Genomic DNA, 56,731 nt, shown 5'->3' on the forward strand with positions numbered 1-56,731 from the left:
CAGATATCTGTATCTCTGCCTGTAAGTTTTGTGCTTTTTTTAAAAGTCCGGAACAAAACAACGGACAGGTGTTATCGCAAGAGACCTTAGCTCAGAAAATAGCTGAAACCCAGAATGTCGGCGGCACGCAGATCCTGCTCCAGGGCGGGTTGCATCCGGATAAGCCTCTGGAGTTTTATGAGGACATGCTTCGGTTTATAAAGACAACCGGCATCCATATTCACGGATTCTCTCCACCGGAAATCGTCCACTTCAGCAAGCTGTCGGGTTTAACCATCAGAAAGGTCCTGCAGCGACTGATAGCTGCCGGCCTTGATTCCATCCCCGGTGGTGGTGCGGAAATTTTAAATAATCGGGTGCGTAAAGAGTTGGCGCCAAACAAATGTGATGCCGACCAGTGGATCGAAGTGATGGATACTGCGCATCATCTTGGTCTCCGCACGACTGCTACCATGATGTTTGGTCATATCGAGACTGTAGAGGAGCGGCTTGAACACCTTCAGAGGGTTCGGGATCTTCAGGATCGGACCGGCGGTTTTACAGCCTTTATTCCCTGGCCTTTTCAACCGGATCATACCCCATTGGCTGCTGCACGTAAGATCGAGAAAACAACGGCTATCAACTACCTCCGTATGCTGGCTCTGAGCCGGATTTTTCTGGACAATGTTCCTAACGTACAGGCGTCCTGGGTAACCCAGGGCCCGAAAATAGCACAGTTGTCTCTTTTTTTCGGTGCCAATGATTTTGGTTCAACCATGATAGAAGAAAATGTGGTGGCTGCAACCGGGGTACGGTTTCGTCTTTCTGAAGCAACAATCAGACAACTGATAACAGATGCCGGTTTTCAACCCCAACAGCGGTTGATGGATTACACACCAGTCCAATGACTGTTGACAGACCAACTATCCATACGGCCGACTGGGTCGTTCCGGTCAGTTGTCCGCCACTGAAAAACGGCGGTATCGTCCTCATCGAGAAGACTATAGCAGCAGTTGGTGAGGCAGCCCGACTGCAGCAGCTGTATCCGGGAGCTCAGATAAAAGATCATCCGCAGTCTCTTCTGACCCCGGCTCTGGTTAACGGGCATATTCATCTCGAACTTTCCCATTTACAGGCGTTGACAAAGACGTCGCCTGTCACGAGTTTCACCGGATGGATCACCGACCTGCTTGCCTTGCGTGACGAACTGGGAGCGGACGGTGAATCTGTCAGATCGGTGGCGCAGGAAACAGCCATTACCCAGTACCGGCTTGGTGTTGAAGTGATAGTTGATGTCGGCAACACCATGATTGGCCACAACCTGTTGGAAATCTTCCCGGGGACGCTGCTCCCGTTTAAGGAATATCTGGGGCTTGCTGCATCTACATTTGAGAAAACACACCACCGCCTGCAGCAAGAACCAGCCTCAGTTCGCTGTTCAGCACATGCCCCATATTCAACGCATCCTCGTTTACTCCAACGTATAAAGGCAAGGGCAAACGAACTTGGACATATTTTCCCCATTCATGTGGCAGAACCGGTTGCTGAAGGAGAGATGATCCGGGAGGGGAGGGGGGAGATGGTTGATTTCATTCGTCAGCGTGGCTTCTGGGACCATTCATTTCAGCCGAGAGGACAAGGTGGTTCCATCAACTATCTGTATGATCTCGGTGTGCTGGATGAGCAGACGTTATGTGTGCATTCGATTCACGTATCGGATGAGGAGATGCATATATTTGCCGGCCAGGGCGTTAAGATCTGCCTGTGTCCAGGGAGTAATCAGTTTTTGCATACCGGCACAGCTCCACTGCCACGTTACCTAGACCATGGCATCCTGCCTGCACTTGGTACAGATAGTCTGGCCAGTAACCCTGCCCTCTCTCTCTGGCGAGAGATGAGGATTCTTGCGCAGACATTTCCTGAAGTTGAACACGCTGCTCTTTTCCGCATGGCCACCCTGGGTGGAGCTGAAGCCGTGGGAATGGCTCGTTATTTCGGATCTCTGGAGCCGGGAAAAAGTGGCAATGTGTTAAAGATCCCTCTGCGTGAAGAGCTGACCACCGCAGAGCAGGTGTATCACCATTTGGTGCAAAAGGGGGAGGAAGTGCCTCCTCAACGATTGATACAGTGAGGCGTAAACATATGATACGGATTGGCATGGTGAACTACATCAATACAGCGCCGATTTATGAAGTGTGGAAAGAGCGCACAATGCCTGCTGAATGGGTCATGGTTGAAGGGCAGCCGAGTCAGTTGAATACCATGTTGGCCAATGATCAGATTGATATGGGGTTTGTCTCATCCTATGCCTATGCCATTCAGCCCGAACGGTATCAGATTCTGGCGGATCTGTCTATCAGCGCCACCGGGCCGGTTGGTTCAGTGTTTCTTTTTTCACATCTTCCTCCGGAAGAGCTTGACGGCAAATTAGTTAAATTAACCGCCCAATCCGATACATCCATCCGACTGGTCATGATCATCCTTGAAGAGTTTTATGGGGTGAAACCACGGTATGAAACAGGTGAGGTGTATGGCCCAACAGTGCAGAAAGACAAGGTAAGCGCTGTTTTGGCCATCGGTGATGATGCTCTTCGTCTTCGTGCAGAGAAGCAGTATCCCCTGCATCTTGATTTAGGTGAGATGTGGCATAAGCGGACAGGCTTGCCATTTGTGTTTTCAGTCTGCGCTGTTCGCGAGGCCTTTCTTCGTGAACAGCCTGCAGCTGCTCGGGCTATCCGCAAAGCTTTGGTTGACTGTCGGCAGCAGGGAACTGTACAGATGGCAGATATTTGTGAGAGAGTGGCCCGGCGTATTCCCATGGACTGTGAGACGTGCTCCCGGTATCTTATGGGCATAGAACATGATCTTTCAGCGGTGAAGTTGCAGGCACTCGAACAGTTTTTTCAATATATGGTTGATCGCGGTGAAGTTCCTGCCAGTGCTTTACCTCTGAAAATTTTTGAATAATCTTTGATACAAGTTTACAGCACACTATGCCCCGGATGGACAATGAATCTCCAGAGGATAAAAAACAGTTTGTCAAAACTAAATTCGCTGCAATCAGCGGTCGGTACGACCTTCTCAACTCTCTGTTATCTTTACAGATTGATCGATACTGGCGATGGCGGACCACACGTTTGCTGCGATCTTTTCCTGATGGCTGGATCCTTGATCTCTGCGCCGGAACCCTGCCGCTCTCCCTTGAGCTAACGCGGCAATCTTCACAAAGATCTGTGTTAGCCGTTGATTTTTGTGAGGATATGGTACGGTCAGGTATTGCAAGCCTGCCCAACGATGATCGGGCAGGCCGTATTTTTCCAACTTGTGGTGATGGCGAGCTCATCCCTGCACCAGCCAATGTTTTCTGGGGATGCACGGTTGCCTTTGGTGTGCGTAACCTTGCCAATGTCATTCAGGGATTACGGGAAATGCACCGTGTTCTGAAGCCTGGTGGTAAACTGCTTATTCTGGAGTTCTCTCGCCCGACCAATGTGGTGATTAAACCGATATATACTTTTTATTTAAACAGGGTCCTGCCCGCAGTGGCTGGTTTAATTTCCGGTGATAAAGAGGCGTATCAGTATCTTGCCTCTTCAATCGCAGCTTTTTATGAGCCGCAAGAGTTGTTAGCCATGATGCGGGAAGCCGGCTTTGTGCAGATAGAAAGAAAACCCCTTACCTTTGGTATTGTTTCAATTTATATAGGGGTCAAAGAATGACCGCAGATAAACGTCCACGCATCATTCTCGGCATTACCGGTGCAACCGGTATGCTGTACCTACCGCCGTTTTTGCGGTTATTAGCTGCGCAACAGGTGGAAGTACACGGCATTGTTTCTGAGGCCGGCCGTAAAGTGTTGCAGTTTGAGCTCGGAGTGCAGCCTGAACATCTAGCGCCGGTGTCCCGGTGGTTTAGCCACGATGATTTTTTTGCTCCTCCGGCATCCGGCTCCTCTCTGTATGATGCCATGGTTGTTTTACCATGCAGTATGGGCAGCCTGGCAGCCATTGCAAGAGGATACTGTGCAAACTTATTGCACCGTTGTGCAGATGTCACCCTCAAGGAACGGCGACCTCTGCTGCTGGCCGTACGGGAAACCCCATTGAACCGGACCCATCTCAGCAATATGCTGGCCGCTCACGATGCCGGCGCTACAATCTGTCCGCCCATGCCGTCGTTTTATCATTCCCCCCAAACTCTTGAAGATCTGGCCAGACACTTCGGAGCCCGACTCTGTGATCTTCTTGGTGTTTCTGTTGATGAAACTGAAGTAAAACGCTGGGCTCAAGAGGGATGAATATGTGGAGAAAAATTGTCATTCTGCTTGAGATGATCAAGTTCGAGCATACTGTTTTTGCCATGCCTTTTGCACTGATGGGCGCCTTTCTTGCCCAACGTGGTATGCCCACCTTGTATACATTTTTCTGGGTTATTGCGGCAATGGTTGGTGCCCGGACCTGTGCCATGGGGTTTAATCGAATAGTCGACCGACGTTTTGATGCTGCCAACCCCAGGACCGCTGACCGAGCATTGCCGGCAGGGCAGGTGAGTCTTTCTGCATCGTGGGCGATGGTCACCTTGGCAGGAACACTGTTTTTTTTCGCCTGTTTTATGCTCAACCCACTGGCCCTGGCCATAGCACCTTTTGCACTGGGGCTGACTTTATTCTACTCGTTAACCAAACGTTTCACCTGGTTATGCCATGTCGTGCTCGGTGTTGCACTTGCCTTTTCACCGCTGGGCGGCTGGATTGCCGTTGCCGCGAGCTTTGATGCTTACCCATGGGTACTTTCCCTTGGAGTACTCTTTTGGGTAGCTGGTTTTGATTGTATCTACGCCTGCCTTGATACGGAATTTGATCGGAAAACAGGGCTGTTCTCAATGCCGGCAATTTTCGGTCGGCGGAACAGCTTTCGCATCGCAGTCATCTTTCATGCTTTTGCCTTTCTCCTCTTCACACTGGTCGGCATGCAGATGCAATTAAACTTCTGGTATTATTCCGGCATTATCATTACAGGTTTTGCCTTATTTTATCAGCATCTTATTGTTAATCCCAGGGATCTGACGCGTATTCAGCAATCTTTTTTTTCAATGAACGGTCTGATTGCCTTAACCCTCTTTTTTGCCACCTGGTTATCGCTGGCGACTGATTGACGGCATGAGACCACGAACGTTTTTGCTGTTAACAGTCCTCGCGCTGACGACTTTTAGCGCGATAAAAGAAGGGGCGGCTCAAGAATATCAGCCTCCACCGGCACAGATCGATCAGAATATTTTAGCTGTTATTTTTTCTGGAGATGAGATGTTGCGTTATGCTGTCACCTGGGGCGGGGGGGTTAAAATCGGTGACATCAAGATGACGATTCAACGGGATTCAACGAAAGCAGACATCTTTAATATATCAGCACATATTACGGATACCGGTCCACTGAAAATGCTGTATCCCGTTAATGACACCTTTGCATGTCTGGTTTCAGGGCCCATGAAATTACCCTACCAGTACACGGTTCATCAAAAGGAAGGTTTTGGTCGCGAGATACACAGATTCACACGGTATGATCAAGCAAACCATCTGGTCTGGTATCGGAAAAACAAGCAGGATGAACAGAGAATTGAGATAACCGGACCAACGTATAACGAATTTGCTGCGTTCGTCATTACCCGATCCCTCGCATTTACCGAGGGAGAATCAATTATTGTTCCAACCTTTGCCGATAAAAAACGACATGAGGTTAAAGTCACTGTTGTGGGGAAAGAGAAACGGCGAACTCGGTTTGGTTCTAAAAACACTTTGGTGGTACAACCACAGATGCCGTTTAAAGGGCTGTATGAAAAGAGCGGTAATACAACGCTCTGGCTCACCGACGATCGATGCCGGATACCGCTTGAAATTCATTCTAAAATAGTGATCGGTTCTTTGGTTGCGGAATTGGTGGGATATACCAACCCCGCTTGTCCTGATTTTACGCGCACCCTGTCAGATGAACAGATTCAATAGCAAAACTCTCCACAAAATGCAATCAGCCAATCTGAACTTCAATTTTTCTGGGTTGCAGTGGTTGGATCTTTGGCAGTCGTACCGTAAGAACACCATCGGTTAAGGAAGCTGCAATACGTTCTTGATCAATGGTTTCAGCAACTGTAAAGCGACGCAGATAATGACCGGTTTCATATTCTTCAAGAATAAGACGGCCGGATTGCGCAGGGGGAAGTCGACGGCCCTGGATGGTAAGGATGCTGTCCTCAAGGGAAAGGTCGAGGTCATCCGTAACTACTCCCGGCATATCTGCAATAACTATAACTTCTTGATCTGTTTCGTAAATATCAACGTGCGGCGCAAAGTAAAGCTCATTTTTTGTCTGTTCACCGCTGAGTTGTGCAGCTTTTTTTTCTTGAATTTTCAGTTCCTGTTCAGTCATGATAACCTCTCTACTCTGCATTGACTTTAATTTGACGTGGCGTAGCAGCGGATGCCTTGAACAGAGTAATGGTGAGGATGCCGTTTGCAAGGCGAGCATCGACTTGTTCCGGATCAACTTTGACGGGTAATGCTATGGATCGACTAAAACTTCCTGCTTCAATTTCTCGGCGGTGATACGAGATCCCGCTCTCACTCTGGCGGCGGTCTCGTTTACCTTGCAAAGTGAGCGTGTCACCCTCCAGGGAAAGATCAAGGTTGTCCACCTTTACACCTGGTAATTCGGCGGTTATTACCAGACGATCAGTCGCCTCATACATGTTGAGGGCAGGGTAGACATTGGCTAATCCTTGCCCCTTTCCTCTTTCGATATATGTTCGGGAAAGTTCATCAAGCCCTTGGCGAATGCGTTCAAATTCAGCCCATGGATTACGAAAGGGTGGGCGATCGGTAAAACGTACAAATGTCATGATATACACCTCTGTAACGGGGTTGTGAATGTAATGGTTGTTGTCAGACAAGGTAAGATCCGGACTGTGCTTGTCAAGAAACATGCTGGGACAGGAAAGAATAGGTTTAATGGGTCAATAAAAAAGGAGTGCTATATGGATGCGGCTATCATAACAACCGAATGTCCGGATTTAACTTTGATACACCGGGGTAAGGTGCGGGATATGTACGAGATTCCCGGCCATGCAGACAAACTGCTGATGGTGGCAACGGATCGGATCTCAGCCTATGATGTGGTGATGGCGGAGCCGATTCCGGGAAAAGGGAAGATCCTCACCGCCATCTCTTTGTTTTGGTTCAGGTTGCTCAGCGACATTGTTCCCAACCACCTGATCAGTGCTGAAATCAGCGAGTTTCCAGCAGTATGTCAGCAGTATAAAACGCAGTTAGAGGGGCGCTCCATGCTGGTCAAACGGACCCGGGTTGTGCCCGTCGAATGCATTGTTCGAGGGTATTTGAGCGGCTCGTTCTGGAGTGCCTACCAAAAAAACACCACGGTCTGTGGATTTGAGTTGCCGGCAGGCATGCGTGAGTCCGAACAGTTCTCTGAGCCGTTGTTTACGCCTTCAACAAAGGCTGATCAAGGACTGCATGATGAAAACATATCACTGGCACAGATGCGGCAGTTGATTGGCGATACTTTAACCGAGCAGATGGCTGATGTGAGTGTTCAGCTCTATCAACGTGCCGCTGAATATGCCCGTACAAAAGGCATAATCATTGCTGATACGAAATTTGAAATGGGGCTGGACGGTGATACGCTCACCTTGGTTGATGAGGTGCTGACACCGGATTCCTCACGATTCTGGCCACTTGATCAGTATACACCGGGAAAAGGACAGCCGAGTTTTGATAAACAGTTCCTGCGAGATTTTCTCTCTTCTCTGCAGTGGAATAAACAACCACCACCACCGGCAATCCCTGCTGACATTCTGGAGAAAACAAAAAATCGTTATCAGGAGGCCCAGGACAGGTTAACTCGCTGACCATGCTCAATCCTCCTGTTCAACAAGGCCTTTTTGAGCAGAACAGGAGGATGAAGTGGTGATGTGCAAAGTGACACCATCGAAATCAACCGTATCTCCAGGATAGAGCTTGCGACGTTTGCGGATTTCCTTGGAGCCGTTCACCAGGGCTGTGCCTTGACTGATAAGAAATCTTGCTTCACCACCACTGGCCACCATATTTTCCCGTTTGAGCAGTTTGTCCAGTTCGATATACGATGTGGTAATTGTCACTAAACGATGGTTTTCTTGTTGCATAGTATATACGATGAAAGGGACTCAACCGGGGATAGCAGGGGGCAGGGATGATAGGTTACCTTGTTTGTATGACGGTGCGCATGCAAAGCAAGGTTACAGAGCCCGCATGTACTCAGGCTTAAGTGGCCTGTCACCAGCAAGCGCCTGGTCGATCAGTTGTAAGGTTGCTGTATACTCTTCAGGTAGTTTGGCGCGAATGGGGAGGTAGTTCGAGGCATGGTTTGCATGGAACAGGCCGTTGGTGAGGTGAGTGTTGGCAATCATCGTGCGCAATTCCTGTAAGATTACCAAAGGTTCGGGAACAACAAACTCACCTGCCTGAATCTGGGCAGAGAGAGGCGTTCCCGGTTCAACCATAAGACTCAGTGCCCCGACATATTCAGGATCCAGAGCTGTAAGCGCTTTCCCTGTTGCCACGGCATGGGCCGGCGAATCTTCCTTGCCGGCAATACCCAAGAGCACGGTTATGGACAACGGAATACCGGCTGCCTTCACCTTGTGTCCCATGGCGATCATCTCTTCTGCAGTCATACCTTTGCACATCTGTTGCAAGGTGTCGTTGTTGCCACTCTCCAATCCCATATAGATAATACCCAGGCCCAGATCACGAAGTATGCGCAGTTCTTCAACTGTTTTTGTTCGTAGGTTTTTACCGTTCGCGTAGAGACCGACCCTTTCAACTCGCGGCAGTTTTTCCTTGATCTGCTTGAGAATAGTCTGCAGTTTGGCAAAAGGTAAAATCAGGGCATCACCATCACATAAAAACAAACGTCTGGCATACGACATGTTGCGGGCAGCATAGTCGATATCAGCATAAATGATATCGTCAGGAACGAGAGTAAAACGTTTGTCTTTATACATTCCACAGAAGGTGCATCTGTTGTGCGAGCAACCTGTTGTGACCTGTAATAAAATACTGTTGGCCTCACTGGGGGGGCGATAAATGGTTCCTTGATAGTGCATAGTTTCCTAAATGAAAAAGTTACCGAGAGCAGCCGGTTCAGGTGAGGGGTTTTAACTGGTGAACAAAAACCGCCATGTCGTGCCTGATTTGCAGATAACGTTCCCGGCTTAATCCCGCACCTAAGCCAACCCGCTCGGCCATCTCCGGTGTTAAAAAATCGCCTGGTGCATGCGCATCGGCATTAATCGCTAATTGAGCACCGGTCCGTTCCGCCATTTTAGCGACATGGCCATTGGTGAGACTGTGACCTCTTCGTCCCGACAGCTCAAGGAAGATATTATTTTTAGCGGCCAACTGAGCCTCCTCCTCAGTAATAAAACCGGGATGGGCTAAAAGATCGATATCGGCCTCCAGGGCTGCACGATTTGTGCCTGGAGCGACAGGTTCAACGGGAGATTCACCGTGGACAACCACCAATTGTGCACCAAGTTCCCGAGACTGTGCAGCAAGCGGAGCGATAAGGGGTGGCGGTACATGTGTAAGTTCAACCCCGACGATCAGTTGTGTACGGTTGACGGGGTTCATGTCTTTGGCGGCTCGTAACAGAGCTGGTATCAGGATGGAAATATTTGAAGAATCGGCATGGTCAGTGATTGCTATAGCAGTGTAGCCAAGGGTTTCAACGCGTCGTACATGTTCGGCAGGTACCAGCGCGCCATCACTGAAGAAAGAATGAGAATGTAGATCGATCATAGTATTTAAATAAGTAGTAATTTTGCTATTCAGAAAGTCGACCTTTCAACGAATGATTACCCGCATGTTCGATAATCACCAGGGCAAGGTCTCCAGGGAGTAAGGAGTCAACATTTCCTGCAGCATGGACCATATGGTTGGTGGCGGTGCGTCCTTTAATTTCTCCGTCCAGTATCGATTCAATCATAATCTCAACTGTTTTTTCTAAGTATTCTCTGTTCCGTTGTAAACTGATTTTGTTTTGCTCCTTCTGGAAAGTGGCGAGGCGTTTGGATTTTATTTCTTCCGGGATCTTGTCTGTAAAACTTGTGGATCGTGTGTGAGGGCGATCTGAATATTTAAAGGAGAAGGAGCCATGGAACCGGACTTCTTGCAAGAGACGCATTGTCGCGGCAAAATCTACATCAGTCTCGCCGGGAAATCCGACAATCACATCTGTTGCCAAGGCGATATCCGGACGATACTGTCTAAGCCTGGCAACTTTTTGAAGATAACTCTCTACAGTGTACTTGCGGTTCATACGTTGTAAAATTTTGTCGGACCCTGATTGGACCGGCAGATGAAAGTGCGGGCAAAGATTTTCCAGTTCTGCAAAACATTGCATCAGTTCTTCTGACAGATCCTTGGGGTGCGAGGTGGTAAAACGAAGCCTTTGCAAACCTTGCACAGCCGATACCTTGCGCAAAAGCTGCGGAAAGGAGACCGGCCTTGGATCCACTGTGTTGGTGGCGCCATACGAGTTGACGTTTTGTCCCAGCAGGGTAATCTCCCGCACCCCTTGTTCAACAAGAAGCTCTACCTCTTCCAGAATATCACGTACAGACCGGCTGATCTCCCTGCCTCTTGTTGTCGGAACAACACAGTAACTGCAAAAATTATCACACCCCTGCATGATTGTGACAAACTGCTTAAATCCAGGCGTGATCGCGGTTTTTTCGTTGTTAACAAGCAGTTTCTGAAAAGGGGGGATTGAAAAAGATGACTCCATATTGGTGGCAATCTCTTTTTGGGTCATCCCGCTTAACAGACGATCGAGCATTGCAGGTAAGCGATAAATTTGCTGAGTACCGACAATTAAATCGACATGGGGCATGCGTGATCGGAGATGTTCACCTTCCTGCTGGGCAACACAACCGATCACACCAACAACTAAAGAGGGATTTTTCTTTTTTTCTTCACGCAGTGAACCAATCAGACTGAAGGCCTTTTGTTCCGCTTTTTCTCTGATACTACAGGTATTAACCAGAATAAGATCAGCCTCCTCCTGCACAGAGGTCGTTGCAAATCCTTCTTGAGCAAGCAGTTGTGCAATGACCTCTGAGTCTCGCTCATTCATCTGACAGCCAAAGGTTTTAATGTATAATTTTCTGCTCATTAAGACTATTATCCCGTTGATTTCGGATGAATGTCGGTACGATCGGGCGTCAGAGTTTCAGCCAGTGCCTCTAAAAGCCGCATGGTTTTCATATAATGACAATCAAAGGTCTGAATACTGACCAAGCCGATTTCAGCAGTAATGGTGGAAAGGATGGCCAAGCCGTCATATCCCTCTAGTATAAATCTCAACCAGCTGATCTTACAGGGTTTAATTAAAAGAGGGTAGGTGATAAGTTTAGGCATTGAGTGCAAGAAAACAGTGAACAAGGTTTACTGATACAACAGATTAAACGGCTATAGTCGCGTCAATATCTTTAATTATGTGTTTGTATTTTTCAAGTATGGGGTCAACGTACTGTTGAAGAAACTCCACTGTTTGCATTGCTGCTCGACCGGTAAACGCTTGATAATCACCCAAAAGAGCATCAAGTTCCTGTTGGCTGAAGGGGACACGGTCATCTTGCGCAAGCAGTTCAAGCAGGTTATTGGCAAGGCCCTCGTGTTTAACCGCAAAACCAGCGGCTACAGAATACTCTCGTATTATTTCATGCATCTCCTGCCGGCTTTTTCCACGCTCCACACAGGCCATGAGAATTTTTTCAGTGGCCATAAAGGGGAGTTCTTCTTTTAGATGTTTCTCTATTTGTTTCGGATAAACAACCATTTTACTGGTAATATTCATATAAATCTTCAAAATTGCGTCTGTCAGTAGAAAGGCCTGCGGAATATCCATCCGGCGAATAGCTGAATCATCCAGGGTTCGCTCAAACCACTGATTAGCGGCGGTGGCAGCAAAGTTGCCTGGTAATCCCATCAGTTTTCGAGCCAAGCCTGTCATACGTTCTGCTCGCATCGGGTTACGCTTGTATGCCATTGCCGAGCTGCCCACCTGTTTACTCTCAAACGGTTCTTCCTGTTCTTTCAAATTGGACAGTAAGCGTAAATCAACAGCAAATTTGTGAGCGGAAGCTCCGATCCCCGATAAAGTTTCAGCTGTTTTCATATCAAGTTTACGGGGATACGTTTGTCCGGTTACGGCAAAGGTCTGGGTAAAACCAATTTTTTGAGCAACTAACTGATCGAGTTGGCGAACCTTTTCATGATCACCGTTAAAAAGTTCTATGAACGTAGCCTGTGTACCGACAGTTCCCTTGGCGCCACGTGCTTTTATGTGATTTTCAAGTTGTTCAAGATAATCAAGATCCATGAGAAGGTCTTGTATGTACAGTGTGTTGCGTTTGCCAACAGTCGTCGGTTGAGCCGGCTGGTAATGGGTGTAGCCAAGAGTGGCCATGTCTTTATGCGTTACACTGAAATGGGCTAAATTGGAGATAACCTTGATCAGGGCTTTTTTAATGAGCTGCAGGGCCTGTTTCTGGATAAACAGATCGGTGTTACAGACGACAAACTGTGAAGTCGCACCCAGATGAATAATTGGTTCAGCCAAGGGACACTGCTGACCGTAGGCATATACGTGCGCCATGACATCATGACGAATTTCACGTTCCTTGGCAGTGGCCACCTCGAAGTTGATATTATCAATGTTTGCTTTCAATTCTGCAACCATCTCTGCTGTCACAGCAGGTAATCCAAGTTCGTACTGGGCTTCAGCCAGAGCGGTCCAACATTTTCGCCAGTGGGTGAATTTATAACGTTCTGAAAACAGTTCCTGCATCTCACGACTGGTATAACGAGAAACAAGGGGTTCTTGATAGATATCACGGTTCATGTAGATTCTCACAAGTAAAGATAGATATTGGAAGAAACGAGAAAATGAAGAGTTTGTCTCGTCAGGCGGCAGCCTGTTGTAGATATTTCAAATGTCGCATAATATATATTATGTTAAATTAAGTAGAGCTATCGCGATCAGGTCGGTGCAGCTCCAATGCCTGAATCTGAGTGCGCTCGACACCTTTAAACCAGGAACGTTTTAAATGGAAAATAAGATTGGCTCGTTGCGGACAATCAAAGAACTCTTCCGCAAGATTAAAGCCAATACCTGGCAGCACGCCCTCCCCTCCTTGCAGCTGAAATAAGAGGTGACCATTCCGTGACCTTGTCCGTAACAGATGTTGTTCAGCCAGAAGTAAACACGGTTCATGATTGCCTTCCCCAAATGGTTGCATCATCTGCAGTGCGTTGGCAAAAGAAGTAGAGAGCATATTGGCATTAGGCAGAAAGTAATCAACTGTTGTATGAACTCTGTTCTCTATCATTAAAATCATACGTTTGATTTGCTCATCAAAGTCTCTTTTGAATTGAGATAGATTCTCTCTACGTACTGATAAGCCGACTGCCATTGCATGTCCACCGAACTGTTCTATCGACGCTGCACACTCTTCCAGAGCGTGGTACAGATTGATACCTTGAATTGATCGTCCGGATCCACGCAGTACAGATGCATTCTGGACATCATCTGAGAACACCAGCACCGGCCTGCCGCAACGATCAACCAGTCGTGAAGCTAAAATTCCCAGCACACCGACATGGCAATCAGGATGATACAGTATGATACTGGAGCTTTGTGCGGAAAGTTGTTCTTGATAGTTCTCTTGTAAAACCGCTAAAGCTGAAGCTTCTAACTGTTTCCTTGCCAGGTTCATGGTCTCCAGTTGTTCAGCCAGCATCTGTGCATTTGTTGCTGTTTCAGCAAGAAGTAATTCTACACCCTTTGACGGATTGCCTAACCGGCCACCTGCATTCATTCTTGGGGCCAGGCGGAAAGAGATGTCTTCCGACAGCGCTTCCCTGCCAGTCAACCCGCTTTTTCGACACAAAAAATCCACACCTAACCGATGCTTTGACGATATAACTTCAAGCCCGGATCGAACTAAAATACGATTCACCCCCTGCAAAGGTACAACATCAGCCACTGTACCAAGAGCAACAAAATCAAGGTACTTCTTCAGATTGAGTGACAGGCCCATGGCTCTTCGTAAAGCGATGAGCAGAAAGAAAGCAACCCCTACTCCTGACAGAAATGAGCAAGGAAAGGTGCATCCTGGTTGCTTAGGGTTGAGAATAGCATCGGCAAGAGGTAGTTGTTCCGGAGCTTCATGATGATCAGTTATAACAACCCGAAGACCCTGGTGCCGGGCGTATCCAACTTCTTCAACAGCTGTAATGCCACAGTCAACCGAAATGAGTACTCCACCCTGCCCTGGACATTGGGCGAGCAATCGATCTATGGACGCAAAAGAAAGTCCATAAGCTTCCTTGAGCCTGTTGGGTATATAGTAATAAGCCCTTTGCCCGATTTCGGTGAAAAAAGAGATTAAAAGCGCGGTGGCGCTGATACCGTCAACATCATAGTCTCCATGGATGAAAATCGGCTGCTGTTCATTGCACGCATTTATTATGCACGTAACTGCCTTGTCCATATCTTTCATCCTGTCCGGGGATGGGAGCATCGATAGATGAGGATACAGAAACTCCTGCGCCTGGTCGAGTGTTGTGATGCCTCGACTGTGCAGCAGCTCACCGACTGGTTCGGGAATACCAAACTCTTTAGTCATCAACCTGCCAAAGGTTCGTTCTTCAGATGTGCGCTGACAAAGCAGAGTATATTTAAAAGAAAAACGATTCACACTCTATATCCACCGGGAGTTTATTGCAGGAAGGCATTAATAGCTGAAAAAATTTCATTCGTTTTTTTATTGGAATACCATTGCACCTGCTGCTGGCGTCGGAACCAGGTGAGTTGTCTTTTCGCATAGCGCCTGGTATCCCGAACCAGGGTCGCGGTGGCTGTTTCCCAATCACAGGTCCTGTTAATAACAGCTATCATATGTCGATAACCAATTGATTGCATTGATGGAAGGTGCGCTTCATACCCCTGTTTGAGAAGCCAGGACACCTCTTCCAGAAAGGCGTCTCCCATCATAGCAACTGAACGCTGGTGAATGCGGTTATAGAGCAGTTCCCGATCACAGGTCAAGCCCAAGATCAGTAGTCGGGAAAATAAGGGTCGGGGCACTTGTTGTTGTCGGTGCAAATGCGATGACCATGGGATGCCCGTAGCATGATAAATTTCCAGGGCACGAATTAAACGCTGGGTATCATTTTTGTGAATACGCTGACTGCTGATTGGATCAACTGCACATAGCTCAGCATAAAGCGCTTCCCTACCCTGTTCAGCCAGTCTGTGTAAAAGCGAGGCCCGAACTTCAGGAGAAACTTTAACAGTGTCGAACAGTCCATTGAGTAATGAGGAAAGATAGAGCCCTGTCCCGCCGGTTATAAAGGGTATCTTCCCATGAGCATGGATATGTTTGATGGCCTTTCTGGCATCAGTTACAAATCTGGCTGCATTGTACTGCTCATCAGGATCAACAATATCGATCAGGTGATGAGTAACTTGCCGGCGTTCCTCATTACTCGCCTTGGCGGTCCCGATATCCATGTAGCGATAGATCTGCATCGAATCCATGGAAACAATTTCAGCCTGGATCCGATCAGCAATTTCAAGTGACAGCGCTGTCTTACCGATGGCTGTCGGGCCGATCAGGACGACAATCGGTTTTTGAATGGAAGATGATAGCATTGCTGATCTTATTCAAAGCTGATGAATGGTGAGAGACGCTGCAAGATTATCGGCCCGATGCCTGGGACCTCAAGCAAATCCTCCGGACCTGTGAATCGCCCTTTTGTTGATCGTGTCGTTACGATAGCAGCGGCAAGACGCGGTCCGATTCCGGGAAGCATTTTTAAGTCCTGTTCCTGACATGTGTTCACGGGCAAAGGTTGGTTAAAAAACAAGGCAAATGCTGGTGGGATTTTCTCTTGTCCGTTTATTTTCTGCTGATGAACCAACGTACTGTCTGCTGCCCTGTCTTGCACAACAAGGCAATACCTGGTGCTGACGACCTGCCATGCACTGTTGTCATCTTGAGGTGCCCACGTATACTGGTGTTTTGGTGGTGATTCTGCATGTTGTACTAGCAAAGGTAAACCAACCATGAAGCATCCCAAAACAAAAAGGACAAGCGTTTGCTTGTCCCTGTTTGACGAGTTGGTACCTGAACCGGCCCTGTCAGTGGTTATTTTTTTCATCCTTGATCAACTTATAATTGATACTGTCAACCAAAGCCAGCCAGCTCGCTTCAATAATGTTTACAGAAACCCCCACGGTTCCCCAGCTCTTTTCCAGATCCTTAGTCTCCACCAGTACTCGGACCTTTGCACCGGTACCGTGTTCGCCGGTCAGAACCCGCACCTTGTAATCAACAAGCTCCATATCTTCAAGACCCGGGTAAAAACGGGTCAGTGCTTTACGCAGGGCTCGGTCAAGGGCATTGACAGGACCATCGCCCATTGAGGCAGTATGTACCTCTTTACCGTCAACGTAAAGTCGGATAGTGGCTTCGGTAACAGGGGGGTGTTGATCAAAGGTATGGTGAATAACCCGGAAAGTTTCAAGTTGAAAAAAATCGCGATGAAGTCCCATAGTCCGACGCATCAACAATTCGAAACTGGCTTCAGCCGCCTCAAATTGATAACCTGAATTTTCCAGCCGTTTAAGTTCAGCTACAATCGAAGCTACCATCGCGTCATCCTGATGGACGTCCAGGCCATATTTCTGTGCCTTCAGCAAGATGTTTGCTTTACCGGATTGATCAGAGACCAGAACCCGACGAATGTTGCCGACCTTTTCAGGAGCAATATGCTCATACGTCATTGGGTTGCGTTGTACGGCACTGATATGCACGCCACCTTTATGGGCAAAGGCTGATTCGCCGACATAGGGTTGATATCGATTATGTGGCAAGTTAGCCAGTTCGTTGACCATCCGGGCAGTGGTATACAACTGGTCAATACGTTTGCCGACCTTACACTCCAGTCCCATTTTAAAAATCAATGCCGGGATAATAGACGTCAGGTTGGCATTGCCGCAACGTTCGCCAAACCCGTTGATTGTCCCTTGTACGTGATTCGCCCCAAGATGAACACCCATCAAAGCATTGGCAACAGCGGTTTCCGAATCATTATGTGCATGAATACCAAGTCTGATCGCACGTGCTCCCTGTTCAGAACAGAACTGCTGTACGCGCTGCATGATCTCCGGGATTTCATGAGGGAGCGTTCCACCATTGGTGTCGCAGAGGACAACAGTCTCTGCTCCGCCTTTTATTGCTTTGCCGATGGTTGCCAGACAGTACTCCCGGTTATTCTTAAACCCATCGAAAAAATGCTCCGCATCATAGATCAGATGTTGCACCCTGGGACGCAGGTAGGCGAGAGAATCTTCGATAATCTTCAAATTATCTTCAAGTTCAATCCGTAACGCATCGATTACATGAATATCCCAGCTTTTCCCGAATATGGTTATTGCCGGTGTCTTGGCCGCCAGCAGTGCCTGTATGTTACCATCCGCTTCCGGAGGTTTCTGAAAATGTCGAGTTGAGCCAAAGGCCGTTAGTTTTGCATGTTGAAGCTCAACATTCCGCATGCGCTCAAAAAATGCAACTGCCAGCGGATTCGATCCAGGCCAGCCACCCTCAATAAAATCAATACCAATCCGATCCAGCTGGCGACAGACTTTGATCTTGTCATCTACTGAGAGATTAAAGTTTTCAGCCTGAGTCCCGTCCCGCAGTGTGGTGTCGTAAAGTTGAATAACTCTGGCCATACCCTATTCATCCTCTTCCAGCGGGACGTTTTCTTTGTCCAGGGCAAAAGCATCGTGAAGCGCCCGAACAGCCAGTTCTGTATATTTTTCTGCAATAACACAAGAAACTTTGATCTCTGAAGTGGACACCATCATCATGTTGACCCCTTCTTTTGCCAGGATCTGAAACATTGTGGAGGCAATGCCCGGATGATTGCGCATGCCAACGCCCACGATCGATATTTTTGCAATATCTTTGTCACCCGTCACGGTCTTGGCGTTGATTTCCTTGGCAACCTTGTGCAGAATTTTCATGGCCTGGTCATAGTCTCTTCGTAAAACAGTGAAGGTCATGTCAGTGAGGTGACCGTCGTCGGTATTTTGAATGATCATATCGACCAAAATACCTGCATCTGAAATAGGAAGAAATATTTTCGCCGCAATTCCAGGCTGATCCGGCACTTGTTTAATGGTGATCCTAGCTTCATTTTTACTGTACGTAATGCCGGAAACCAGCATGGACTCCATAATTTTGTCCTCCCTAACAACCCATGTGCCAGTATTATTTGAAAAAGTTGAACGGACATGCACAGGCACGCCAAATCTTTTTGCTAAACCTACTGATCGAATATCTAACACCTTGGCCCCGAGACTGGCCAGTTCCAGCATCTCGTCGTAACTGATGTAGTCTATTTTTTTTGCCTTGGCACAGATACCGGGATCTGCTGTATATATCCCTTCGACATCGGTAAAAATTTCACAGGCATCGGCCTGCATGGCAGCGGCTAAAGCAACTGCGGTCGTATCAGAGCCACCGCGACCAAGCGTCGTGATGTCACCGTTGTCGGTTACTCCTTGAAATCCGGCAATAACGACAATTTTACCGTTATCCAGATGTTTCTTAATCCGCACCGCATCAATTTCTTGAATACGGGCCTTGGTATGCATCGTGTCGGTATGAATGGCCACCTGATCAGCCAGCAGGGAGACCGCATCATACCCTAAGTTCTTAATGGCCATGGCAAAAAGAGCTATGCTGACCTGTTCACCGGTGGCGATAAGCATGTCCATTTCCCGCTGATCAGGGATCTCTTGCATGGCAAGGGCGAGTTCGACCAGCCGGTCGGTTTCTCCGGACATTGCCGATAACACCACGATCATCTGGTTGCCTTGCTTATGGGTATTGAGCACCCGTTCAGCCACCCCTTTTATCTTGTCAGTAGAGCCTACCGATGATCCTCCGTATTTCTGAACGATGAGCGCCATAATCGTGTCCGCTGATAGAAAAAACTGTGTTTAGATTAGAAAATTGAGATTGTGTGAAAAAACAAAGACATGCATGAATTTATATAGTACCCCAGAATGGCATTATCTGTAATGAATAAAGAGATCCAGATTAAAGGGTATTTTTAAATTTGCAACCTCTATCCATATTCTGTACATAGAACAGTTTCAGTTTTTTGCCGTTACGTTGAACAATCACATGCAAACGCCCTATTCCACCCTTCATATCGTTCTTGTTGAACCGGAAATTCCTCCCAATACGGGATCAATCGCCCGTTTGTGCGGAGCCACTGATACGGTGCTCGACCTGATACATCCTTTGGGGTTTGCGACTGACAACAAGCATCTCAAACGAGCCGGCCTTGACTATTGGCCCCATGTACAGATTAACCATTGGGAAAATTTAGATACTTTTCTGCAAGCTCAAGATGAAAACAAACTCTATTTTTTAACGACAAAATCTAAAAATATCTATACCAGTGCTCAATTCAACCCCGGAGACAAGTTCATCTTTGGCAAAGAGACAAAAGGCTTGCCTGAGGATATATTGAGTCTGTATAGTGACCGCTGTCTGACCATCCCCATGCACAACCCTAATATCCGCAGTCTCAATTTGGCAATGGCTGCGGGTATCGTTCTTTATGAAGCCTTACGACAGATCAGTCGATAACCTCCATATATCAGCCATTTTAACAGCAAGGAGAAAGTAATGCCTGAAAGAATTTACAATTTCAGTCCCGGACCAGCCACCCTCCCCTACTCAGTCCTTCAAGAGGCGGCAGTCGATATTGTCAATTTTAAAGACAGCGGCATGGGGTTGATAGAACTGAGTCATCGCTCTAAACTTTTCATGGATGTGGCAGACGAAACAGAGGCATTGCTCCGCGAATTGTTGAATATACCTTCAAACTACAAGCTCCTTTTCCTCCAGGGCGGTGCATCTTCCCAGTTTTTTATGGTTCCGATGAACCTGCTGCAGCATGATCAGAAGGCAACGTACCTGAACACCGGAGTGTGGGCGAAAAAAGCAATCCAGGAAGCACAACTCTTCGGCAAGGTTGAAGTGGCGTATTCCAGTGAGGATATTACGTACAGGCGTGTACCCAAAGATGATGAGTATACAGTTTCCAGTGATAGTCAGTATCTCCACTTTGTCAGTAATAACACCATTTACGGTACTCAGTATCCAGATATGCCCGACAAGACAGTGATGCTTGTGGCTGATATGTCATCAGACATTTTAAGCCGACCATTCGATGTCAGTAAGTTTGGGATAGTGTACGCCGGTGCGCAGAAAAATATGGGGCCGGCCGGAGTTACCATAGTCATCATTCGTGAGGATCTGCTGGATAAAGTCGGTGACAGGGTGCCGACCATGCTGAAGTATAAAACCCATGCTGAGAAAGATTCCATGTTCAACACGCCTCCCTGCTTTGCCCTCTACTGCGTAGGTCGGGTGTTGAACTGGCTGAAGAACTTCGGCGGTGTGGCTGCCATAGAAAAAATAAACCGTGAAAAGGCAGCCGTGCTCTATGAGGCCATCGACAGCATGGAAATGTATCGTGGTCACGCAGAAAAAGAATCCCGTTCATTGATGAACGTTACCTTCAACCTCCCCACACCGGAGCTTGAAGCCCGGTTTATTCGTGAAGCTGCAGCTGTCGGCCTTGACGGCCTTAAAGGGCATCGCTCGGTTGGTGGTTGTCGTGCATCGATCTATAATGCTTTCCCACGGGAAGGAGTTGAAAAACTGGTCTCTTTTATGGCAGATTTTGCCCAACAGAACCAGTAGCCCTTTAGTCCCCAACCCGTGATTACAGTTCTCTATTGATCATGGATTGGGGACGATTTTGTTATGGATTATCAGGGAAACATCATTCGGCCGCCAAGTGAAGCCTTCTCAATTATACTGCAGGTAACCCATGGCTGTTCACATCATCGCTGCACCTTTTGCGGAGCCTATCGCGACAAGCCGTTTCGGATAAAATCGCAGGATGCAATCGAACGAGACCTGGACTTTGCTGCTCACTGGTGTCGCCGTCAAACCACTCTATTTTTAGCCGATGGCGATGCCCTGGTTTTACCCCATTCGCAAATGATTACCTTACTGACTCGTATTCGTTCGCAACTGCCCTGGATTCGACGGATCAGTTCCTACGCTACCTGTCAGAATATCATGGCAAAAACCGATGCAGAACTGGCAGCGTATAAGCAGTCAGGATTACAGCGATTGTATATAGGCCTTGAAAGTGGTCATGATCCAACTCTCAAGGCCATTGGTAAAGGCGTGGACAGTGAGACAATGGTGATTGCCTGTCAACGGGCCCGGGCCGCCGGCATGTTTGTGTCAGTCACCTGTCTGCTCGGGATTGCCGGTCGTCTCGCATCATTGCACCACGCAAAAGCCACAGCAGAAGTACTCAACCATATACAGCCCAATCAGATCGCTATTTTAACCTTGATGTTGCTGGAAAACACCCCATTGTATCAACAGGCAGCGGCTGGACACTTTTGCCTGGCCAGTCCGAAAGAGATGCTGATCGAGTTGAAACATTTAATTACTCATCTTGACTCTTTTCGCACCCAGTTCCATGCCAACCATGCCTCCAACTATTTTTCCTTGAGCGGCCGATTTCCCAGAGATCATAAAAGTATACTTGCCGCTCTTGATGACCTTATCCGCGAGAATGCTCCTTTAAAACCGGAGACCCTGCGCATGTTGTAATTCGTGTTACTGTGCTACAAACCCCACGTATTGACCGTCATTATGCAGAAGAATAAATCAAGAAAGGTCGACCTTAAAGACCTGACCCAGGATCAGCTGGTACGTTTTGTCGAATCATTGGGCCAGCCTGCATTTCGTGGTCGTCAGATTTTAGCCTGGATCTATCGCCCTGGAATTTCAGAGTTTTCCCAAATGACTGATCTGGCCAAAGAGTTCCGTGCCGTCCTTTCACAAGCAGCAACCATGAGTCGTTTTGATGACTATCTTGTAGAGTCCTCCATGGATGGCACGATCAAATTCGGCTTTCGGTTGAAAGACGGTCTGGTTATTGAATCTGTTTTGATCCCTGAAGAGGAGCGAAATACCCTTTGTGTGTCTTCCCAGGTTGGATGTGCCATGGGATGCAGCTTTTGCCTGACCGGAAAGATGGGATTTCATCGCAATTTGCGCACAGCTGAGATCGTGAATCAGGTCTGTGCAGCACAGGAATGGTCTTTCTCGCATGAGCGGGGACCACTCACCAACCTTGTTTTTATGGGCATGGGGGAACCACTGGCCAACCTGGAGAGTGTTCTTGATGCGATCTCGATTCTGACCGAACAGCGTGGGCTCGATTTCAGCAATCGACGGATTACAGTATCCACCTGTGGACTGGTGCCGCAAATGCAGATTTTAGGCGAACAGACAGGTGTCAACCTGGCAATTTCTCTGCATGCTGTCGATGATGAGGTTCGTTCTTCCTTAATGCCAATCAACAGGAGATATCCACTCCAGCAGCTGATTGAAGCTTCCCGCACGTATCCTCAGAAACGACGTAAACGGGTCATGTTTGAATATACGTTACTTGAAGGGGTGAATGACGCGGACACTGATGCAGAAAAGCTGGCAGATCTGTTACACAATGTCCCCTGTAAAATTAATTTACTGTCTGTCAATCCAACCGGGGATGCTCGTTTTCACAGCCCAAAAGAAGAGCGGATATTAGAGTTTCAGAAAATACTGCGTGATCGTGGCTTTACTGTTTTTATTCGTCAAAGCCGAGGGGAAGATATAGCCGCGGCATGTGGTCAACTGGCCGGCAAAGGGTGGCCTGTTAATCAAGACTCCGAATCTCAGTTGAAATAAAAATCGATAATTCAGAACGATAAAAACAACATATAAAGCATGACCTTATCGTTCCCTGACAAAGCTGCCAAAGGAAAACAGGCCGTCATTTATTTGAATTCGACTGAGTAGAGTGTTGTAATCTTCGTCAGATGTGCTCATTCCTCCGGTACTCCAGCTAAACGATCCGCCTATTCGATCTCCTTCGTTAAAAAAAAGGATACCTCCCTCCTCTTTTTTCAAGAGTTGCACGTCGATAAATCCTGAAAACTGTTTTTGGCGAAGGCGGAAAATAAGGTCCGGTAAAGGAATTTCCGATGATTTTAACGATGTCTTAGCTCTTTGAAAGAAAGGCATTTGTGCCCAGAAGTAGATAGCATTTGCATCCAGTTGATACACGTTAACCGAACAGCTGGAGCTGTAAAACGTGCTGCGAACAATTTCCAGAGATGGGGTAAGGTGGGCCTGTTGTCCTTTTTCCTGAATAAGATTGCTGATGATTTCCGATTCATTGAAATAAATCATCATTTCCATCCGAGCTGATCGGCAATAGATACTCCCGGTACCGATATCCCCCTGCATGTGCTCGATAAAACGTTCCAGTTGGAGGTAATAACTATTGAGCCCTTCCAGGTAGGGTTTTTCACGAGGTATGAGCATAGATCAGATGATACATGCAACCGGGAAGAGTGCTGGATGAGTGTTGACGGCAGGAAAAGTTCATTGATTAAGTGAACTCTGTTCAGACGCGTTTACCGGATCTGTCACGTGACCGGTTCGTTTCCTGACCACAACGATGATATGGCCGCACTCCTGGCAGGAAAAACGAGCCCTGTCCCCTTTCATTTTAGATTCATCAACATTGTATTTTTTTGAACACTCTTCACAGATGGCCAGCATGGGGAATCCTCCGATTTTAAACGTACCAGGACCTGACAGGTGTTGGTACGTCACAACATGACTATCAGGTCTCCATGCTTTCTTATAGGACGTCCGGAGGTATCGGTCAAATTAAAATGCTACGTATGAATAAGCTTCTTGCCCGTTGTACCGGCTTTTGTCAGTGACAAAAGTGCTTGACCGATATTGTCGGCAGTTCAGGGGTTAACTGTGAATTTTTTTTAAGAGCCATGCCATATTTTTGCCCAGCTCCTGCATTGTTGCAATGCCTTCCTTGTCATCAGCCACTTCTCCTTTTTCCCGGCCAAAGCCAATATTCCAGTAAGAAGACCCGACTATGATCATCTGGCTTATTGTGAAGAAATGGTTAATGGAGTCAAAGGCGTGAATGCCGCCGGCGCGACGCTGGGTGACGATAGCTGCGCCGAGTTTTCTTTTGAACATATCGTTGTTTGCCCGCGAAGTCATCCCGGCACGATCGATAAGCGCTTTGGTTTCACAGGAAATATCTGCAAAGTAAGTGGGAGAGGCAATAACGATGGCATCAGCAGCTGTCATCTTTTCAATGCACAGGTTGATACAATCATGATCAACGATGCACCGACCGTTTTTTCGCTTGAAACATTGGTAGCAGGCAATACATCCATGGGGGTGTTCGCCTGCCAGCTGAACTGCTTCCGTGGTAATTCCCTCCTTCTTGAGCTCTTCAAACAAGAAGTTGATCATGAGAGCAGTATTCCCATTTTTACGGGCACTTCCGTTAAAAGCAACAACATGCATGGCATTTCCTCTTTTTGTATATCTGCAGCGAGCGCGAAGGGTCGACAGAGGCCTGTCCTTTTGGACAAAAGAAACAGGAAATTTTTGTTTGGATCAAAAGTCGTTTGAATGACCAGAAGATGCAATCAATTGGTTTGTCTGCGTTGATTTTGAAATTGGCTTAATGGATTTTTGTTTAAAAAGCAAGGAATTACAGAGTTCGGCCTGTTTTTGTTGAGGTATCCGGAACATGGAATGCTTATCAAAAAAATATTCACAGGATCTGGTTTTGTTTATATTGGAAAATAACGGCAAAATGCATTAACCGCTCTTGAATATTCAAATTTATCAATTTCCTGTTGACAGAGAGGATGCGGTATATTTCCATCAGCATGGCCAAAAGAGCCAAGCTACCATCTGATAGAGCAACATGCGTTCTGTCAGGCGATACGTTAAAAAGTGGGTCCACATCCTGTGTACTCTTAACCCGTTTTATAGGTAACACCATGGTGAACAGAGACAATGATGAAGAAGATGTGCAGATTGAAGAGTGCGTAATCTGTGGCGGTGATATTGTTGTTGATGAGTTTTGCGAGGAAGAGGATATGGTGTACTGCAATGACTGCGAGACCGAATTTTTGATTCGATCCCTCGACCCGCTGCGACTCGAACCAATGGATATTGATCCTGACGATGACATTGATGCGCTGGACGACCGATATGATGAGGATTATTCGTAACGCTGACACAACTCCTGCATGATATACCGATGAAACCGATCGTTTGGTTACTTCATTGTTGTTTGAGGAGGAAAAATGGATTTTCTTAATCTGCCAAGTAAAAAATCTTTTTACAATGCTGCTAAAGCAGTCATTTTTCCTGTTCCGTTTAGGGGGACGGGCAGAACAGCGGGAATGGAAAAGGGACCCGAGTCCATCCTTCAGGCATCGCATACGCTCTTTCCCTATGATGTTGAAACCGACACCGATCTAAACGAGCTGGCTCTGTTCACTCTGGAACCGATAGCTTGCCCGGAACAACCGCACGATGCGCTGGACGATCTGGCCGGTCAGGGAAGTTCGCACTTCAAAAAAGGGAAATTAGTGGCTGCTCTTGGTGGCAGCCACATGATCAGTGAAGGACTTGTTCGTGCTGCAATGACCCGAGAGAACAATCTTAGTATTCTACATTTAGGCGCTCACCCCCATCACATCGACCCTGTTACCGGTAAACCGGATACCATGGCACGTATCAAAGAGACATGCATGGTCTCACATGTCGGGATTCGCAGTATGTCTAAAGCTGAAAAGAAAAAGATACATATTGATAATCTGGTCTTTGCCCGTGACCTTTACAACAATGGCCTTAACGCTGCGGTTGACGCTATTGATATACTCAGTGAGACAGTGTATCTCGCCATTAATCTTGATATCCTTGATCCCGCGTACATGCCTGCTGTTGTTCATCCAGAGCCGGGTGGTCTGGACTGGTATACACTGAACAACCTGATCCGGATGGTAGCTCGGGAAAAAACGATTATCGGTTTTGATGTCACCGGACTTGTTCCACAGAAACAAGGATTGCCTGCCCATATCCTGGCCGCAAAATTGGTCTACAAGACGTTGATTTACTGTTTGCGCAGCAACCGTTAAGGTTTTGTTAAAACAGCGGTCCGTTTCAATGTGGTGTTAAGGTGAGGGAAACAACAGATTATGCATCATCCATCAGGTAGTCTGTAAAGAAACCGGTTGCGCCGGCAGCAAAAAGTTGACGTTGACGCAGCACATCATTTACCGTGAAAACATTAACCCGGATTCCGATTGAACGAACGACATGGATCAGATCGGCATCAACGATCTGATCTGACGGATGATAAGCGCACACCCCCAGGTTCTGAAGATAAGAAAGAAGATCCGGAGGATGGCTCCCCTCCTGGAGTGCGGCAGTGGCTAAGTGTGGAGCAAGCCATTGGCACATTCGTAACATACTGTGATTAAAAGATGAAAGAACGACCTGCTGTCCTGTTGCTGTGACCGCTACATCGTGAATAACTTCCGCAACCAGGGCTTCATTGAGTCGGGTTGTGCCCATTTCTTTGATTTCGATATTCAGAGGCATGTTGTTGGTAACAGCCCAATACAACACCCGGCGTAACGACGGCAAGCGCTGCGGCATCAGGGCCAGCAACTCTCGACGGTCCACCCTGCCCTGCTCAATAGTATCAAAAGGATCGGTTTCCAGGAACCAGGAGCCGACATCCAGCTGACTGAGTTGAACATATCGCCAATCGTGAACAGCCAGACTACGCTGATCAACTTCAAAAGCCTTGGCAACCGCATCACTGGTACGCCACAGCAGCTGATCATGGAAGACGACAGCAACTCCGTCAGCACTTAATCGAACGTCCAGTTCGATCATATCACAACGTCCGAGGCTGGCGGCAAAGGCACAAAGAGTATTTTCCGGAAAACAGGCCCGATGTCCTCGATGAGCGATAATGATCGGATGGCGCTCAAATTGGTCAAACAATGAATGTTTACCGCCATCGGTCTTCATTGCTTCACGTTATTGCCGGTTGTATATGTTTTTTGAGTGGTTGAACACCCTTTCACGGGCAATAATCCACTGTACTGCTTCGGCAAGATCATCTGCAACATGATCAGGTTGTACAGTCTCTTCCTGTGCAACGTAACACAGTTCTCCCCGGCCATAACCGGTCAACACCAAAATAGTTCGAGCCTGCACTGCTGCTCCACAGCGAAGATCAGACCAGCGGTCGCCAACTACGTATGATCTTCGTAAGTCCAGTTTTAATTCCCGGGCAGCCTGTTCGAGCAGGCCGGTCTTTGGTTTACGGCAGTTGCAACGCAGCCGATACTGTTCCACTCTGGATTCCGGATGGTGCGGGCATACATAAAGACCATCGACATGGGCCCCATCCTGTGCCAACAGGCGATCCATCTTTGCATGAACAGCTGTAAGAAGCGATTCGGGAAAATATCCTCGTCCCACTCCAGATTGATTGGTCACCACAACCACCGGCAGGCCGAATTCATTCAGTTGACGGATGGCATGCCCAACTCCTGGGAGCAGCTGGAATCGACCGAGATCATTGATATATCCCATTTGCTCATTGATGGTGCCATCACGGTCAAGAAAGACAGCCGGCGCACCGGGAACATCCTTTGCTGAAGACATCATTGCATTCCCTCATGATCCTTTAAGCATGTGTAGAACTGCTGAGCAGACTTCTTTGCTGTCAATCAGCCTCATACATCGAAAATGTTTTTCCGGGCATTGACTTTTTTTGCAGGGGCTGCAGGGAAGCGGCCGTCGGATTACTTCGGCGTTGTCGGAAAAAGGTCCGGTAGCAATGTGATCAGTGGAGCCAAAGATGGCAACCAAAGGTGTGTGTAATGCGGCGGCTACATGCATCAAGCCGGAATCGTTTGTCACAAAGACATCACATTCGCCAATAAGAGCCATGGCTTCAATTAAAGTTGTTGTTCCGGTCAGATCAATGATCTGAGGGGCGGCTATGGTTGCCAGATTTTTGATTGTGGCGGCAGTTTCTTTATCAGCAGTACTGCCAAAAAGTAAAAAAACGGCATGAGTCTTCTGCGCCAACCTGTCCGCCAGATCGGCAAATTTTTCTGCCGGCCAGCGTTTAGCCGGACCAAAAGCAGCACCAGGATTAAAACCGATGACCGGGACACGACCTGTCGTGTTACCGATGTATTGACTGATTTTCTGTTTAGCCTGGTCGATCTGATCACCGGGAACATACAGTTCCAACTCCGTTGGAGCCGGGGTACAGCCTAACCCCTGCATGATTCTTTGATAATAGTTAACCTCATGTTTCTTGTTTAACTCATTGATTCTTCGGACACCATGGGTCAGAAGCAATCCCCGCCCATCAGTGGTGTACCCCCCCCGAACCGGAATACCGGCCAGTAAGGTCAGCAGTGCCGCTTCAAAGGCGTTTTGTAAAAGTATGGCACAGTCGAACTGCTTTTCACGCAACTCGGCTGCCAGCTGCAGGAATCCTCTGATCCCTCTGTGCCGCCCCTTTTTTTCATAAAGTATAATTTGATCAACTCGCGGACTAAAACGAAAAACATCGCTGACCCAGGGGTGAACCAACATGGTAATTTCACTGTCAGGGAAATTTTCACGAATGGTGCGCACCGCCGGGGTTGTCATGATGGCATCCCCAATCCAGTTGGTGGAACGAATCAGGATTTTTTGAGGATGATGCGGCAGCGGGTTCATGCCTGTTCCTTATCCGGGGTTGCATTGATCAGTAATTCAGCCAGATTTTCAGCGGCAAAGATAATCGAACTGTCCAGAGACAGGGCCGTTTCATACTGACTGATAGCCTCCTGGTATGCCCCGATTTTTTCCAGGTTAAGGGCTAAGTTGGCATAATCGATGGCTGACATGGGGTTTAAAGTAACAGCACGACGAAAAGATTCTACAGCTTCAGCGTATCGGCCGGTTTTGAAATAACAAACTCCAAGCGTATTATGAATATCCGGTCGCTCTTCATCATACACCAACCCCTGGCTCAGCACTTCTATGGCTTCAGCAAATTGTCCCTGATCTCGAAAACACAAACCAAGATATGAGCAGAGATACGGGATATCTTCCCCGGCCGGTTGCAGGTCAAGTGCCTTTTGAAAGCAGGTGAGTGCTGCTTCAACAGCCCCCTTTTCATACAGATTGCGCCCTCGATAAAACTGGAGATAATAGGCATCGGGCAACATCTCCTGCATACTGTCCAGTTTCGCATCAAGGGCATCAGCAGTCAGCAGTTCCGCAGCCAATTTTGCTGCAAAAAGAGCAGCCTTTCCCTCCATTGCCCGTTCACGAAAATGAGCACCGGGAACCACTGTATAGACGGCCGGAATCTGCAGTTGCGGATGCGTGACATCAACAACGAACACCTCCATATCAACGTCTTTGAGGGCTTCCACACAGTTTTTGATCTCCTCCAAGATGTCTTCATGGTGGCAATCAGCCATCAGTTGCAGAGGTATAGTGTCAGGAGTCTCAACAACGTGTGCCACCTCTTTTAACTCAGAGGGTTTAGGTAAACCACTAGCCACGTAATTGGATCCGCTGTTAAAGTCACCGGCCAACTGCGCAACTTCGGTCAGTGCCCGGATCATCGCCTTGGCCGCATCCGGCGCAGTGCCTGCGGTGTACACAATTTCACTGAGATGAGGAAACGTGTTAGGATCATAGGCCAGGGCTGCTACAGTTGGTATTCCGGTGTTTAGTGAAAAGTCATTCAGGTAAACTTCAATACCGTTTTGTTGAAATTTCGCCAGTAACGCCCTGGCTACCGGATCAGTGATCGATGTGAAATCTATGGCTGGCGTAACAAGACGGTCCCTTGAGATCAGAGCACAGACATGTCGCTCAACGACCTCGCTTACACCCTGAACGATAGCCTCTTCATTGGTGTTGCCTGCTGAAGATCCATTGAATTCATTTATTGCATAAAACCAGGAAAACGGGATTAACAGCGGCATGCTGTCAGCAAGGCGTAACGACCAGACCCACCGCAATGGCAACCCGGTCAGCAACTTCTCCAGCAACTCGGGGCTGAGCTCGGTATCATGAACAGATTTAAGCAGAAATTCGATGGGTACAACCGGATACCCCTGAGATTTCAAGGTTGCATAATCACCGATAAGAAAATTTTCAGTGTTCTTTAAAAAACTGAACAAGCTGAATCGTTCAGCCAGTTCCATACAGGCACTGGCTTGTGCCTGCTCCGGGGTCGAGCCTTTCCCCATTTGTTTTTTATTACCGATAACTTTTTGGGCATCACTCCCGCACACGGAAAAATAAACAGGAATGTCCAACCTGCCCGTATCTATACGGCGCACTTCTTTGAGAACATCAAGTTTGGTGAGACGTAATCGTTCAAGAAATCGAGAGACTGTTTCTGCAGGTGTACAGGCTTTATCCTGATCATAGGTGTACTGTTTACGGCATGATTTGAGCGTTATTATGCGAGGTTTCATGAAATCACGTGTTAAAAAATGGAGAGGGCCGCTCCTGCTGCGCCCAGAAAATCGGCATGCTTGAGGCAGCTGTACAGCTGTTATCTCTTGTGCCTATGTGCTCTTATATACCGGGGTTAGGCAGGTCATGCGGCTCACTCGGGTTGTCCAGGATGCTCCATGGGGGGTCAGAATGAGTTGACGGTCTGTGGCATGATCTTTCATTATTTCAATATCTAAACGAACAGGAGGGACAGATGAACCAAGGCGATCCGGCCATTCAACAATACACAGTCCGTTTTGAGTGAACACCTCGAGCAACCCGGCCGCTTCGACATCATCTTCATCCCGCAATCGGTATAAATCCATGTGGAAGATAGGGATTTTGCCACGATATTCATGCAAGAGAGAAAACGAAGGGCTGGAGACGTACTGGTCCTCGCCGACGTCCAAAGCTGTGGCGAGCAGTTGGGTTAAGGTAGTTTTACCGGCACCCAGCTCCCCGTAAAGAAGAATAATGTCTCCCGGCTCTATACTCTGAGCAACAGCCTCGGTAATCGCCTTCAGATCCTCCGTACCGGCACATGTCATCTGCCATGATTTTGTTGCCTGTTTCATTTTATCAAACAACTGATCATTGCCATTTGAGTTGCAGTTCAAGTCTTTGTGTTTATCAACAGACGTTTAACCATTTTCTTAACAAAAAAACCATTCGGAACTTGGCCTTTGCATTGATCGTTTTTTGACGAAATACTATTTATGGTAGTTATGGCCTGCTATAATCGTACAGGCACGGTAGAGCTGTTCCAGTAAGATCATGCGCGTCATCTCGTGAGTAAAGGTCAGATGCGAAAGAGAGAGGATCTGATCAGCCCGATGCAGCACTGACGAGTGGAGGCCCGAATACCCTCCAATAAAGAAACAGATTAAGCCCAATCCCTGGTGACGCCATCGGTTCAACATACCTGCCAACTCTTCTGAAGTTACACTGATACCTTTGGGATCCAACGCTATACAGAAATTTGCCGTTGTCGCCTGCTCAAGCAGTTGTACAGCCTCAGCAGCTCTTATGGCTTCATCTGTTGTCTTCCGGCGACGCTGTTCGCGAAGCACTGGTAATTCAACGGTTAGAAAACGGTTAAGGCGAATCGTGTATTCACGGATAGCGCTATCGAGAAAAGATTCTTTTGTTTTACCGAGCAGGGGGATCAGCAGTTTCATCCGTTCTGCTCATCCGCACGCTCATGTTGTCGCAGAGCTTGAAAGATGTGGGAAAATTCTTTGTAGGAGAGAGTTTTTTTTATCCCGGGACAGGATGCGGCAATCGTGTGAAAGTTGCTTTCATCACTGAGTATACTGGGGTGCAGCGGCCACTGCCGACAACGCCATGGTCGCCCTTCATGAACAGTACAACCCTGGGTCGGGTCATAAAAAATACAATGACCATCCCGCACCTGCATCTGCACCTCTGTTCCGGTTATTCGCCAGTACTGTTGAGCAGTCTCTTCACGACTCAATCCGAGCACCCGGACCATCCGTTCTTGATCTTTTGCATCCAGGCTGACTGTTGTTTCACCCTGGCAGCAAAAACCACAGCGTGTACAGGAGAAAATGTCGGAGAGCTGATACTCAGGTTCTGTTTCTTTACTCATAATAAAAAAATCGTCGATCCAGGTGGCATCAACGGTATTGTGCACATTTTTTCAACTTTAAGCGCTACCCATGATATCGCCGAATATCGTAATATCAATGCCAAAAATCTGTGCAGCTTTTTTCCACTTCTGCTCATCAGGGGTATGAAAGAGCACGTTAAGATCACCAGGAACTGTCAGCCAACTGTTATCCATCAGCTCCCCTTCAAGTTGCCCGGCACCCCAACCCGCATATCCAAGAAAAAAAAGAAAATGACCGGGTCCCTGCCCAAGAGAGATATCTTCAAGTAATCTCGAATCACGGCTTAAATACACACCAGACTTGATCTCGATTGCATACCGATCCGGTATTTCAGCAGCATAAAGGATAAATCCAGCATCCATATCAACAGGTCCGCCCATATAGACTGCCGGAAGTGGCCCGTTTGGGATTGTCAGGTTGGACCCATGCAGAATATCAAGCAGCGTAATCTCAGGATTTGGGTTATTTATGACTAACCCCATTGCCCCCTCTTCGTTATGGGCACAGAGATAAATCACCTGTTCCTGAAACCTTGGATCCGGCATCTGTGGGGTTGAGATGAGAAAATGTCCAGCCAAACTCTCCATAGCATTCAACAGATATCAATAGTGTTACGGAAAAAGTTGCTTATCAACGAGCAGGCAAGGTCAGCGTTTTACAATCTGTCCGTCATCACTGTTGCTCACTCATTGTCCATCCGTTACAGTCTAATCGTTGCCAGGGAAACAATCAACCATCCAGAATAAAAGGTGCTGAATATGAATACAAGATCACCAGTACAATCAAAGTCCGACAGATTGAAAAAGGCCCTTGTGTGGATGGCGGAACACCTGGAAACACATCCGGAAAAAAAACGTGCAGCGGTTTTACAGGAAGCTGAGTTACGTTTTGATCTCACCCCGGTAGAATGTGAGTTTCTTAACACCCATTTCAGCTCAACATCAACAACGGCATAAAACGCTCTCTCCCCTGCTTCATGCAACCTTGTACTAACAAAAACGGATGCAGGTCAGATGGTTGAGTTTGACCGGGATACCGGCAGGTGAATGGTGACCGTTGTCCCAGTCCCCGGCTCACTTTCCAGGTCGATAGTCCCCCCGTGATCAGCAATAATTTTTTGTGAAATGGCAAGCCCGATACCGGTCCCATTCGGCTTGGTTGTGAAATAAGGATAGAAAACCTGTGGCAGGGAGTCTGAAGATACGCCGGCGCCGGTATCAGAGATCCGTAATTCAACCCCCCTGTGATCATCTGTGCTGACAAGCCTCACCGTCAATACACCGCCATCCTCCATGGCTTGCAAGGCATTTAACAAAACATTCATAACCACCTGCTGAATGCGATCGGTATCCACCGGGACGGGTGGAAGCTCCGGTTGTACATCCAGGTGGACAACAATATGATTGTCGGTCGCCTCTGTTCTGATCAGATCCACACTTTTTTCAAGCAATGCCGCTAAATTCACCGGTGCCAGCCTAAGTGTGGACGGCCGGGTAAAGCTCAGCATCTCGGTGATGGTTCTGTTCATGCGTTCGGTTTCCTGTATCAGGAGATCGGCGGTGTTCTGTTCCTTGCTGCCAACGGGAAACTTGTTTTTAAGCAGCAGCGCCAATCCTTTGATCGAACTCAAGGGGTTACGCACCTCATGAGCGACACCGCCGGCCATCCGCCCAATGGCAGCAAGGCGTTCACTTTCACGCATCCGCTGCTCCAATGATTTAATCTCTGTAACATCGGAGATGAGCAGTACTTTCCCCATATATTTTTGTTCACTGTCTGTGATCGTCAGGACGTGACATAACAGTTCGTAGCGTCTGTTGTTTAAAAAAAGGCGCACGTTGTTTTCTGTTTGAATATCCGTCTGATCTCTGGATATCGTGGCATCGGTGCTGAAAAATGTAGCTAGCTGAACAGGCAAAACCTCCTTGGGATGTTTCCGGAGGACCACCTCTTTTTCAATCCCGATCAACTGGGAGACAGCCCCGTTCCAGGTGGCAATACGTCCTGAAGTATCAACGGCAATGATGCCGACAGGCAGTTTAGTAATAAGCAGGGAAGTGAACGCTTGAACATCGTTCAGTGTCTTTTGAGAGATACGAAATCCTTGAACAGTGAGCAGAGAAAACCAGCCGCCAAGCCCAACTAGCAGCATGGCCAGGGACAGCATAAAAATTTGCATGCGTAAACGGGCAAGCGTCCGGTCAAACTCCTTCATTTCCAGGCCAACCACCACATAATACTGTACTCTTGCAGACGACATCTTAGGAGACCTGTGAAACGGTGGGCGGCGTGACTCAGGATCCTGGAACCACGCACCGATACTATCCTGACGTCGCTCCCACATCGGCCGAATCGGTGGTGGAGTGAGTGTCGGAAAAAACGGGGTGAACGGACGTATTGCCTCAAATATTCGACCAGAATCGGCGGTGCTGTGAATACGATGGTTCAGTCGAGGCTGTTTGTCCATGAACTGTAATTGCTCTGTCTGGACCGGCAAAGCTTCGACAACACCTATTCGGGCATGATTGCTGTGGGCAATTATTTTACCCTTTTCATCAATCAGCGAAACAAAATACAGTTCAGGATCTTCACCCAGATGATCGATAACTCGCTGGACATGGTCAGTCCATGGCGAAACACTCCAATGGTCTTTACGTAGATCATTGAAGTGGGAAGAGCGTGCCCCGGAGTGCACTACCCGCATCAAGGTTGCCGCTTTCTGGAGCATGGCGTCTGTCATTAATCGTTCTTCCAACCTTAAATTATGAAAGGCAAAGGTAACAACAATGACGATCAGTAACCCGGCTGCCGCTGCCAATAACCAGGGTGAAGAGAACAAAAACGATCGTGTCCGCATTGTTTTCCAGAAACGTGAGCGCATACCAAGACGATTTGCAAAAAATGAACCTGGTAACAATTCTTGTGCCTTGCCCTCCTCTGGATCGGTGTCCAGAGTACCGTTTGTCGTCGGTATGGAATATCTTGTATATTTTTTACTCACGCTTCACTCCCTCTCCGGGTAAAAATGGAACAATCCATCCCTGTTATGCCTTGTCCAGTCTTTTAAGAAAAAGTCAGTAAAACAACATCATGTATCTTTAATGCAAACTGGTATGGTAATCGCTTTAAGTCATGCAAGTCGATATTTTCATATCACCCGTGAACAGGAGAACTTTCATGAAACTGAACATGCTTTCAAAAAAAATTGTGGCGGCAACCATTTTTACCAGTGCTTTGACCTTGGCCATGAGTCAGGCGGCCATGGCAGAATCCGCACAACCGACTTCCCCTGGTGGAGCAGCGGATGCAGGTCCGGAGAAGTTGGTCAGTCGGGTGCAGATGCACACAGAAATGCAAAGAGTGCACGATAAATTTCTTGATGACACTGTGACAATTCGAAAAGAACTTGCTGAAAAAAAGGCTGTTATGCGCGCACTGTTAAATGCAGGAGCCCCGGATACAGTTAAAGCCTCACAAATTGCCGCGGAGATTTTTGACCTGCAGGAAAATCTCCGCGTCAAGGCTAAAGAAGCTGGTCTCCCCTTCCCGCTCTCCGGAATGGGATGGGGCCCGGACTATATGTCCTGTCAAGGGTCCACGGGAAAAGGTCCGATGGGGCGACATCATCGTTTTAAATAATTACTGACTCCCCCTCGTTAACATCCCCCCGAACGCCCTGGCGGTCCCCCTCCTTGCCGCTGGGGCGTTTTTCCATCTGTCCTGTTATCACATCATATTCTCCGGATCGACATCAATACTCATTGTCACTGAACTAGGGCAGATCCGTTTTTTTTCAGAGGACAGGGCTTCACATAATGCGTGCAACAGGGGTGAAGAAGGACTCTTGAGCAGCAGCTGCCAGCGTATATGATTTTTGAGCTTGGGAAGAGGTGAAGGTGACGGCCCTAAAATTTCCACCTGACCATGCTGGTGCTGTTGCCGTAAAAAAGATGCGCTCTGTCTTGCCGCTTCTTCCACCTGTTTTTCCCGTAAACCACTGAAGCGGATGTTGACCAGTCTCGAAAAAGGAGGATAACCAAGGGGCCGGCGGACAGCAGTTTCCGAGGTGAAAAATGCCTGATAATCCTGATTCTGAGCCAGAACAATGCTGTAGTGGTGTGGTTGATAGGTCTGGACGATGACTCTGCCCCTGTCTTCTCCCCTACCCGCTCTGCCTGTTACCTGAGCCAGCAGAGCAAAGGTGCGTTCAGCAGATTTGTAATCCGGCATCCCCAGTCCGGAATCAGCCCAAATAACCCCCACCAGGGTAATGTGCGGAAAATGCAGGCCTTTGGCGATCATCTGCGTGCCGATCAAGATATCAATTTCACGCGCCTGGATTTTTTGCAGGACCTTCAGATAATAATTGCGTTTGACAGCGGTATCACTATCAAGGCGTGCCACTCTGGCTTCGGGAAACAACTGTTTTACCTCCTCTTCGACCCGCTCCGATCCAATCCCCATACCAGTTATCCGGGGCGAGTGACAGACAGGACAGATGGTATGAACAGGCTGGCCGGCACCGCAATAATGACAGAGGAGACGGTTGTTTTTCCGATGCAGCGTCAAGGAAACATGACAGTGCTGACATTGGAGGATAAATCCGCAATCACGGCAGAGCATAAAGGGTGAAAAACCTCGCCTGTTGACAAACAGAAGGCTTTGTTTGCCCTGATGGAGAGTTTCCGCCACAGCACGTATCAGTTCATCAGAAAAGGCAAGATCAGGCCGGGAACGTTTTGTGGTGGTCAGATCAACAATTTCAACCAAAGGCAGTGCCTGTTCTTTAACCCGTGTGGTCATTGTTAACAGGGTATATTTATCCTGCATACTGTGGAAATAACTCACCACAGAAGGAGTGGCCGAACCGAGTATAACCGGACAGCCGGTCATCTTGGCTCGTAACACCGCCAGGTCACGGGCATTATAACGCAACCCGTCTTCCTGTTTATAGGCCGGCTCGTGTTCCTCATCAACTATGATCACCCCGATATTTTCTAATGGTGCAAAAACAGCAGAACGGGCCCCAAGCACCACTGATACCTTACCGGAGCGCACTGCCTGCCACTGATCAAATCGCTGCCCATCAGATAAACCACTATGTAAAATAGCGAGTTGCGCACCGAAACGGGCATAAAAATGAGATTCAAGTTGGGCGGCAAGGGCAATTTCAGGCACCAGGATCAACGCTGTTTTGCCAAGATCCAGAGCATGCTGCACTGTTTGCAGGTAGACTTCTGTCTTGCCGCATCCCGTCACACCATGGAGCAGAAACGGAGAGAAGTTGCCGGTTGCAAGGGTCGGTAACACCGTCTCAAGAACGGCCTTTTGCTCCCTGGTCAGCTGTACAGGTCGAAGGGGTGTCTCCATTACCCGGCTGAAGGGATCACGGATGACCTGTTCATCGGTTTCTTCAAGAATACCGAGCTCACAGAGTCTTCGCAAACGTGGTGAGGCTCCGGGATACTGCCTTGTAATGAGCAGGCGGTCTATGGGGTGTTGTTCATGTTCACAAAAAATAGAGAGAAAAAGCTGCAGGGTCTTTTTTTCGGCAGGCTTCAGAGTAATCGAATAATTGCGTTGCAGATGGTCAACAACTGCATCGCCACCATGGTCGACTGCTGTGGACAGTTGCGAAAGCAACAGCGGGCCCGGGCTTATAACCGAACGCATCTTGGCGCGCACCCGCTGACTGCTTCGCGAGCCTGGTGTCAGTGGGATAGCGGTTCGGAGCACCTTGCCGATAGGATACAGATAGTACCGGGCAATCCACTGATACAATGGGATCAAAGCGGGAGGGAAGAGTGGCGATTCAAGCAGTACTTCAGCTATTGGTTTAACGGTAAATGGTTGCTCGTCCAGATTCTGATGGTGGACTACCCCCAAAATATAGCCGACAACCAACCGCTTTCCCAAGGGGACACGAACGCAACAGCCCGTCGGGAGCGGATCAACTCTCTCGACGGGCTGGCTATACGTCAGGGTAGTGGCAAGCGGTGCATCAACAGCAACTTCGTAGAGCACAATCGCGCCTTTATATGTCACCTGTCAGCTGTCTGATTCGGCACAAACGGTTTTCAGGTATTGGCGGAACGAGGGCCCCAGGGTGTTGTGACGAACGGCAAAATCAACAATAGCCTTGAGGTATCCCAGCTTATCACCGGCGTCATACCGTTTTCCACTGAACTCATACGCATACATATCCCGTTTAATGGAAAGGGCCTGCAAGGCATCTGTTAACTGAATTTCCCCGCCATAACCCGGTGTAGTCTTCTCAAGTAACTCAAAGATATCCGGCATCAGCAGATATCGGCCGATAATAGCCATATCAGAATGACTGGTGCCGGGGGCCGGTTTTTCAATCATCCGGGTTACCTTGTACGTGCACTCCTGATCCACCGGCACCCCTTCGATAATACCATACTGATGGGTTTCATCCATGGGGACGTGCTGAACGGCAACAATCGATTCGCCGACCTTGTTGTACAGGTCAATCATCTGCTTGCAACAGGGGACCTTGCTCATAACAAGGTCATCCCCCAGCAAGACCATAAACGGCTCATCTCCGACAACATTTCGAGCCATCCAGATGGCGTGCCCCAGGCCGAGCGGTTCTTTTTGGCGAACAGAAACAATATCAATAAGGTTGGAGATGTTGGTCAGCTCTTCCCGCATCTGCACTTTGTTACGAGCCTTCAAAATGGTATCCAGTTGAAAGTCATAATCAAAATGGTTTTCAATGGCCGATTTACCGACACTGGTAATCAGGATGATTTCCTCAATACCGGAGGCCACAGCCTCTTCAACGATATACTGAATTGTCGGACGGTCAACAATGGTGAGCATCTCCTTGGGGATAGCCTTGGTTGCAGGTAAAAAACGCGTTCCCAATCCGGCAACCGGAATCACTGCCTTTCTGATCGCTTTCATAACTCCTCATTTTCTTCTGGTTGGACGTACACTAAAAAACGCTGTTTTATAATTCCATCCGCACCTGCTTCCTGGGCCGGTTTCACGAGATGGATACATTTCAGATGCTGCGTTGATAAAAGTCAGGTATAAACCCCCTGATTACCCTTCATTTAGGACTATTACTCCGAATGCATCGGTCTGCTCAAGAAATTTTCCGTAAATTCATGTATTTTTCTTATCCTTCCGAATTACCGGTCTGCGAACAACGAGACCAGATCGTCACTGCTATCCGTGACCACCAGGTCTTGATCATTATCGGTGATACCGGATCCGGCAAGACCACCCAGCTCCCTAAAATGTGCATTGAGGCCGGTCAGGGAACAAACGGTATGGTCGGCTGTACGCAACCTCGTCGTCTTGCCGCAGTATCGGTGGCAGACAGGGTTGCTGAAGAGACCGGGGCTTTGAACAAAATCGGTTTCAAGATACGTTTTCATGATCAGACTTCACCGGAAACAGTCATCAAATTTATGACCGACGGTGTTCTTCTGGCTGAAACCCGCCATGATCCCCAATTAAAACAGTATGATACCCTTATCATTGATGAGGCCCATGAACGTAGTCTCAATATCGACTTTCTTCTCGGATATATCAAGCAGTTGTTGCCGGATCGACCGGATTTGAAGGTAATCATCTCTTCGGCAACCATTGATGCTGAAAAATTCAGCAAACACTTTGCCGGAGCACCTGTTTTGTCAGTGTCCGGGTATTCATATCCCATCACCACCTTGTACAGGGATATATCTGAACAGGATGAGGAAGATGCCTCGTACGTTGAACAGGCCGTCGCGGTGGTGGAAGAGCTTGCATCTGATCCTCTTGATGGCGATATCCTTGTTTTCATGCCCACTGAACGGGATATCTTCGACACTATTGACAGCCTTGAACATCTCAATAACAGTCATCTCCTGCTTCCCCTGTTTGGCAGACTCTCTGCTGCTGATCAACGCAAAGTTTTCCGGTCATCGCGTCATCGTAAAATCATTGTTGCCACAAACGTTGCTGAAACCTCGATCACTGTACCGGGAATCCGGTTTGTGGTTGACACCGGACTGGCGAGAATTTCCCGTTACAACCCGCGAACCGGTACCACCAGTCTTAAGATCAGCCGGATCTCCAAGGCAAGCTGTGATCAACGTCGCGGTCGGTGCGGCCGGACCGGACCCGGCACCTGTATCCGCCTTTACAGTGAAGAAGATTTTCTGCTGAGAGAAGATTTCACACTTCCGGAGATCCAGCGATCCAACCTGGCCGAAGTTATTCTCCAGATGATCTCCCTGCAACTGGGCAGTCCTGATGTCTTTCCTTTTGTCGATGCACCTCCGGGATCAGCCATTCGCGATGGATACCGGACACTTAAGGAGTTGGGGGCTCTAACCGGCAGACACTACCTGACACCCAAGGGACGTCTGATGTCCCGACTGCCGTTGGACCCTCGTATCTCCCGCATTATCGTCGAATCAATGGCTGCAGGCTCAACACGGGAAATCGTGATTCTGGCAGCTGCACTCTCCAGTCAGGATCCCCGTGTTCGGCCCCCAGGCAAAGAACAGAAAGCAGAGGAGGCCCATCAGCGATTTACAGATAATCGTTCAGATTTTCTCACCCTGCTCAACATCTGGCAGGATCTGTTCGTCGATAATGACACCTCCCCCACCTCATCCCAGCTCTCCCGTTACTGCAAGACCAACTACCTGTCATGGCAGCGGATGCGCGAGTGGAAAGACGTTCAGGAACAGATTGTCCGTTTGCTTCGTGAGGCAAAACAGTTCCGTCTGAACGCAGCTCCAGCCGGCTATGAAGCAATCCATCAGGCTTTAGCCAGCGGCTTTCTCCGGAACATCTGCCTGAAAAAAGAAAAGAACGTCTATATAACCGCCGGTGGTAAAGAAGTTGTTCTTTTTCCTGGATCAGCTTTATACAACAGAGGGCCGCGGTGGGCAATCGCTGCTGAGCTGACAGAAACCTCGCAGCTGTTTGCAAAAACGGTGGCGACCATTGACGTTGACTGGTTGGAGCGACTTGGGGGCACGCTCTGCAAACGATCCTGGTCTGAACCGCATTGGGAGAAGAGAAGCGGTAAAGTCATCGCCTTTGAACGCGTCAGTTTATTTGGCTTGACCATTGTTGCCGGTCGAAAGGTTGAGTACGGCAGGATAAACGAAGCGACTCTGATGGAGGCCAGAGATATTTTTATCCGCTCGGCTCTGATGGAAAACCAGCTGGGAGGCAGGTATCCTTTTCTAGAGCATAACGTTGCCCTGATTGCCCGTTTTCAGGAGATGGAAGAACGATTTCGTCGTCGTGATATTGTTGTAGAATCCGAGGCACTCTATCAGTTCTACGCCTCACGACTGGGCAAGGTGTACGATCGTTTCACTCTCAACAAAATGCTGCGGAAAAACAACAATGACAGCCTGTTACGAATGACGGAAGAGGATATCTGCAGCATTGTTCCCGAACCTGAGGAGTTGTATCGTTTTCCTCTGTCTCTGCAGGTCGGGGACTTCAGGCTGGATGTATCCTATCTTTTCCATCCTGGAAACGAGGCCGACGGTGTGTCGGTTCGCATTCCCGGTGCCCTGCTTCATCAGATCAATCCCCAGGTGTTTGAGTGGCTGGTTCCTGGTCTCCTGCCTGAAAAGATACTTATCCTGCTGCGTCGTTTACCCAAAAACCAGCGACGCTGTCTTGTTCCCCTACCCGATTCAGTTGATCGGATCATGGACAACCTTGTTGTTGGCAAGGGTTCACTTTATCAGCAGTTGGAACACATCCTTACCCGCCGTTACCGGATATCCGTGCAGCGAACTGATTGGCAGCCTGACCAGCTCCCTCCACACCTTCGAATGCGTTTTCTTCTTGTTGACAAAGATGGAACTGTTCAGCTTGCAAGCCGGGGGTTTGACGATCTTCTGGCCAGTGTCGGGCACGCTGACAACACAATGAAGCAATCTGATATACCGCCTGTACGCACCATTACTGCGGCTGACCTGGACAATATTGCCCCAACACTATCCCTGACTGATACGAAAGGACAGATTGTTGGTTTGCTTTTTCCGGCCCTGGGTGTTGACAGTATCAAAAACAGCGTCCAGTTACGATATATAGATGATGAAAGAAAAAGCAGACAACTGAACCGAGCGGGTCTGCAGTTTCTTTACGGCGAACAGTTTAAAAAGGAGCTGCATGATCTGCGCGCACGATGCAGGGCGTCACTCATCAACCATTCCGCCTCCTGGTTGAGCCTGGGTACCGGGTATACCAGCGGCGAATTGCGCACTGCACTGCAGGCCTTTCTCCTGGACGACATCTTTCACACGTGGAATGGAGAGCTTCCCTCTTGTCGTCATTTCCAGAAGATCGTTGCTGCGGTCACTGCCCAAGGGATGTCTGGTTCTGTAAACGAACTGCTCGACAGAATCCATGAACTCATCCGTCAGCGCCGTGTCGTTTCAGACAAAATTACACAGTGGAGCACCCGGGCAAAAAAATCCAGGAGTTATCTCCAGACTCAACATGATGAGTTTCTGAACGCCCTTGACCAGATTGTACCTGCCCGCTTTCTGGAAACATTAAGAGCAGAACAGTTGCAACATCGGCCCCGTTATCTCCAGGCATTGGCCTTACGCATTGAGCGGGCGGAGCATTCACCTTTAAAAGACAGACAAAAAGCGGAACAGCTTGTCAGGCCACTTTCCAGGGTACAGCAAATGGCTTTTTTCTCCCACCCCACTTCTGCCTGTCTGACCTGCCAGGAGGAGTACCTGGCCATGCTGGAGGAGTATAAGGTGTCTCTCTTTGCCCCGGAGTTGGGAACAGCTCAGCCGATTTCCGGAAAACGGTTACAGCAGAAATGGCAGGATGTTGAAAACCTGTGCCGCCGTGTTGAATAGTTGCCCGTATGTTCTTGCGAAAAATATCCGTTGTCTGGTTGCACTTTTCTTTGCAAGCATTCTACTTTTTACGTATTTGTCAGGGTAAAGATCTGCAATATTTCACTGAACTGAGAATTATTCGTCACAACAGGAAGCCATGACCAGCACAGCAAAACCTGCAACAATCATCAACTATGACATCCTTGAAGACCTGGCACTTTTTCTGGAACAGTACGATCAGTTAACCCATGAGATTCAGCAGGCTCAGGTCCAGCTCGACAGCAGCCCAGCGCTGGATCCCGGTTCACCCGGGTATGAAAAAAGAGAGGAATGGCGTACCTGGTTGCACATTCAAATACAAAGTAAACAAAAAGCGCGTGAAAAGCTGGTCACAGCCTTGCGGGACCAGCATATACAAATCGAGAATCTGCCGGAATAATTATTGCGCGGTATCTCACCTTTTCCAAAATCTGCAACCAACACGTAGTGAAACCATTTTTATCCATGAAGCGCATTCTTCCCATCATCTTTTTAACAACCGTCATCTTATCTGTCAGTTCGATATGTCCGGCCAGACAGGCTGCAACAACCATTGAACCGGCCCGCTTTTTCCTCATGGGCAGCGGCAATATGCAGTTAAAAAATTTTCGCAACCAACAGGAGGCAACAATACGCCTGCTCAACCCGGACGGTTCTTTCAATAAAGAAGCGTTGTACGAGGTCGACCGGGTGCTTGGTTTTCCAACTGAAGAAAAAGGAGAACATTTTTCTCTCCGGCTCATCTTCATGCTCAGCTATTTTGCCGACCAACTGGCACCCGGCAAGACAATCAATATTGAATCTGCGTATCGAAGCCCTGAATACAATGATAAAATAAGAAAAAGCGGCAACAATGTTGCCCGAACCAGTACACACCAGGATGGACTGGCAGTTGATTTTTGGCTGCAGGGAGTGGACGGAAAGAAAATCTGGGAAACCGTGAAAGCGGGAAATTGCTGCGGCATAGGTCATTACGGCGGTAAAATTGTTCACCTGGATGCCGGTCGACCTCGTTTCTGGGAAGCTGCCACCTCGGGAACACGGACCAGGGAACCCGACTACAACCGTCATGTCTACCTTTCCACGCAGTTTGACCGTTACAAGCGCAATGATCAGCTGCGTCTTTCCTTTTCCGGTCTCAGCAGTTTTGACTTCGGTGTTGTTCCGGTTGCAAATGTATTTCGTGCAGGCGATAGCAACACGCCTGTAGCAACTCTTCGCCTTGCTCAATCCGCTGCAACCAACTGTTATCGGATCGGCGACCGACGAACTGCCCGTACACTTACCACGCAGGTGCCGGAGCATTTACCTGCCGGCCGCTATCGCATTCAACTCGAATTTTGTGACAGACCATTTAAGCAGATGCCTCTAAAATCTGTGTCCAACGTGTTTGAACTGATTGACTGAGTCAGGTGGTCTATCTGCTTGTCCGTATGGAATCCTTCCTCTGATATGTCTATCCGCTATCATTTCCAAGGATCAATAACAGAACTGCTCCTTAACCGTTGGCAGGAAAAAGATGTATTAGAACAATCGTTTACACGCACAGCATCCATTAAAGACGTGATTGAGGCATTTGGCCCGCCTCACACTGAGATCGGTTACATTTTGTGTAACAGCCGGCCGGTTGATTTTAACTGGCTGGTAGCTCCGGGGCAAGAGTTTGAGATCGGACCAATCTCCGCCCCCTGGGATGTCACCAGCGCAACGTTGCTGCGCCCATCTCCGTTACCGTCACTTAAATTTTGTACCGATCTTACGGTCGGTCGTCTGACACGTTATTTACGGATGGCCGGCTTTGATACACTGTATACCCCCGGCCAAAAGGCCCGTGCACTTGCTGCCTCTGTTCACGAGGAACAACGTGTTCTTCTGACCAAAAATCTGGGCCTGCTCAAATACAGAGAGGTCGAGTTCGGTCGGGCCATTCGTGCTGTCAGCCCAGACGATCAATTACGAGAAGTACTCAACCTTTTCGGGATTGATCAGCTCAAACAACCTCTTAGTCGTTGTCTCGCCTGTAACCGATTGCTTGAACCGGTTGAAAAAGAAACGATCCTGCATCGTCTTGAACCACTCACCTTCCGTTATTACAGTGAATTTTTTGTCTGTCAATTCTGTGACACTCTGTTTTGGCCCGGCAGTCATGTTGAACGAATGCGGACAATCTTGAATGAGTTTACATGATCACACTGCTCTGCAGCCTGTTTGCCTGGTAAATTAATCCGATAGCCGTCAATAACACCGTGCACGATGATGGAACATGAAGAGAATCTGGGCTTTTCATCCATCTCACTGCTGATGTACTGACACCCCTTTTTCAGATCTTACAAACCTGTTGCCCCATCGTCTCGTGAGGTTGAAGGTTTTTACGACAGGACAACAGGTTGTACGCGACCGGAGTGTCCCGTCTGCTGCACGACACAGAAGCACGATCAATGGGTTAACAACCTGGCTTCCTGCTCGAGCCATCTCATTGCTTTACAGTACATCTTAGCGGTATCAAGCCGAACATCTGCATAGTGATACGTTTGTGCTGTCGGCTTCTCATCTGAGTAAAAGCAGAATTCATGATCATCATGAATCCTGACAGTCAGCATTCTGTTTTTTAAAAGTAATCCCTCTTCGAAAACTGAGACTAAGGTGTCGGTGTTAAGACCCGAGACATCATCATCGATAGTTGCGCCTCGCAGGTCAATAATCAACTCCTGACAACTGGGCATGGAAAGCATGGCCTGCGCAATCATCAGCAGATCCCAGCTGGAGTCATCGTTGACTTCGCCGGACACAACGATTGAATACGCTCTCTCTTCCTGGTGTTTATTAATTCTAAAACGCATAGATCCCTCCATTGGATGTATGATTAATCCTTTAATCGCATGCCTTTATTACACAGGGTTCTGATTGAATATCTTATTCAAAACCAAGGTTTACACAACAGAGCAGATTGAATGTGCAATTGGCTTAACAAGCTGTTGCAGGTCATTTGCTCTGTATTGTCTTTTTTCAACCTTCGCACAAGTTGACGGGGTATTCCCCTGCTCGTGGTACCATATCTCAGCTACCTGCTTTATCGGCTGATAATGAATATCAACTTAGTGTTTTTTGTTGAGAATGATTTTCCCGGTAAAACGTTTTTTTGTTCTTAACAAACCCGCTCAATTGACCGAAAAGAGAGAAAAACAGAGACCAGCTCATACCAAAACATCTTCAGGATGACAAAAATGCAACTGGGAGTACAGAAAGTATCAGAAGCGCTTAACGTAAACAGACAGCCGAATTTACATCAGCATGCTGCTGTTCGTGTTCCGAGTTCCAGTAAAACAGTCGCCCCATCCTCTGTAAAAACCTCAATACAGCTGCAATCACCGGTTATCACTGGCAGCAGTTTCCAGGCTTTTCTGACAGAACAGGTCACCCGTCAGGTTGCAGCTGAGGCAGGCCCTCGATCTTCACCGAGCTCTCAAGATACCCTTGATGCAACAACAGTGCCGGAAAATCAGAAAGAGATAGTTCATATTGTGCAACCTGGAGAGACTGTCTGGAAACTTGCAAAAAAACGATACCACGTCGATCCTGCCGTTATCTTGCAATACAATGCGCTTACATCCCCGGAAAAGTTACAGGTCGGAACGAAAATTCGCATTCCCGTTGAACAGAGTCAAATAACCGACTCCAAAGGACAAGAGGTCGTGGCAAGCTGGTACGGAAGCTGTCATCATGGGCGATTAATGGCCAATGGTCACCCCTTTAACATGCACAATGCCACTGTTGCCCATCGTACCCTGCCGATGGGAACTCAAGTTGAACTGGAAAACCCGAAAACCGGTGAAAGAGCACAGGCTGTTGTTACGGACCGCGGCCCGTATCATAGGGGGCGGGACATTGATCTCAGCTATGGCCTTGCTAAACAACTCTCTTTAATCAGGCGAGGTGTTGGTAATCTGCAAATGCGGGTACTGTAACTTTTCTTATCGACCTGCCTGTTGACAGTAACTCAAATTGTTCCCTCCCCTCAGACAGGAGCACCTGTGTTTTTGCCCGCTGGTAAGATGCTGATTTCACTCTGTTCTTTAAAATCAATCTCTTCTCTTTATTGATCAAATCTATGCTGAGACTGCTGTTTGCGGTGAATTTTTTATCATCCGCCGGCGTCTTCATACCCCGATGGGTATCTCCACATCTCCACTGATTGTACTTTCTCTCCAGAAGGTTTTAAGTACCAGAGGTTACCTGTGCCGGTGACAGCGCGTACCAGGTTAATCCGATCGAACAACCGGCAATACCGATCATCTCTAAGGGAGAAAGGGTCTCACCCAGCATAATCCAGGCCAGCAAAGCTGTGACCACCGGCACAAAAGACATGAACAGGGAAACGGTCACCGTTCCGATATGCTCAATCGCATAAGCAACACAAAACAGAGCCAGCACATTGACAACAACACCTTGATAAAGAGCCTGGACTGCCATATCGTGGTAGGTGGACTCGACAAATCCGGAACGAAACACGAACCACAGTGGAGTGAAAAGTATCACATTGACGACCGGTACAATCACAATAACGTCCCGCCATGTCATCTTATAAAAACGAATGGCAACCATATGGCAGGTGTAACAGACAGCTGCCGCCAACAAAAGCAGCAGCCCCCCTGCCTGATGCAAACTCAGGGCAGTGCCATTGGTCATACAGATATTACTCAGAAATATTACACCAATGGCTGCATAGCGTGGTGCAGTTATCCGTTGCCTGAACAGCAGCCAGACAGCAAACGTGCCGAGTACAGGTAACAGGCCGTTGACTAATACACCGGCATGAGCAGCCTGCAGATGACGCAATGCGTAGAAAGAGAGCATTGTGTACGGAAAACCAACACCAAGACCAACAACAAGGTACTGCCAGAGTCGGGATTTTTGCCAGGAGTATCGAAGGATAAAGGGAATCGTCACCAGCAGGGCGGTCCAGTAACGCAGCAAAGTGATGTCAGCAGGTTGTAAAGCGGTATGGACTCCGAAACGCGAGATGGTAATCCACCCGGACCAGATAAATACCACAGCCATTGCTGCGCAGTACGGTTTATACATGTTCATCAATTCCATGACCAGGAGCAGCACTTCTTGTCAGATCTTCATAACCGGCAGTCTTCTACCGCCAGCCGACACTAACAGATAACTCTGCTTACATAAAACGTATTATGCATACTTCACCTTGTTCTTCACAGTCCCTGACCAACCTCCGTTTTACCAACCGCTTCACCACTCAACTGCCGGCTGATCCGAGCAGTGAAAATACACGGCGTCAAGTGTATCGGGCCTGCTACTCACGTGTTATGCCGGTAACCACGACAAACCCGCAGCTGGTGGCCTATTCCCGGGAGGTTGCCGATCTGTTGGGGCTTGACCAGGAAGACTGTACCTCCGAATTGTTTACCCGGGTCTTTTCAGGCAACCAACTGTTACCCGGTATGGATGCCCATGCCATGTGCTATGGTGGACATCAGTTCGGCAACTGGGCCGGTCAGCTGGGAGATGGGCGAGCCATCAACCTGGGCGAGATCATAAACTGTCAGGGCGAACATTGGACCTTACAGCTGAAAGGTGCCGGGCCGACACCGTACTCCCGTCATGCCGACGGCCTGGCGGTGCTGCGTTCATCACTTCGTGAATTTCTCTGCAGCGAAGCAATGTTTCATTTAGGCGTCCCCACCACCAGGGCGCTGAGTCTTATTCTCACCGGCGATACCGTGGAACGCGACATGTTCTACAATGGTCATCCTCAAGAAGAACCGGGAGCTGTCGTCTGCAGGCTGTCGCCGTCATTTATCCGTTTCGGTAACTTCGAGCTTTTTACGGCACGGGGTGAAATCGATTTGCTTAAGCAGCTTGCAGATTTTACCATACGCACTCACTTTCCCCATCTGGGCCGCCCGAAACCGGCAGTGTACAGTCTCTGGTTCGATGAGATCTGCCGTCTCACCGCTGAACTCATGGTGCATTGGCTGCGAGTCGGCTTTGTCCACGGTGTCATGAACACGGACAACATGTCAATTCTGGGGTTAACCATTGATTATGGTCCATACGGATGGCTTGAAGACTATGATCCGACCTGGACACCCAACATCACGGATGCTCAGGGACGACGTTACTGTTACGGTCGACAACCCATTATTGCCCATTGGAATCTTGCCCAGCTGGCCAATGCGCTGTATCCCCTTGTTGGTGAGACCGAACCTTTTGAGCAGTCTCTGCAAAAATTCAACCGGTACTTTGAGCAGAGCTGGCAGAGCATGATGGCTGGTAAACTCGGTTTAACTGTATTTGAGCCGGATACTGACCGTCCACTTGTTGAAGATCTCCTGCACCTGCTTGCTGCAGTTGAAACCGATATGACTCTTTTTTTTCGACAACTCGCCCTTGTGCCGACAGCAATGGAGAAACAGACTGCTGATCGATGTGCGCCACTGCATATTGCCTTGTATCAGCCCGAGCAGCTGGACTCTGCCTATCAGGACAAACTCTCCGCCTGGCTGCTTCGTTACTGCAACCGGGTCCGACGTGATGGGTTGCCTGATCAGGAGCGGCAGAAAAAAATGAATGCAATCAACCCTCTCTACGTTTTACGAAACTACTTGGCCCAACTGGCTATAGAACAGGCGACTGATGGAGAGTATACGCTGGTGAACGAGCTGCTGGAGGTTCTTCGCTCTCCGTATACTGAACAGCCCGGTAAAGAGCAGTTTGCCGAAAAACGGCCGGAATGGGCACGTCACCGGCCAGGGTGTTCGATGTTGTCCTGCAGTTCATAACCCTTTTGCCTGGTGAGCCTCTCAATGATCTGATGCCCATCTGTGAATCATCTGTTCTCAGAGTTGCTCATTAATAGGGAAGATACAGTATTTTTTGGGAAGACAGGCTATGGTACTGGGGAATGACAGATATTCTGAAAAGAACATTTTTCAGGCGGTTGGAATGTCTGCTCCCGGAACAGATAAAAATCGCCTTACAACTGTGTGAGATATCGACAATGCATGCGACAATGCCGCCCTGGCAGGCTGTATTTTTTGACTTTGATGGTGTGATTGCCGACTCAACCGATGTGAAAGCACGTGCTTTTGCAACCCTTTTTGCACCTTATGGTGCCGATGTACAGGAAGCTGTTGTTCGGTACCATCTTGACAACGGTGGCATGCCCCGCCACGAAAAGATCCGTCACTGTTTTATCACCTATGCGGGGAAACAGGTTACCGAAACTGAACTTGCACAGGCTGGGGCGACTTTCTCGAGCCTTGTGCTTGAAGAGGTGGTGCTGGCTCCTTTGATTCCAGGGGCACTGATGAGCTTGCAGCAGTTACAGCAGATGAACATCCCTGCCTTTGTTGTGTCGGGAACACCCCATGATGAGATGCAGCTGATTGTTCAGCGGAAAGGATTGGGTTATTTTTTTCAAGAAGTTCACGGATCGCCCTCAAGCAAGGCAGCCATCATCACGGATATCCTTACACGCTACAGCTTCACGCCGGACAGGTGTTTATTCATTGGCGACGCCCTTGCCGATTACCAGGCAGCTGAGTCCACCGGTCTCTGCTTCCAGGGCATTGTGCCCCACGGTGCCTCCTCTTCCATTTTTCCGGAAAACGTACGCACCTCTGCTGTTGTGACCCTTTCTTTGTACAGGTAAACCATTACCCCTTGTATCAGGTCGGCAAGTTTTGCTGAGGTAAGGTTCAACTTGACACAAGTAGCTTCTTTTTCTATAGAAAAATGTCTTTTATACACAACTGCAACTGCGCAATATTTTTCGACTCAACCTCTACATCGTCATAAACAAGCTGTTCTGAAGAAAAATTGCGGGTTTGCTGGTCACCTACATTCCTTACCCCTCCAAACTATTTTACTAGAGTCAGCTCATGACTGTGCTTACTGAGAAAATCGCCGATAATGTAAAAAAAGTACGGGAAAACAAACCCCTCATCCACAATATCACCAACTTTGTGGTGATGAATATCACTGCGAATGTACTTCTGGCCTGTGGCGCTTCACCAGTAATGGCCCATGCCAGTAACGAAGTTGAAGAGATGGTTGGGCTTGCCGACAGCCTCATCCTTAATATCGGAACACTGACCGATGACTGGGTCATTACCATGATCAACGCTGGTCGCTGTGCCTCTGACCTGAGAAAACCGATCGTCCTTGATCCGGTCGGTGTGGGTACAACCAGCCTCCGGACCAATGCCGCCCGTGCCATTCTCTTTCAGACCTGGATCAGTGTGGTCCGCGGCAATGCGACGGAAATTTTAGCACTGGCTGACAAGGACTGTGGAAGTAAACGACTGGAGGCCATCCACTCCGTCACCGATGCAGCGGATGAGGCTGTCCGCCTGGCCAGGGAGCTTGGTACCACCCTGGCCATTACCGGGTCGACCGATCTGGTCACAGATGGCAGACGTACGCTGACCATTGAAGGCGGTCACCCGCTTATGCCGTATGTCACAGGTACCGGCTGTTCAGCCTCTGCTCTGATCGGTGCATTTTTAGCAGTTGACAGCGACCCGGTCTATGCTGCTGCAACCGCTCTGGCCTTTTTTGGAGTGGCCGGTGAAACTGCAGGGGTTCTGGCCGGCGGTCCGGGGACCTTCATGCCTCTTCTGCTGGATGCTCTTTACACGTTAACACCTGATGAAGTGGCAGCACGCGCCCGAATCAGTACGCTATAAATGAACGTATGGTCGATTTTTCACTCTACCTGGTCACGGATCGCACCCTTTCTTTGGGCAGATCAACCATCGATATAGTGCGGGCAGCTGTAGCTGGTGGGGTTACCTGTGTCCAGCTGAGAGAAAAAAAGTGCGCAACTCGATTTTTTATTGAAGAGGCCCGACTCATCAAAGAGCTGCTCACAAAGATAAACCCTGCTGTTCCGTTGATTATCAATGATCGTCTTGATGTGGCCTTAGCGGTCGGGGCCGACGGGGTTCATCTTGGTCAGACCGACATGGCAGCTGTTGATGCCCGACGTCTTATCGGCTCTTCCTGTATCATGGGTATTTCAGTAGAATCGGTTGCCGACGCCATCCGCGCTGAAAATGAGGGGGCTGACTACATTGGTATCAGCCCGGTTTTTGCGACGACCACTAAAGATGACACGGTCGAGCCGCTTGGTCTGCAGGGTATCCAGGCCATTCGCGCCGCTGTTTCCTTGCCGCTGGTCGCTATCGGAGGTATAACGGCTGACAACACTGCAGAGGTTATTCGGGCGGGAGCCGACGGTATTGCCGTCGTATCAGCCATTGTCGGCTCACCTTCTCCGGAAGATGCAGCCAGAGCATTAAAAACGCAAATTATTGCATCGCGACAACACAACAGAGCATCAACAGCATGAAAACATATCACAGGGTTTTGACCATTGCCGGTTCAGACAGCGGAGGTGGTGCCGGTATTCAGGCCGATCTGAAAACCTTTGCCGCCAATGGGTGTTACGGAATGAGCGTTATCACGGCTCTTACAGCACAAAACACCATGGGAGTAACCGCCATTCATGCGGTGCCCCTTGACTGTGTTGCCGCACAGATTGAAGCCGTACTTTCCGACATCGGTGCAGATGCCGTTAAGATTGGAATGCTTTTCTCGCCGGATCTGATCCGTACCGTTGCCCAGGGCCTGAAAAAATTCAACCCGCCCGCCATAGTTCTCGACCCGGTGATGGTGGCGCAAAGTGGTGATACTCTGTTACAGAGTGAGGCTGTTGACGCCCTGAAGAAAGAGCTGATCCCCCTTGTCGACCTGATTACCCCGAACATACCGGAAGCAGCTGTCCTGCTCGATCGCGATCTCCCCAACAATGCGGCCATAGCGCAGGCAGCTGTTGAACTGGCCACCTTGGGCAGGGGTGATGTACTGATCAAAGGCGGCCATCTGGAAAACGGTGATAGCGATGACTGTCTCTACCTCGGCAGAGAACAGCGGACCGTCATTTTTCCGGGTAAACGGATAATCACCCGCAACAACCATGGTACCGGCTGTACCCTCTCCTCGGCTATTGCCGCGTTCCTGGCCAAAGGAAAAGACATGGAGGAGGCTGTTCGCCGGGCAAAAATCTACATCACTGAGGCTATTCGGGCCGGTGCCGGCTATACAATCGGGCGGGGACACGGGCCGGTCCATCATTTTTTTGACTATTTTTAATGGACCGCAAACTGAGATACCGGCTTTCTTCAACTCGTTGGTAGCATCCCCTGCTCACATCTCTCAGTTATGCCGGATTGGTCAACACTCGGTCTCTTCACTGTCGTTGTGCTGACACTTGTGGTCACACCAGGACCGAACACCGTATATATTGTGACCCTCAGTATTCAGCAGGGATGGGCAGCCGGGGTTCTTTCCTGTTGCGGGATCGCGGTTGGTACACTCTGTCATATCAGTGCGGCAGCCTTCGGCCTCTCTCTACTCCTGCTCTCTTCTGAGCTTATCTTCAACCTGATACAGTATGCAGGCGCTTTTTTTCTCTGTTTTCTCGGGCTGAAAACCATGCTGTCCCCTCCCGGTATTGCGACTGGTAAACAGTCCGCATCAATGAAAGAGCCGGTCGCCGTCTTTCGAGATGCCTTTGTTATTAATCTCCTAAATCCGAAGACCACTTTGTTTTTCACCGCGTTTTTACCGCAGTTCATCAGTCCCCAGCAAGGCAATGTCACAACGCAAGTCTTCATTCTCGGCGGTCTTGTGATACTGTTGGGGGCTGCCAGTGATCTGACCTACGTCTTTATTGCCGTCACAGTCGGAGAAAGGCTGCAGGCAGCCGCAGGGTTCCGCCAATCCCGGCGGTATTTCATAGGTGCGGTTTATATCGGTATTGGATTGACAACCGTCTTGTCCGGCGTGTTCAGCCGATAAAAGGTGCGTAGCACGACAAAACGTTACTCTTGCCGGTCACCGTGATCTGCAAAAGCCCTCTTTTGTCAGGAGGCGGAAAGCCGTTGGGCACTGTGTTGTTGCATGGCCACCATGGCACGGCGCAGGGCGTCCTTTTCGTTATCCCAGGCAGAATAGTTCGTTGCCCGCTGGAGTGCTGCATAGAAAGACAGACAGTTGTTGAGCCCGACTATCTCATCGATCTGCAGCGCAGGAAACTGCTCATCAAGTTCCAGGGGAAGCGGTTCACGTTGATAAAAGGCCAGGCGGCCGAAATAAAGCGCCAGCTCCTCTAAAAATCGCCGGAACTTTTCTCGCAACGCAACAGAGGTCGTTGCCTGCCCTACTGCCTGTATTGAGGTATATAAGTTGTTTAAAGAAGAGGAGACCCAGATGAACTGATAGCGACCATCTGCAGGCGGCTCTTCTCCGTTGACTGTATGCCAGGTTATCAGTGCATGGACCCTGGTTGCAATTTTCATGGCTTGAAACTTTGACCAGAGCAACAGTTCATTAAAAAAGCACTGTATAGCCTGCTCAATATCCAAACGGTACACGTTGCCGTGGTTGCTGACAAACTGGTTGAGGTTGCTCAGATGGACAACTTCGATAATTATTGTATGAATATAGGAGAGATCAGAAATGGTCTCCTTGTTGATCAGAATCTTATGGTAGCCGTTTTTCGAGGTGTTGAACACGGCTCGGGCATTCACATTCTCCAATCCGATCTCTGGAAAATATCGGGAAACATCGGCACATGCCTCTGCAAAACTCTCTGTCTTGATAACCAGAGTTCGATCTGTAATATCATCAAGCCTGATCTCCTGTTCACTGATAAACTTCAATGAACGATTGATCAACCCGGCTTCCTCAGCGGAAAAGTTAAACAACTCCATGACCTGCCCCTGTTTCACCGCAACTGTGCATCATAAATCAACCGATCTTGTGGTAGAGAGTGGTAAACGTACTTGCTCTTCACGTTTCCGTCTTTTGCCGGGCCTGTTTGGCGGCCATGTACTCAGCTTCCCGTTCCAGCAGTTCACCAAGTGCCTTTGCAGTTTCCCCGACAACATGGATACAGTGCCGGCGGCGGCTGTCAGGATTGGTATAGAAGTTCTTGACCTGATCCCTGTCCAGCCAGTCAACCCGGGCAATTTGACAGCAGTTGATGCCTCCATGCGGTGCTGTCAGCTCATCAAAATGCTTTTTCACCTCTTTGGTGGCAGCCCACATGCGCGGGTTTTCTTTTTCTTCCAGACTGCCACGACTGTACAGACTGCCGATAACACTGACCGCCCCCACCAGGGCACCACAGATATGCCCGGTCCCGCCGATACCACCGCCAAAAGCACCCAGTGCTTTAATCACTGACGGGTCACTGATACCTAACTTTTCAAGACCAATAAGTGCCAGCACCTGGCTGCAGTGCAGCCGCTGTGTGAACAGTTCAATCGCTTTTCTCTGCATTTCATCCGGTTGCATTGTTTCCTCTACATATTGCTTTACAAAAGAAGGTAATGTGCAAATGAATAATTTTACCCGATATGTTACGGTTGCGCATTGCGATTTTTATTGAAGCGAGTAGTTTACGCCACATTCAAACCTGCTGCCCAACCTTTTTTACTTATCCACCTTATCTCCTGCCGGTGTACGTACTGTCAACCATGGTTTCCGATACTGTTATTGTTCTTGACTTTGAAACCACCGGCCACAGCCCTACCCTTGGTGACCGGCCCATTGAGGTGGGCGCGGTGCGGATTGAACAGGGTATGATCGTGGATCGATTCCAGGCACTGATGAACCCGGGCTTCACCATCAGTTGGTTTATCGAATCTCTCACCGGTATCAGCAATGAACTGGTCGCCGCTGCTCCGGAATGTGAGGCGGTTATGCACCGGTTTGCCGACTGGATCGGAGATGTTCCTTTAGTGGCACACAATGCAAATTTTGACCGCAAATTTCTCGACGCTGAACTGGCCAGGATAGGACGAGAACGCACCAACCCCATGGCCTGCACGGTGTTGGCTTCACGGCGACTGTTTCCTGAAGCTCCTGATCACAGGCTCTCCACACTGGTCAGCTACCTGAATATCGCGACCAGCGGCACCTTTCATCGGGCGCTTGCAGACGCTGAGATGACCGGCTCCTTATGGATTCTGCTGATCGATCTGCTCCGCGATCGTTACGGTCTGACAGACATTTCTTTTTCATTGATGCACAAGATCAGTACAATGAGCAGGTACAAGGTCCATAAATTTTTACAACAGTACGGCGCAACACACTAAAAAAAAGTGGCCACGCAAAAGTGCTATGGAACCCGCAACACCCAGTAGCATTACCATTCGCCAACAGATCATAGCCCTGCTGACAGACGAAACAATGGGAGCACGAGAACTCTCACAGACCCTCCATCAATCGGAAAAAGAGATCTATGCGCATCTGCAGCACATTGGCCGCAGCCTGAAAGCCGAAGGCCGTTTGTTAAAAATTGACCCGGCTGTCTGCCTGCACTGCGGTTTTGTCTTCAGGCAGCGCCGGAAACCTCAACCACCGGGCCATTGCCCCAACTGTCGCAAGACTCGCATCCGCCGACCACGGTATCACATTGACTGATATGGCCGGTTTTTCTTTGTCCTGTGACTGTGCAGACTACGTATGATTTTATTA

Annotated in this window: 61 protein-coding genes (2 of these 61 running past the window's edge); 30 read left to right on the plus strand and 31 right to left on the minus strand. The window is 48.6% G+C overall.

The genetic code is table 11. From position 1 onward, the window contains the following. The 7 genes in view from mqnC to HP555_RS10455 are tightly spaced (at most 26 nt apart) and all read left to right on the plus strand, a layout consistent with a single transcriptional unit that may run on beyond the window. A protein-coding gene (gene mqnC / locus HP555_RS10425; protein WP_199262214.1) for a cyclic dehypoxanthinyl futalosine synthase crosses the window boundary here: on the plus strand, positions 1-887 show its 3' portion. It extends 181 nt beyond the left edge of the window; 887 of the gene's 1,068 nt are visible here — the last part of the coding sequence; its start codon lies off the left edge, out of view; the stop codon is at positions 885-887. Continuing rightward, positions 884-2,110, plus strand: a complete 1,227-nt coding sequence (locus tag HP555_RS10430; RefSeq protein ID WP_199262223.1) for an amidohydrolase family protein — start codon at positions 884-886, stop codon at positions 2,108-2,110. Before mqnC ends, HP555_RS10430 begins: the two co-directional genes overlap by 4 nt. Positions 2,111-2,121: 11 nt before the next feature. After that, a complete protein-coding gene (locus HP555_RS10435; RefSeq protein WP_199262225.1) occupies positions 2,122-2,946 on the plus strand; it encodes a menaquinone biosynthetic enzyme MqnA/MqnD family protein in 825 nt (274 codons plus the stop codon). A gap of 26 nt (positions 2,947-2,972) precedes the next feature. Then, positions 2,973-3,698, plus strand: coding sequence for a ubiquinone/menaquinone biosynthesis methyltransferase (locus HP555_RS10440; protein WP_233249146.1), 726 nt, complete (start codon positions 2,973-2,975; stop codon positions 3,696-3,698). Continuing rightward, on the plus strand, positions 3,695-4,276 hold the full coding sequence (locus HP555_RS10445; RefSeq protein WP_199262227.1) for a UbiX family flavin prenyltransferase: 582 nt from the start codon (positions 3,695-3,697) through the stop codon (positions 4,274-4,276). Before HP555_RS10440 ends, HP555_RS10445 begins: the two co-directional genes overlap by 4 nt. Positions 4,277-4,278: 2 nt before the next feature. Next, positions 4,279-5,133: a UbiA-like polyprenyltransferase gene (locus HP555_RS10450; protein WP_199262229.1), complete on the plus strand. Its 855-nt coding sequence runs from the start codon at positions 4,279-4,281 to the stop codon at positions 5,131-5,133. Between the two features lie 4 nt (positions 5,134-5,137). Then, positions 5,138-5,977 carry a DUF3108 domain-containing protein gene (locus HP555_RS10455; protein WP_199262230.1) on the plus strand — a complete coding sequence of 280 codons (840 nt, stop codon included), beginning with the start codon at positions 5,138-5,140 and terminating at the stop codon, positions 5,975-5,977. A 22-nt stretch (positions 5,978-5,999) separates the two neighbouring features. Here HP555_RS10455 and HP555_RS10460 read toward each other — a convergent pair whose 3' ends face one another. Further along, entirely contained in the window at positions 6,000-6,398 is a 399-nt protein-coding gene (locus HP555_RS10460; protein ID WP_199262232.1) for an Hsp20/alpha crystallin family protein, read from the minus strand. Between the two features lie 10 nt (positions 6,399-6,408). Then, on the minus strand, positions 6,409-6,867 hold the full coding sequence (locus HP555_RS10465; RefSeq protein ID WP_199262234.1) for an Hsp20/alpha crystallin family protein: 459 nt from the start codon (positions 6,865-6,867) through the stop codon (positions 6,409-6,411). A 135-nt stretch (positions 6,868-7,002) separates the two neighbouring features. Between HP555_RS10465 and HP555_RS10470 the strand changes: the two genes are divergently transcribed. Further along, positions 7,003-7,893: a phosphoribosylaminoimidazolesuccinocarboxamide synthase gene (locus tag HP555_RS10470; protein ID WP_199262236.1), complete on the plus strand. Its 891-nt coding sequence runs from the start codon at positions 7,003-7,005 to the stop codon at positions 7,891-7,893. Positions 7,894-7,899: 6 nt separating this feature from the next. Here the strand turns inward: HP555_RS10470 and HP555_RS10475 are convergent, their stop codons facing one another. The 11 genes from HP555_RS10475 to HP555_RS10525 form a co-directional block, all read right to left on the minus strand. Further along, positions 7,900-8,169, minus strand: a complete 270-nt coding sequence (locus tag HP555_RS10475) for an RNA-binding S4 domain-containing protein (RefSeq protein ID WP_199262238.1) — start codon at positions 8,167-8,169, stop codon at positions 7,900-7,902. 93 nt (positions 8,170-8,262) lie between these two features. Then, a complete protein-coding gene (locus tag HP555_RS10480; RefSeq protein WP_199262240.1) occupies positions 8,263-9,132 on the minus strand; it encodes a radical SAM protein in 870 nt (289 codons plus the stop codon). A gap of 37 nt (positions 9,133-9,169) precedes the next feature. Continuing rightward, on the minus strand, positions 9,170-9,826 hold the full coding sequence (locus HP555_RS10485; protein ID WP_199262242.1) for a histidinol phosphate phosphatase domain-containing protein: 657 nt from the start codon (positions 9,824-9,826) through the stop codon (positions 9,170-9,172). A 25-nt stretch (positions 9,827-9,851) separates the two neighbouring features. Next, positions 9,852-11,201 carry a tRNA (N6-isopentenyl adenosine(37)-C2)-methylthiotransferase MiaB gene (miaB, locus tag HP555_RS10490; protein WP_199262244.1) on the minus strand — a complete coding sequence of 450 codons (1,350 nt, stop codon included), beginning with the start codon at positions 11,199-11,201 and terminating at the stop codon, positions 9,852-9,854. Between the two features lie 8 nt (positions 11,202-11,209). Further along, positions 11,210-11,446 carry a DUF4911 domain-containing protein gene (locus HP555_RS10495; RefSeq protein ID WP_199262246.1) on the minus strand — a complete coding sequence of 79 codons (237 nt, stop codon included), beginning with the start codon at positions 11,444-11,446 and terminating at the stop codon, positions 11,210-11,212. A gap of 43 nt (positions 11,447-11,489) precedes the next feature. Then, entirely contained in the window at positions 11,490-12,932 is a 1,443-nt protein-coding gene (gene purB, locus HP555_RS10500; RefSeq protein WP_199262248.1) for an adenylosuccinate lyase, read from the minus strand. Positions 12,933-13,050: 118 nt separating this feature from the next. Then, positions 13,051-14,718, minus strand: coding sequence for a single-stranded-DNA-specific exonuclease RecJ (gene recJ / locus HP555_RS10505; RefSeq protein ID WP_233249303.1), 1,668 nt, complete (start codon positions 14,716-14,718; stop codon positions 13,051-13,053). A gap of 92 nt (positions 14,719-14,810) precedes the next feature. Then, positions 14,811-15,746, minus strand: a complete 936-nt coding sequence (gene miaA / locus HP555_RS10510) for a tRNA (adenosine(37)-N6)-dimethylallyltransferase MiaA (RefSeq protein ID WP_199262252.1) — start codon at positions 15,744-15,746, stop codon at positions 14,811-14,813. Positions 15,747-15,754: 8 nt separating this feature from the next. Beyond that, a complete protein-coding gene (locus HP555_RS10515; RefSeq protein WP_199262254.1) occupies positions 15,755-16,255 on the minus strand; it encodes a ComEA family DNA-binding protein in 501 nt (166 codons plus the stop codon). After that, positions 16,236-17,831: a citramalate synthase gene (gene cimA / locus HP555_RS10520; protein WP_199262256.1), complete on the minus strand. Its 1,596-nt coding sequence runs from the start codon at positions 17,829-17,831 to the stop codon at positions 16,236-16,238. Before cimA ends, HP555_RS10515 begins: the two co-directional genes overlap by 20 nt. A 3-nt stretch (positions 17,832-17,834) precedes the next feature. Beyond that, positions 17,835-19,076, minus strand: coding sequence for an aspartate kinase (locus tag HP555_RS10525; protein ID WP_199262258.1), 1,242 nt, complete (start codon positions 19,074-19,076; stop codon positions 17,835-17,837). Positions 19,077-19,293: 217 nt separating this feature from the next. On the opposite strand from HP555_RS10525, the gene HP555_RS10530 reads away from it, so the two are divergent. The 4 genes from HP555_RS10530 to rlmN all read left to right on the plus strand — a co-directional run bounded on the left by HP555_RS10530 (position 19,294) and on the right by rlmN (position 22,944). Beyond that, positions 19,294-19,764: a tRNA (cytidine(34)-2'-O)-methyltransferase gene (locus tag HP555_RS10530; RefSeq protein WP_199262260.1), complete on the plus strand. Its 471-nt coding sequence runs from the start codon at positions 19,294-19,296 to the stop codon at positions 19,762-19,764. 39 nt (positions 19,765-19,803) lie between these two features. Further along, positions 19,804-20,886 (plus strand): 3-phosphoserine/phosphohydroxythreonine transaminase, encoded by a 1,083-nt coding sequence (gene serC, locus HP555_RS10535; protein ID WP_199262262.1) that lies wholly within the window; start codon positions 19,804-19,806, stop codon positions 20,884-20,886. Between the two features lie 63 nt (positions 20,887-20,949). Next, complete coding sequence (locus HP555_RS10540; protein ID WP_233249147.1) at positions 20,950-21,819, plus strand: radical SAM protein; 870 nt, start codon at positions 20,950-20,952, stop codon at positions 21,817-21,819. 42 nt (positions 21,820-21,861) lie between these two features. After that, positions 21,862-22,944: a 23S rRNA (adenine(2503)-C(2))-methyltransferase RlmN gene (gene rlmN, locus HP555_RS10545; RefSeq protein WP_199262264.1), complete on the plus strand. Its 1,083-nt coding sequence runs from the start codon at positions 21,862-21,864 to the stop codon at positions 22,942-22,944. A gap of 45 nt (positions 22,945-22,989) precedes the next feature. On the opposite strand, the gene HP555_RS10550 is transcribed toward rlmN, so the two are convergent. The 3 genes from HP555_RS10550 to HP555_RS10560 form a co-directional block, all read right to left on the minus strand. After that, positions 22,990-23,457: a hypothetical protein gene (locus HP555_RS10550; RefSeq protein WP_199262266.1), complete on the minus strand. Its 468-nt coding sequence runs from the start codon at positions 23,455-23,457 to the stop codon at positions 22,990-22,992. A gap of 186 nt (positions 23,458-23,643) precedes the next feature. Then, positions 23,644-23,823, minus strand: a complete 180-nt coding sequence (locus tag HP555_RS14400) for a zinc-ribbon domain-containing protein (RefSeq protein WP_199262268.1) — start codon at positions 23,821-23,823, stop codon at positions 23,644-23,646. Between the two features lie 204 nt (positions 23,824-24,027). Beyond that, positions 24,028-24,603 (minus strand): flavodoxin family protein, encoded by a 576-nt coding sequence (locus tag HP555_RS10560; RefSeq protein ID WP_199262270.1) that lies wholly within the window; start codon positions 24,601-24,603, stop codon positions 24,028-24,030. Positions 24,604-25,088: 485 nt separating this feature from the next. Here HP555_RS10560 and HP555_RS10565 point away from each other — a divergent pair, with 485 nt between their 5' ends. Together HP555_RS10565 and HP555_RS10570 are read left to right on the plus strand one after the other, a co-directional pair. After that, complete coding sequence (locus HP555_RS10565; protein WP_199262272.1) at positions 25,089-25,322, plus strand: hypothetical protein; 234 nt, start codon at positions 25,089-25,091, stop codon at positions 25,320-25,322. A 75-nt stretch (positions 25,323-25,397) separates the two neighbouring features. Next, positions 25,398-26,234: an arginase family protein gene (locus tag HP555_RS10570; RefSeq protein ID WP_199262274.1), complete on the plus strand. Its 837-nt coding sequence runs from the start codon at positions 25,398-25,400 to the stop codon at positions 26,232-26,234. A gap of 58 nt (positions 26,235-26,292) precedes the next feature. Here HP555_RS10570 and HP555_RS10575 read toward each other — a convergent pair whose 3' ends face one another. The 8 genes from HP555_RS10575 to HP555_RS10610 form a co-directional block, all read right to left on the minus strand. Beyond that, positions 26,293-27,138 carry a glycerophosphodiester phosphodiesterase gene (locus tag HP555_RS10575; RefSeq protein ID WP_199262276.1) on the minus strand — a complete coding sequence of 282 codons (846 nt, stop codon included), beginning with the start codon at positions 27,136-27,138 and terminating at the stop codon, positions 26,293-26,295. Positions 27,139-27,147: 9 nt separating this feature from the next. After that, positions 27,148-27,783 (minus strand): D-glycero-beta-D-manno-heptose 1,7-bisphosphate 7-phosphatase, encoded by a 636-nt coding sequence (gene gmhB / locus HP555_RS10580; RefSeq protein ID WP_199262278.1) that lies wholly within the window; start codon positions 27,781-27,783, stop codon positions 27,148-27,150. A 9-nt stretch (positions 27,784-27,792) separates the two neighbouring features. Next, a complete protein-coding gene (waaF, locus tag HP555_RS10585; protein ID WP_199262280.1) occupies positions 27,793-28,854 on the minus strand; it encodes a lipopolysaccharide heptosyltransferase II in 1,062 nt (353 codons plus the stop codon). Then, entirely contained in the window at positions 28,851-30,617 is a 1,767-nt protein-coding gene (locus HP555_RS10590; protein WP_199262282.1) for a YcaO-like family protein, read from the minus strand. Before HP555_RS10590 ends, waaF begins: the two co-directional genes overlap by 4 nt. 93 nt (positions 30,618-30,710) lie before the next feature. Further along, positions 30,711-31,214, minus strand: a complete 504-nt coding sequence (gene tsaE / locus HP555_RS10595; RefSeq protein WP_233249148.1) for a tRNA (adenosine(37)-N6)-threonylcarbamoyltransferase complex ATPase subunit type 1 TsaE — start codon at positions 31,212-31,214, stop codon at positions 30,711-30,713. A 135-nt stretch (positions 31,215-31,349) separates the two neighbouring features. After that, the gene (locus HP555_RS10600) at positions 31,350-31,817 is read right to left on the minus strand and encodes a 23S rRNA (pseudouridine(1915)-N(3))-methyltransferase RlmH (RefSeq protein ID WP_199262292.1); all 468 of its coding nucleotides are present in this window, start codon (positions 31,815-31,817) and stop codon (positions 31,350-31,352) included. Beyond that, positions 31,814-32,293 (minus strand): YkgJ family cysteine cluster protein, encoded by a 480-nt coding sequence (locus HP555_RS10605; protein ID WP_233249149.1) that lies wholly within the window; start codon positions 32,291-32,293, stop codon positions 31,814-31,816. Before HP555_RS10605 ends, HP555_RS10600 begins: the two co-directional genes overlap by 4 nt. 12 nt (positions 32,294-32,305) lie before the next feature. Continuing rightward, positions 32,306-32,857, minus strand: coding sequence for a YqgE/AlgH family protein (locus HP555_RS10610; protein WP_199262294.1), 552 nt, complete (start codon positions 32,855-32,857; stop codon positions 32,306-32,308). Positions 32,858-33,028: 171 nt separating this feature from the next. Here HP555_RS10610 and HP555_RS10615 point away from each other — a divergent pair, with 171 nt between their 5' ends. Then, positions 33,029-33,226 carry a hypothetical protein gene (locus HP555_RS10615; RefSeq protein WP_199262296.1) on the plus strand — a complete coding sequence of 66 codons (198 nt, stop codon included), beginning with the start codon at positions 33,029-33,031 and terminating at the stop codon, positions 33,224-33,226. Between the two features lie 53 nt (positions 33,227-33,279). Here HP555_RS10615 and HP555_RS10620 read toward each other — a convergent pair whose 3' ends face one another. Beyond that, positions 33,280-35,271 (minus strand): two-component system sensor histidine kinase NtrB, encoded by a 1,992-nt coding sequence (locus HP555_RS10620; RefSeq protein WP_199262304.1) that lies wholly within the window; start codon positions 35,269-35,271, stop codon positions 33,280-33,282. A 176-nt stretch (positions 35,272-35,447) separates the two neighbouring features. Here HP555_RS10620 and HP555_RS10625 point away from each other — a divergent pair, with 176 nt between their 5' ends. Continuing rightward, positions 35,448-35,909, plus strand: coding sequence for a hypothetical protein (locus HP555_RS10625; RefSeq protein ID WP_199262306.1), 462 nt, complete (start codon positions 35,448-35,450; stop codon positions 35,907-35,909). An 87-nt stretch (positions 35,910-35,996) separates the two neighbouring features. On the opposite strand, the gene priA is transcribed toward HP555_RS10625, so the two are convergent. Both priA and galU read right to left on the minus strand, forming a co-directional pair. Further along, complete coding sequence (gene priA / locus HP555_RS10630; protein ID WP_233249150.1) at positions 35,997-38,315, minus strand: replication restart helicase PriA; 2,319 nt, start codon at positions 38,313-38,315, stop codon at positions 35,997-35,999. Positions 38,316-38,318: 3 nt separating this feature from the next. Then, positions 38,319-39,200: a UTP--glucose-1-phosphate uridylyltransferase GalU gene (gene galU / locus HP555_RS10635; protein ID WP_199262307.1), complete on the minus strand. Its 882-nt coding sequence runs from the start codon at positions 39,198-39,200 to the stop codon at positions 38,319-38,321. Between the two features lie 206 nt (positions 39,201-39,406). Between galU and hrpA the strand changes: the two genes are divergently transcribed. The 4 genes from hrpA to HP555_RS10655 all read left to right on the plus strand — a co-directional run bounded on the left by hrpA (position 39,407) and on the right by HP555_RS10655 (position 45,346). Beyond that, positions 39,407-43,138: an ATP-dependent RNA helicase HrpA gene (hrpA, locus tag HP555_RS10640; RefSeq protein WP_233249151.1), complete on the plus strand. Its 3,732-nt coding sequence runs from the start codon at positions 39,407-39,409 to the stop codon at positions 43,136-43,138. 139 nt (positions 43,139-43,277) lie between these two features. After that, the gene (locus HP555_RS10645) at positions 43,278-43,559 is read left to right on the plus strand and encodes a hypothetical protein (RefSeq protein WP_199262310.1); all 282 of its coding nucleotides are present in this window, start codon (positions 43,278-43,280) and stop codon (positions 43,557-43,559) included. 65 nt (positions 43,560-43,624) lie between these two features. After that, entirely contained in the window at positions 43,625-44,566 is a 942-nt protein-coding gene (locus tag HP555_RS10650; protein ID WP_199262312.1) for a YcbK family protein, read from the plus strand. A gap of 45 nt (positions 44,567-44,611) precedes the next feature. Further along, positions 44,612-45,346, plus strand: coding sequence for a Mut7-C RNAse domain-containing protein (locus HP555_RS10655; RefSeq protein ID WP_199262314.1), 735 nt, complete (start codon positions 44,612-44,614; stop codon positions 45,344-45,346). A gap of 248 nt (positions 45,347-45,594) precedes the next feature. On the opposite strand, the gene HP555_RS10660 is transcribed toward HP555_RS10655, so the two are convergent. Beyond that, positions 45,595-45,999: a hypothetical protein gene (locus HP555_RS10660; RefSeq protein ID WP_199262316.1), complete on the minus strand. Its 405-nt coding sequence runs from the start codon at positions 45,997-45,999 to the stop codon at positions 45,595-45,597. Between the two features lie 384 nt (positions 46,000-46,383). Here HP555_RS10660 and HP555_RS10665 point away from each other — a divergent pair, with 384 nt between their 5' ends. Beyond that, positions 46,384-47,124 (plus strand): septal ring lytic transglycosylase RlpA family protein, encoded by a 741-nt coding sequence (locus HP555_RS10665; protein ID WP_199262318.1) that lies wholly within the window; start codon positions 46,384-46,386, stop codon positions 47,122-47,124. A 250-nt stretch (positions 47,125-47,374) separates the two neighbouring features. Here the strand turns inward: HP555_RS10665 and HP555_RS10670 are convergent, their stop codons facing one another. Then, complete coding sequence (locus HP555_RS10670) at positions 47,375-48,241, minus strand: DMT family transporter (RefSeq protein WP_233249152.1); 867 nt, start codon at positions 48,239-48,241, stop codon at positions 47,375-47,377. Positions 48,242-48,351: 110 nt separating this feature from the next. On the opposite strand from HP555_RS10670, the gene HP555_RS10675 reads away from it, so the two are divergent. From HP555_RS10675 to HP555_RS10700, 6 genes are all read left to right on the plus strand, one after another. Continuing rightward, positions 48,352-49,962, plus strand: coding sequence for a protein adenylyltransferase SelO (locus HP555_RS10675; protein WP_199262322.1), 1,611 nt, complete (start codon positions 48,352-48,354; stop codon positions 49,960-49,962). 218 nt (positions 49,963-50,180) lie between these two features. After that, on the plus strand, positions 50,181-50,834 hold the full coding sequence (locus tag HP555_RS10680; protein ID WP_199262323.1) for an HAD family hydrolase: 654 nt from the start codon (positions 50,181-50,183) through the stop codon (positions 50,832-50,834). Between the two features lie 229 nt (positions 50,835-51,063). Next, positions 51,064-51,870 (plus strand): hydroxyethylthiazole kinase, encoded by an 807-nt coding sequence (gene thiM / locus HP555_RS10685; protein ID WP_199262324.1) that lies wholly within the window; start codon positions 51,064-51,066, stop codon positions 51,868-51,870. Between the two features lie 8 nt (positions 51,871-51,878). Then, positions 51,879-52,535 carry a thiamine phosphate synthase gene (gene thiE / locus HP555_RS10690; RefSeq protein WP_199262326.1) on the plus strand — a complete coding sequence of 219 codons (657 nt, stop codon included), beginning with the start codon at positions 51,879-51,881 and terminating at the stop codon, positions 52,533-52,535. Continuing rightward, positions 52,532-53,338, plus strand: coding sequence for a bifunctional hydroxymethylpyrimidine kinase/phosphomethylpyrimidine kinase (thiD, locus tag HP555_RS10695; RefSeq protein ID WP_199262327.1), 807 nt, complete (start codon positions 52,532-52,534; stop codon positions 53,336-53,338). Before thiE ends, thiD begins: the two co-directional genes overlap by 4 nt. Positions 53,339-53,407: 69 nt before the next feature. Continuing rightward, positions 53,408-54,046, plus strand: coding sequence for a LysE family translocator (locus tag HP555_RS10700; protein WP_269846842.1), 639 nt, complete (start codon positions 53,408-53,410; stop codon positions 54,044-54,046). Between the two features lie 65 nt (positions 54,047-54,111). Here the strand turns inward: HP555_RS10700 and HP555_RS10705 are convergent, their stop codons facing one another. Both HP555_RS10705 and HP555_RS10710 read right to left on the minus strand, forming a co-directional pair. Then, positions 54,112-54,960: a hypothetical protein gene (locus HP555_RS10705; protein ID WP_199262331.1), complete on the minus strand. Its 849-nt coding sequence runs from the start codon at positions 54,958-54,960 to the stop codon at positions 54,112-54,114. A gap of 79 nt (positions 54,961-55,039) precedes the next feature. Further along, entirely contained in the window at positions 55,040-55,546 is a 507-nt protein-coding gene (locus HP555_RS10710; RefSeq protein ID WP_199262333.1) for a C-GCAxxG-C-C family protein, read from the minus strand. A 182-nt stretch (positions 55,547-55,728) separates the two neighbouring features. Here HP555_RS10710 and HP555_RS10715 point away from each other — a divergent pair, with 182 nt between their 5' ends. The 3 genes in view from HP555_RS10715 to HP555_RS10725 are tightly spaced (at most 42 nt apart) and all read left to right on the plus strand, a layout consistent with a single transcriptional unit that may run on beyond the window. Continuing rightward, complete coding sequence (locus HP555_RS10715) at positions 55,729-56,349, plus strand: 3'-5' exonuclease (protein ID WP_199262335.1); 621 nt, start codon at positions 55,729-55,731, stop codon at positions 56,347-56,349. A gap of 25 nt (positions 56,350-56,374) precedes the next feature. Beyond that, the gene (locus HP555_RS10720) at positions 56,375-56,677 is read left to right on the plus strand and encodes a transcriptional regulator (RefSeq protein WP_199262337.1); all 303 of its coding nucleotides are present in this window, start codon (positions 56,375-56,377) and stop codon (positions 56,675-56,677) included. Between the two features lie 42 nt (positions 56,678-56,719). After that, a protein-coding gene (locus HP555_RS10725; RefSeq protein ID WP_199262339.1) for an AEC family transporter crosses the window boundary here: on the plus strand, positions 56,720-56,731 show its start. 909 nt of this gene lie beyond the right edge of the window; 12 of the gene's 921 nt are visible here — the first part of the coding sequence; it begins with the start codon at positions 56,720-56,722; its stop codon lies beyond the right edge, outside the window.

The organism is Desulfobulbus oligotrophicus (genome assembly GCF_016446285.1).
Taxonomy (GTDB): Bacteria; Desulfobacterota; Desulfobulbia; order Desulfobulbales; family Desulfobulbaceae; genus Desulfobulbus; species Desulfobulbus oligotrophicus.

Coding starts and splice junctions, on each gene's coding strand:
- HP555_RS10430 (WP_199262223.1), top strand. CDS start 884: ATGACTGTTGACAGACCAACTATCCATACGGCCGACTGGGTCGTTCCG.
- HP555_RS10435 (WP_199262225.1), top strand. CDS start 2,122: ATGATACGGATTGGCATGGTGAACTACATCAATACAGCGCCGATTTAT.
- HP555_RS10440 (WP_233249146.1), top strand. CDS start 2,973: ATGCCCCGGATGGACAATGAATCTCCAGAGGATAAAAAACAGTTTGTC.
- HP555_RS10445 (WP_199262227.1), top strand. CDS start 3,695: ATGACCGCAGATAAACGTCCACGCATCATTCTCGGCATTACCGGTGCA.
- HP555_RS10450 (WP_199262229.1), top strand. CDS start 4,279: ATGTGGAGAAAAATTGTCATTCTGCTTGAGATGATCAAGTTCGAGCAT.
- HP555_RS10455 (WP_199262230.1), top strand. CDS start 5,138: ATGAGACCACGAACGTTTTTGCTGTTAACAGTCCTCGCGCTGACGACT.
- HP555_RS10460 (WP_199262232.1), bottom strand. CDS start 6,398: ATGACTGAACAGGAACTGAAAATTCAAGAAAAAAAAGCTGCACAACTC.
- HP555_RS10465 (WP_199262234.1), bottom strand. CDS start 6,867: ATGACATTTGTACGTTTTACCGATCGCCCACCCTTTCGTAATCCATGG.
- HP555_RS10470 (WP_199262236.1), top strand. CDS start 7,003: ATGGATGCGGCTATCATAACAACCGAATGTCCGGATTTAACTTTGATA.
- HP555_RS10475 (WP_199262238.1), bottom strand. CDS start 8,169: ATGCAACAAGAAAACCATCGTTTAGTGACAATTACCACATCGTATATC.
- HP555_RS10480 (WP_199262240.1), bottom strand. CDS start 9,132: ATGCACTATCAAGGAACCATTTATCGCCCCCCCAGTGAGGCCAACAGT.
- HP555_RS10485 (WP_199262242.1), bottom strand. CDS start 9,826: ATGATCGATCTACATTCTCATTCTTTCTTCAGTGATGGCGCGCTGGTA.
- miaB (WP_199262244.1), bottom strand. CDS start 11,201: ATGAGCAGAAAATTATACATTAAAACCTTTGGCTGTCAGATGAATGAG.
- HP555_RS10495 (WP_199262246.1), bottom strand. CDS start 11,446: ATGCCTAAACTTATCACCTACCCTCTTTTAATTAAACCCTGTAAGATC.
- purB (WP_199262248.1), bottom strand. CDS start 12,932: ATGAACCGTGATATCTATCAAGAACCCCTTGTTTCTCGTTATACCAGT.
- recJ (WP_233249303.1), bottom strand. CDS start 14,718: ATGACTAAAGAGTTTGGTATTCCCGAACCAGTCGGTGAGCTGCTGCAC.
- miaA (WP_199262252.1), bottom strand. CDS start 15,746: ATGCTATCATCTTCCATTCAAAAACCGATTGTCGTCCTGATCGGCCCG.
- HP555_RS10515 (WP_199262254.1), bottom strand. CDS start 16,255: ATGAAAAAAATAACCACTGACAGGGCCGGTTCAGGTACCAACTCGTCA.
- cimA (WP_199262256.1), bottom strand. CDS start 17,831: ATGGCCAGAGTTATTCAACTTTACGACACCACACTGCGGGACGGGACT.
- HP555_RS10525 (WP_199262258.1), bottom strand. CDS start 19,076: ATGGCGCTCATCGTTCAGAAATACGGAGGATCATCGGTAGGCTCTACT.
- HP555_RS10530 (WP_199262260.1), top strand. CDS start 19,294: ATGCAAACGCCCTATTCCACCCTTCATATCGTTCTTGTTGAACCGGAA.
- serC (WP_199262262.1), top strand. CDS start 19,804: ATGCCTGAAAGAATTTACAATTTCAGTCCCGGACCAGCCACCCTCCCC.
- HP555_RS10540 (WP_233249147.1), top strand. CDS start 20,950: ATGGATTATCAGGGAAACATCATTCGGCCGCCAAGTGAAGCCTTCTCA.
- rlmN (WP_199262264.1), top strand. CDS start 21,862: ATGCAGAAGAATAAATCAAGAAAGGTCGACCTTAAAGACCTGACCCAG.
- HP555_RS10550 (WP_199262266.1), bottom strand. CDS start 23,457: ATGGAAATGATGATTTATTTCAATGAATCGGAAATCATCAGCAATCTT.
- HP555_RS14400 (WP_199262268.1), bottom strand. CDS start 23,823: ATGCTGGCCATCTGTGAAGAGTGTTCAAAAAAATACAATGTTGATGAA.
- HP555_RS10560 (WP_199262270.1), bottom strand. CDS start 24,603: ATGCATGTTGTTGCTTTTAACGGAAGTGCCCGTAAAAATGGGAATACT.
- HP555_RS10565 (WP_199262272.1), top strand. CDS start 25,089: ATGGTGAACAGAGACAATGATGAAGAAGATGTGCAGATTGAAGAGTGC.
- HP555_RS10570 (WP_199262274.1), top strand. CDS start 25,398: ATGGATTTTCTTAATCTGCCAAGTAAAAAATCTTTTTACAATGCTGCT.
- HP555_RS10575 (WP_199262276.1), bottom strand. CDS start 27,138: ATGAAGACCGATGGCGGTAAACATTCATTGTTTGACCAATTTGAGCGC.
- gmhB (WP_199262278.1), bottom strand. CDS start 27,783: ATGATGTCTTCAGCAAAGGATGTTCCCGGTGCGCCGGCTGTCTTTCTT.
- waaF (WP_199262280.1), bottom strand. CDS start 28,854: ATGAACCCGCTGCCGCATCATCCTCAAAAAATCCTGATTCGTTCCACC.
- HP555_RS10590 (WP_199262282.1), bottom strand. CDS start 30,617: ATGAAACCTCGCATAATAACGCTCAAATCATGCCGTAAACAGTACACC.
- tsaE (WP_233249148.1), bottom strand. CDS start 31,214: ATGAAACAGGCAACAAAATCATGGCAGATGACATGTGCCGGTACGGAG.
- HP555_RS10600 (WP_199262292.1), bottom strand. CDS start 31,817: ATGAAACTGCTGATCCCCCTGCTCGGTAAAACAAAAGAATCTTTTCTC.
- HP555_RS10610 (WP_199262294.1), bottom strand. CDS start 32,857: ATGGAGAGTTTGGCTGGACATTTTCTCATCTCAACCCCACAGATGCCG.
- HP555_RS10615 (WP_199262296.1), top strand. CDS start 33,029: ATGAATACAAGATCACCAGTACAATCAAAGTCCGACAGATTGAAAAAG.
- HP555_RS10625 (WP_199262306.1), top strand. CDS start 35,448: ATGAAACTGAACATGCTTTCAAAAAAAATTGTGGCGGCAACCATTTTT.
- galU (WP_199262307.1), bottom strand. CDS start 39,200: ATGAAAGCGATCAGAAAGGCAGTGATTCCGGTTGCCGGATTGGGAACG.
- hrpA (WP_233249151.1), top strand. CDS start 39,407: ATGTATTTTTCTTATCCTTCCGAATTACCGGTCTGCGAACAACGAGAC.
- HP555_RS10645 (WP_199262310.1), top strand. CDS start 43,278: ATGACCAGCACAGCAAAACCTGCAACAATCATCAACTATGACATCCTT.
- HP555_RS10650 (WP_199262312.1), top strand. CDS start 43,625: ATGAAGCGCATTCTTCCCATCATCTTTTTAACAACCGTCATCTTATCT.
- HP555_RS10655 (WP_199262314.1), top strand. CDS start 44,612: ATGTCTATCCGCTATCATTTCCAAGGATCAATAACAGAACTGCTCCTT.
- HP555_RS10660 (WP_199262316.1), bottom strand. CDS start 45,999: ATGCGTTTTAGAATTAATAAACACCAGGAAGAGAGAGCGTATTCAATC.
- HP555_RS10665 (WP_199262318.1), top strand. CDS start 46,384: ATGCAACTGGGAGTACAGAAAGTATCAGAAGCGCTTAACGTAAACAGA.
- HP555_RS10670 (WP_233249152.1), bottom strand. CDS start 48,241: ATGTATAAACCGTACTGCGCAGCAATGGCTGTGGTATTTATCTGGTCC.
- HP555_RS10675 (WP_199262322.1), top strand. CDS start 48,352: ATGCATACTTCACCTTGTTCTTCACAGTCCCTGACCAACCTCCGTTTT.
- HP555_RS10680 (WP_199262323.1), top strand. CDS start 50,181: ATGCATGCGACAATGCCGCCCTGGCAGGCTGTATTTTTTGACTTTGAT.
- thiM (WP_199262324.1), top strand. CDS start 51,064: ATGACTGTGCTTACTGAGAAAATCGCCGATAATGTAAAAAAAGTACGG.
- thiE (WP_199262326.1), top strand. CDS start 51,879: ATGGTCGATTTTTCACTCTACCTGGTCACGGATCGCACCCTTTCTTTG.
- thiD (WP_199262327.1), top strand. CDS start 52,532: ATGAAAACATATCACAGGGTTTTGACCATTGCCGGTTCAGACAGCGGA.
- HP555_RS10700 (WP_269846842.1), top strand. CDS start 53,408: ATGCCGGATTGGTCAACACTCGGTCTCTTCACTGTCGTTGTGCTGACA.
- HP555_RS10705 (WP_199262331.1), bottom strand. CDS start 54,960: ATGGAGTTGTTTAACTTTTCCGCTGAGGAAGCCGGGTTGATCAATCGT.
- HP555_RS10710 (WP_199262333.1), bottom strand. CDS start 55,546: ATGCAACCGGATGAAATGCAGAGAAAAGCGATTGAACTGTTCACACAG.
- HP555_RS10715 (WP_199262335.1), top strand. CDS start 55,729: ATGGTTTCCGATACTGTTATTGTTCTTGACTTTGAAACCACCGGCCAC.
- HP555_RS10720 (WP_199262337.1), top strand. CDS start 56,375: ATGGAACCCGCAACACCCAGTAGCATTACCATTCGCCAACAGATCATA.